The following is a 48,798-nucleotide window of genomic DNA, read 5'->3' as shown; positions in this document are numbered from 1 at the left end:
CGGCAGGGACGAGTACAAGACGTCCGAGCCGTGCGAGAAGCCGCCGACCACACCGCCGCCCACCACGCCCGAGACGCCGCCGCCCACCGCGCCGCGGCGGTTCACGGACACCCCGCGAACCGGGTACGTGCCGAAGGCGGCCGGTCGCTCACGCCTGCGCGGAGCCCGGCGCCCGGTACATGTACGACGTCTCCTGCCGCCGCGAGGCGATCCGCCAACCGCCGCCGTCCCGCGCGAAACCGTCCACGTACCAGAAGCCGCACAGCAGCACACCGCGCTCCGCGGCCTTGCCGCCCTCGGGCAGCACGAGCGGGTTGAGGCACATGGTGCGGCCCGTCGCGCGGTCCCCGTCGAGCCGGATCGCGCAATTCCCGAGCAAATGCTGATATCCGGGAAAACGCGGCATGACGGCCGCGAGAAATTCCTTGATCTCCGGCAGAGTTCCGCGCGGTCCGCCCGTCGCCGTGTAGTCGAGGACCGCGTCCTTGGTGAAGACCGCGTCCAGCAGCGGCCATTGGCCGGTGTCCACCGCGTGGCTGTATTCGATCAACAGATCCTGGATTTCCAGCCGGTCGGAGATATCGCCGAGCGAGAGCATGCGGCCCCTCCTGCCCGCGCCCGGACGGACGCGTGGGCACCGCATGGATGGCACGCGCCTCCGGAGAAGTCAAGACACCTGACAGGCGCGGAGTATGGGAATACCCGGAGAACCCTCCGCCCACGCCCGGTCCGCGGCCCGAGCCGCCTAGGATCGAGGGATGGATCTTCGATGGCCGCGACGCAAGAGGTGGTTCGCCGCCGCGGGGGCGCTCGTGGTGCTGGTGGCGGGCGGCGTCGCGGTCGGTACGGCGACCGCGTCCGGTGACGGGGGCTCGGTGCACCGCAGCGATGCGATGCTCGACGGCGCCGGGGGTGTACGCCTGGACACCTCGTACTTCACCTCGGGCGGTCCCGGCAGGCGGCCCGCCGTACTGCTCGGGCACGGCTTCGGCGGCAGCAAGGACGACGTGCGCGGCCAGGCCGAAGCGCTCGCCCGGCACGGCTACGCCGTACTGACCTGGTCCGCGCGCGGCTTCGGGCACTCCACCGGACGCATCGGGCTCAACGCGCCGGACGGCGAGGTCGCCGACGTCGGCAAGCTCGTCGACTGGCTCGCGGACCGCCCCGAGGTGCGGCTCGACGCGCCGGGCGACCCGCGGGTCGGCATCTCCGGCGTCTCGTACGGCGGCGCGATCTCCCTGCTCGCCGCCGGTTACGACCAGCGCATCGACGCCATCGCGCCGCGCATGACGTACTGGAATCTGAGCGACGCGCTCTTCCCGAACGACGTCTACAAGAAGCTGTGGGCCGGCATCTTCTTCTCCAGCGGCTCCACCCCGCTGGACGCGGCAGCGGGCGGCGACCGGACCCCGGACACAGGCGCGGGCGCGGGCACAGGCGCGGGCACAGGCACGGGCACGCCCGCCGGAGCGCCGACGACCGCCGACCCCCTCTGCGGCCGGTTCGAACCGTCCGTCTGCGCGCTCTACCAACGCGTGGCCCAGGCGGGAAAGCCCGACGCCGCCGCCCGCGCGCGACTCGACGCGCTCAGCCCGTCCGCGGTCGGCTCCCGTATCAAGGTCCCCGCGCTGATCGTGCAGGGCCAGACCGACTCGCTGTTCACGCTCGCCCAGTCCGACGCGATGGCCAAGGCGATCAAGGCCAACGGCGCACCCGTGACCGTCGACTGGATCGCGGGCGGACACGACGGCGGCAACACCGAGAACGGCAGGATCGACCAGCGGGTCACCGCCTGGTTCGACCACTACCTCAAGGGCGAGACGTCCACGAGCACGGGACCCGCCTTCCGGGTCACCCGCACCGGCGGCCTCAACTCCACCGACGGCAGCGTCACCCTGCGCGGCGCGAGCGGCGACAGCTACCCCGGCCTCGACGGATCGGGCAGCCGGAAGATCGCGCTCGCCGGCTCCGCCCAGCGGATCACCAACCCGGCGGGCGGCGCCCCGCCCGCGATCTCCGCCGTCCCCGGCCTCGGCGCGCTCACCCAGCTCTCCTCGGTCGGCGCCGGCATCTCCCTGGACTTCCCCGGCCAGATCGCGGTGTTCGAGTCCGCGCCGCTGCGCGACGGCGCCCAGCTCACCGGAGCGCCGTCGGTGCGGGTGAAGGTCGCCACCGACGCGCCGGACGCCGTGCTCTTCGCGAAGCTCTACGACGTCACGCCCGGCGGCAAGGAGACCCTGCCCGCCTCGCTCGCCGCCCCCGTACGCGTCGTCGGGTCCGGGCAGGGCACCACCGTCACGGTCCGACTGCCCGCCGTCGACCACGACTTCGCGGCCGGGCACCGACTGCGCGTGGTGCTGTCCACCACCGACCTCGGCTACGCCTCCCCGGCCGCGCCCGCGGCCCTGACCGTCTCGCTCGCGTCGCCGACACTCACCCTGCCCACCGACACCGGGCTCCGCGCCGACGCCACCTCGGTCGCGTGGTGGGCCTGGGCGCTGCCGCTGATCGCGCTGGCCGTGGCCGCCGTCCTGCTGCTCACCGGCCGCCGCCGGGTCCGCCCGCGCCCGGCCGACCCGGCGCTCGCCGCGGTCCCGTTGCAGATCACCGGCCTCAGCAAGCGGTACGCGAAGTCCGTCGACCAGTACGCCGTACGCGACCTGTCCTTCCGCGTCGAACCCGGCCAGGTGCTCGGCCTGCTCGGGCCGAACGGCGCGGGCAAGACCACCACCTTGCGGATGCTGATGGGCCTGATCCGTCCCGACGAGGGCGAGATCCGGGTGTTCGGCGAGGCGGTACGGCCCGGCGCGCCCGTGCTGTCCCGGCTCGGCGCCTTCGTGGAGGGCGCCGGATTCCTGCCGCATCTGTCCGGCCGCGCCAACCTCGACCTGTACTGGCAGGCCACCGGCCGCCCGGCGCAGGACGCCCACCTGGCGGAGGCCCTGGAGATCGCGGGCCTCGGCGACGCGCTGGAACGGGCCGTGCGCACCTACTCGCAGGGCATGCGGCAGCGACTGGCCATCGCGCAGGCCATGCTCGGCCTGCCGGACCTGCTGATCCTCGACGAGCCGACCAACGGACTCGACCCGCCGCAGATCCGCGAGATGCGCGAGGTGCTGATCCGCTACGCGCAGGTGGGCCGGACCGTGATCGTCTCCAGCCACCTGCTGGCCGAGGTCGAGCAGACCTGTACGCATCTGGTGGTCATGGACCGCGGGCGGCTGGTCACGGCCGGTCCCGTCGCCGACATCATCGGCTCGGCGGACACCGTGCTGGTCGGGATCGACGGCGAACTGCCGCAGAGCGCGGTCGAGAAGGTCGCCGCACTGCCCGGGGTCGCCACCGCGGTCCGCGAGGAGGACGGTCTGCTCGCGGTGCTCGACGGCCTGACCCCGGCGCAATTCGTGGCCGAACTCGTCCGTCTCGACGTGCCCGTGGCCCAGGTCGGGCCGCACCGCCGCCTGGAGGACGCCTTCCTGACCCTGATCGGAGGCTCCTCGTGAGCGCCGCACCCGCCATGCCCGCCCCCGCGCCCGCACCGGACGGGTCACCGGCCCGCGCCACCGCGCCCGGCTACCGCCCCGGCCGTACGCTGCGGCTGCGCGTCGAGGCCAGGCGGCAGTTGCGCAGGCGCCGCACGATGATCGTGGCCGCGCTGCTCGCCGCGCTGCCGTTCATCCTGATCGCCGCCTTCGCGATCGGCGGCACCCCGAGCGGCGAGGGCAGGAACGGCCCGACGCTGATCGACACCGCCACCGCCTCGGGCGCCAACTTCTGCGCGACCTGCCTGTTCGTCTCCGCGGGCTTCGTGCTCGTCGTGCCGGTCGCGCTCTTCTGCGGCGACACCGTGGCCTCGGAGGCGGGCTGGTCCTCGCTGCGCTATCTGCTGGCCGCGCCCGTGCCGCGGACCAGGCTGTTGGCCGTGAAGCTCACCGTGGCGCTGGGCTTCAGCGCGGTCGCGCTCGTCCTGCTGCCCGCGGTCGCGCTGGTGGCGGGGACCGTCGCGTACGGCTGGGGGGACCTGGAACTGCCGACCGGCGGGGCGCTGGCGTCCGGTGAGGCGCTGCCGCGACTGGCGGTCGCCGTGATCTACATCTTCGTGAGCCAACTCGTCACGGCCGCGCTCGCCTTCTGGCTCTCCACGGTCACCGACGCGCCGCTGGGCGCGGTCGGCGGCGCGGTCGGCCTCACCATCGTCGGCAATGTGCTGGACGCCGTGACCGCGCTGGGGCGGTGGCGCGACGTGCTGCCCGCGCACTGGCAGTTCTCCTGGGCGGACGCGCTCCAGCCGACGATGGAGTGGTCCGGCATGCTCCAGGGCACCTCGGTGTCGGTCTCGTACGCGATCGTGCTGACGGCGCTGGCCTTCCGCGGCTTCCGCACCAAGGACATCGTGTCCTGACCCGCCGTCGGCCGTGTCGCGTCGTGGCGTATGCCGTGCCGTGCCGTGACGCCGCCGCATGACGGGACCCGCGACGCCGCCGCACGCCGCCGCACCATGACGCCTCGTCATGGCATGCCCATGAAACAACCAAGGGGCGGCCATCCGGAGTAAAGCGGTCGGCAGCAAACGGCGAAGTCTCTTGTCCTGGGCATGATCTGTGGGTGTGATCGCGGCATCCGTCTCGTGCGGTCGCACTCCACACAAGGAGAGTCCATGCGCAGATTCCGTCCGCGGCCCCGCGCCGCGGTCGCGGCGGCAGGGGTCACCGCCCTCGCCGCCGCCGCTTTGACAGCCGCTCCCGTCGCCGGGTCCGCCACCGCCGCCCCGGCGCGTACCGCACCGGTGGTGAAGGCCGTGCCCGCGGTCACGGGACACCGGCTGGTGAGCGGGGTGAGCAGCCCGCTCAGCAGCGCGCAGTGCCAGGCGAAGTGGGGCATCAACTGCTACACCCCGCAGCAGTACCGCCAGGCGTACGACCTCAAGCCGCTCTACCGCGCCGGTATCACCGGCAAGGGGCGGACGATCGTGATCGTGGACTCGTTCGGGTCGCCGACGATCCAGCACGACCTCGACGTGTACAGCCGGCAGTTCGGCATCGCCAGCTCGCACGTACAGGTCGTCAAGTGGGGTGACGTGCCGCCGTTCGACCCGACGAATCCGGACCACACCGGCTGGGCGAGCGAGAGCACGCTGGACGTGGAGATGGCGCACGCCGTCGCGCCCGACGCGCACATCGTGCTGGTGGAGACCGGCGTCGCGGAGACCGAGGGCGTCGAGGGGCTGCCCGAGATGATGGACGCCGAGAAGTCGATGATCGAGCACGGCGTCGGCGACGTGATCACGCAGAGCTTCGGCGCCACCGAGAACACCTTCCCCGGCTTCGACCGGGGCGACTTCTCCAGCATCCAGAAGCTGCGGTACGCCTTCAAGGCAGCCGCCGCGCACGGCGTGACGGTGCTGTCGTCCTCCGGCGACGGCGGCGCCACCGACTCGATGGCGGACGGCGCCACCGACTACCCGTACCCGGTGAACTCCTGGCCCTCGTCCGACCCGCTGGTCACCTCGATCGGCGGCACGCAGCTCCACCTGGACGACGCGGGCGACCGCACCGCGCCCGACAGCGTCTACAACGACTACGGCGCGGGCGGCGGCGGCCAGTCGCACGTCTTCACCAGGCCCTCGTACCAGGACGTGGTCAAGAACGTCGTCGGCGCCCGGCGCGGCACCCCGGACATCTCGATGACCGCGGCCGTGGACGGCGGCGCGTGGGTGTACTCCTCCTTCGACCCGACGGCCGTCGGATGGGACGTGTACGGCGGCACCAGCGAGTCCAGCCCGCTGTTCTCCGGCATCGTCGCGCTGGCCGACCAGCTCGCCGGGCACCGGGTGGGCGACATCCACCAGGCGCTGTACGCGCTCTACCGGGGCGACAGCAGGCTCACCGGGATCGTGGACGTCAAGGACGGGACGAACAACTCCTACGACGGCGTCACCGGTTACACCGCGGTGAAGGGGTACGACATGGCGACCGGTGTCGGCACGCTGGACGCCGCGCGGTTCGTTCCCGCGCTGGCGATCGCCAGTTGGCGGCGCTGACCGTCCGAGCGGGGTACTGACAGGTCACCGCCGCGTCCGCGCGGGCGCGGCGGTGACACGTGCTGTCCGGGTGCCGGAAATGTCCGGTCCCGTGGGGTGAGTGGTCCAACTCCGTTATCTGTTAGGACTCTTGACAGTCGGGTGGTCCAGACCAACAGTATTGGTCCAGACCAGCAGCGCCCCCTGTGCTGTCGGCCCCCACACATCCCCCCTCGAAGGGAGCGCGGTCCATGACCGGACCCGTTCGCAGACCCCTCCGCGCGTTGCTCACCGGACTCGTCACCGCCACCGCGGCGGCCGGGCTCGCCCTGACCGGCAGCGGCACCGCCCACGCCGCCACCCCGCTGCCCGCCCACGTGTTCGCCCCGTACTTCGAGGCGTACAACGGCGACAGCCTCTCCGGCCTGGCGTCGGCCTCCGGCAACAAATTCCTCACCATGGCGTTCATCCAGACGCCGTCCGTCGGCTCTTGCACCCCGTACTGGAACGGCGACAGCTCGCTGCCGATCGCCCAGGCGAACTTCGGCGCCGACATCGACACCCTCCAGGCGGGCGGCGGCGACGTCATCCCGTCCTTCGGCGGTTACGCGGCCGACAACAGCGGCACCGAGATCGCCGACAGTTGCACCAACGTCAGCTCGATCGCCGCGGCCTACGAGAAGGTCATCACGACCTACGACATCAGCCGGATCGACCTCGACATCGAGGACAACTCGCTGACCAACGCCGGCGGCATCGACCGCCGCAACAAGGCCGTGAAGATGGTCCAGGACTGGGCGGCGAGCAACGGCCGCTCGGTGCAGTTCTCCTACACCCTGCCGACCACCACCCACGGGCTGACCACGGGCACCGCGGGCGACGGCTCGGGCCTGTCGGTGATCCAGAACGCCATCTCCAACGGCGTCAAGGTCGACGTCGTGAACCTGATGACGTTCGACTACTACGACAACGCCACGCACAACATGGCGACCGACACCCAGACCGCCGCCACCGGCCTGCACGACCAGCTCGCCGGGCTCTACCCGTCGAAGACCGACGCGCAGATCTGGGGCATGGTCGGCGTCACGGAGATGCCCGGCATCGACGACTTCGGCGCGGCCGAGACCTTCACCACCGCCAACGCCACCACCGTCTACAACTGGGCGGTCAGCAAGGGCATCAACACGCTGTCCTTCTGGGCGCTCCAGCGCGACAACGGCGGCTGCCCCGGCCAGGGCGGCTCCGACACCTGCTCCGGCGTCGCACAGAGCACCTGGCAGTTCAGCCACACCTTCCAGCCCTTCACCGGCGGCGGCACCACCACCCCGCCCCCGGCGAACGACTTCTCGGTGTCGCTGACCCCGGCCTCCGGCTCCGTCGCGCCGGGCGGTTCCACCACCTCCAGCGTGCACACCGCCGTCGCCTCCGGCACCGCGCAGTCCGTCGCGCTGACGGTCTCCGGCGCCCCGGCCGGTGTCACCGCCACGCTCAGCCCGACCTCGGTGACCGCGGGCGGCAACGCCACCTTGTCGGTCGCCACCACGGCCTCGGCGGCCCCCGGCACGTACACCCTGACCGTCACCGGCAAGGCGGGCACCACGACCCACACCGCCGCGTACACGCTCACGGTCACCGGGACCACCACCGGCTGCACCGCCACCGCGTGGAACAGCAGCGCGGTCTACGTGGGCGGCAACACCGTCTCGTACGCCGGTCACACCTGGAAGGCCAAGTGGTGGACGACGGGCGAGACGCCCGGCACCACCGGTGAGTGGGGTGTCTGGCAGGACCTCGGCGCCTGCTGATCCGCCTCCCGCGGCGGCCGGGCCCCGGATTCGGGGTCCGGCCGCCGATCCTCTAAAGTCTGACCGTTGTCTACGAACATGTAGTCGTAACGGGCCGGGGTGATCACCGGCGGACAAGGGGCGGGACCACCCAATGAGCGTCATCGGCGTCGGCCAAGCCGTCATTCTCGGCGTCGTGGAAGGAGTGACCGAGTTCCTTCCGGTCTCCTCCACCGGGCACCTGAAAATGACCGAGGGCCTGATGAACATCCCGGTGGACGACAAGGCTGTCGTCGGCTTCACCGCGGTGATCCAGACCGGCGCCATCGCCGCCGTCTTCGTCTACTTCTTCTCCGACATCAAGCGGTTCGTCGGCGCCTGGTTCAAGGGGCTCGCGAACAAGAGGGAGCGCGACAACCACGACTACAAGTTCACCTGGTGGGTGATCTACGCGACCATCCCGATCGTCGTCGTCGGACTGGCCGCCAAGCCGCTGATCGACGGCGCCCTCGCGTCCTTGTGGGTCGTCGCCTTCTCGCTGATCGGCGGCAGCGTCGTCATGTGGTGCGCCGAGCAGATGGCGCGATTCAAGCGCGGCGAGGACCAGGTCACCTTCAAGGACGCGATGATCGTCGGCTGTTCGCAGATCCTCGCGCTGCTCTTCCCCGGCTTCTCCCGGTCGGGCGCCACCATCTCCACCGCGCTCATCCGCGACCTGGACCGGGTGGCCGCCACCCGCCTGTCGTTCTTCCTCGGCCTGCCCGCCCTCACCGGCGCGGGGCTGTACGAGTTGAAGGACGCCACCAGCGGGGGCGTCGGCGTGCCCGCGCTCGCCGTCGGCACCGTGGTGTCGTTCGTGATCGCCTACGTCTCCATCGCCTGGCTGCTGAAGTTCGTCGCCAAGCACTCGTTCAACTCCTTCGTGATCTACCGGATCGTGGTCGGCATCCTGCTGATCGGCCTGCTGACGACGGACACGATCAGTTCCTGACTCACCGTCAGACGCACTCCGAGGGCCCGGCCGGGACGGCCGGGCCCTCTTTTCCGGCCGGATAGTTCACGACTTATTTTTTGATGTGTATTGACTCGCCGACGGGCGGCCCCTAGCGTCCACACCGCATCGCGACCCCACAACGCGACCGAGGAGACACGTGTGACTCAGGTCCCCACCGTGCCCGGCACGCCCACCCGCACATCCCGCACCCGCAGACGAACAGCCGCCATAGCGGCGGCGCTCGTCCTGCCGGTCTCGGCCTGTATCGCCCTGGTCACCGCACGGGACGCGGGCGCCGCCACCATCCCGGCCGCCCCGGCCAGCGTCACCAGCGTCAGCAGCGGCAAGTGCGTGGACGCGCGCGCCGCGGCCACCGCCAACGGCACAGCGGTGCAGCAGTACGCCTGCAACGGAAGCGCCGCCCAGCAGTGGCAGTTCACCGCCACCGACAGCGGCTACTACCGGATCGGCGTGTCCACCGCGCCCGCCCAGGTGTGGGACGTCACCGGCGTCTCCACCGCCGACAGCGCCACCACACAGCTCTGGCTGTACGGCGGCGGCAGCAACCAGCAGTGGCAGCCCGTCGCCGAGAGCAGCGGCGCCTTCCACTTCGTCAACCGCAACAGCGGCAAGTGCCTCGACGTGCCCGGCGCGTCGACCGCCGACAGTGTGCAGCTCCAGCAGTACACGTGCAACGGCACCACCGCGCAGTCGTTCAACGTCAGCGGCAGCGGCGGCGGCACCACGCCGCCGACCACCCCGCCCAGCGGCGGCGACCCCGACCTCGGCCCGAACACGGTCGTCTTCGACCCGTCGATGTCCGCCTCGACCATCCAGTCCAAGCTGAACTCGATCTTCAGCCAGCAGGAGACCAACCAGTTCGGCAGCCAGCGCTACGCGGTGCTCTTCAAGCCCGGCACCTACAGCGCGGACGTCAACGTCGGCTTCTACACCCAGGTCGCAGGACTCGGCCTGAGCCCCGACTCGGTCACCATCAACGGCAAGGTGCACGCCGAGGCCGACTGGTTCCAGGGCAACGCCACCCAGAACTTCTGGCGTGACGCCGAGAACATGTCCGTCAACCCGACCGGCGGCAGCGACCGGTGGGCCGTCTCGCAGGCCGCCCCGTACCGGCGGATGCACGTCCGCGGCAACCTCGCGCTGGACGACGGCGGCTGGTCGAGCGGCGGCTTCATCTCCGACTCCAAGATCGACGGGCAGATCCAGTCCGGCTCCCAGCAGCAGTTCCTCACCAAGGACACCGAGATGGGGTCCTGGAGCGGCTCCAACTGGAACATGGTCTTCGTCGGCGACAAGGGCGCGCCCGCGCAGAGCTTCCCGACGTACACCACCGTCGCCAGCGCGCCCGTGGTGCGCGAGAAGCCCTTCCTGTACATCGACAGCGCGGGCAAGTACCAGGTCTTCGTGCCCGCCCTCCAGTCCAACGCGTCCGGCACCACCTGGAGCGGGAAGACGCCGGCGGGACAGTCGCTGCCGATCGACCAGTTCTTCATCGTCAAGCCGGGCAACACCGCCTCCGACATCAACGCGGCGCTCGCGGCGGGCAAGAACCTGCTGTTCACGCCGGGTGTCTACCACCTCAACCAGACGATCAACGTGACCCGGCCCGACACCGTCGTCCTCGGTCTCGGTCTGGCCACGCTCGTCCCGGACGGCGGCGTCACCGCGCTGACCACGGCCGACGTGGACGGTGTGAAGCTGGCCGGGCTGCTCATCGACGCGGGCACCACCAACTCGCAGACGCTGATGCAGATCGGTCCGGCCGGCTCGTCCGCCAACCACGCGGCCGACCCGACCAGCCTGTCCGACGTCTTCTTCCGGATCGGCGGCGCGGCGGTCGGCAAGGCCACCCAGTCGCTGGTCGTCAACAGCAACAACGTCATCGGCGACCACATGTGGCTGTGGCGCGCCGACCACGGCAACGGCGGCACCGTCGGCTGGAACACCAACACCGCCGCCACGGGCCTCGTCGTCAACGGCCAGAACGTCACCATGTACGGCCTGTTCGTCGAGCACTACCAGCAGACCCAGGTGCAGTGGAACGGCAACGGCGGCAGAACGTACTTCTTCCAGAACGAGATGCCCTACGACCCGCCCAACCAGGCTTCCTGGATGAACGGTTCCTCGCAGGGCTACCCCGCCTACAAGGTGGCCGACTCGGTCACCAGCCATGAGGCGTGGGGGCTCGGCAGCTACTGCTACTTCTCCGCCAACTCCTCGGTGGTGTCGGCCAACTCCTTCCAGGTGCCCAACACCTCCGGGGTGAAGTTCCACGACATGGTGACCGTCTCGCTCGGTGGTGTCGGCACCATCAGCCATGTCATCAACACCACGGGAGCGGCCGTGAACAGCGGCCATCAGGTCACGTACCTGACCAGCTACCCCTAGTCACACAGGGGTACACGGGGGACACAGTGGGGCCGGCCGGCACAGGGGGCGCATCCCGTCGGCCGGCCCCTCTCCCGTGCGGTGACCCCCGCTCTCCCGCGCCGTAACCCGCCTCCTCCCGTGCCGTGGCCGGGCACGGTGACGACCGACACACCCGTGGTCGAACACCGGAACCCCCGGGAGTCCAGTCGCTATCGTCGGCAGACGCGCGGTGGTGCGCCGCGCGAGTTCCGCCCCCCGACGAGAGCGGAGTTCCGAATGACCCTCATCCTCAAGCCCGGAACGGCCTGGAGCGACGCGTGGCGGCGCGCCCTGCGGACCGCGCCCGAGGCATTCCGCGACGACCGTGTGCTGAATCTGTGGGACGGCCGCTGGCAGGCCGACGGCCGCCCGCTGCCCGCCACTTCACCGGTCGACGGCAGCCCGATAGCCGGGCCGCCCCGGCTCGACGCGGCCACCGCGCGACAGGCGGTACGCGCCGCGCTCGACGAACACCGGAGCTGGCGGCACGTACCGCTGCCCGACCGCAAGGCGCGCGTCTCGGCGACTCTGGACGCCCTCACCGAACACCGCGACCTGCTGGCCCTGTTGCTGGTCTGGGAGATCGGCAAGCCCTGGCGGCTGGCCCGCGCCGACGTGGACCGGGCCATCGACGGCGTCCGCTGGTACGTGGACGGCATCGAGCCGATGGTGGCGGGCCGCACCGCACTTGCCGGTCCCGTCTCCAACATCGCGAGCTGGAACTACCCGATGAGCGTGCTGGTGCACGCCATGCTCGTCCAGGCGCTCGCGGGCAACGCGGTCATCGCCAAGACGCCCACCGACGGCGGCCTGGCCTGCCTCACCCTCGCCGCCGCGCTCGCCAGGCGCGAGGGCATTCCCGTCACGCTGGTCAGCGGCAGCGGCGGCGAACTCTCCGAGGCCCTGGTGCAGTCCTCGGAGATCGGCTGCGTCTCCTTCGTCGGCGGCCGGGACACCGGCGCCCGGATCGCGACGGCCGTCGCCGACGTCGGCAAGCGGCACATCCTCGAACAGGAAGGGCTCAACTGCTGGGGCCTGTGGGAGTACAGCGACTGGGACGCCTTCGGCGCGCAGATCCCCAAGCTCTTCGACTACGCCAAGCAGCGCTGCACCGCCTACCCGCGGTTCGTCGTCCAGCGCTCCCGCTTCGCGGACTTCCTCGCCGCGTACCTCCCGGCGGTCAAGTCGGTCAGGACCGGCCACCCGTTGGCCGTCGCCGCGCCCGACGACCCGCTGCCCGCACTCGACTTCGGGCCGCTGATCAACGCGGCCAAGGCGAAGGAGCTGGCCGATCTGGTCGCCGAGGCCGTCGACCGCGGCGCGGTGCCGCTGCACCACGGCGCCCTCGACCCCGGCCTCTTCCTCCCCGGCCAGGACACCTCCGCCTACCTCGCCCCGGTCACGCTGCTGGGCCCTCCGCCGTCCTCGCCGCTCCACCACACCGAGCCCTTCGGACCCGTCGACACGATCGTCCTGGTCGACACCGAGGCCGAGTTGCTCTCCGCCATGAACGCCAGCAACGGCGCCCTGGTGGCCGCCCTGTCCTGCGACGACCCGCGCACCACCGAACGCCTCGCCTCCCAGGTCCGCGCCTTCAAGGTCGGCCGCGGTGCGCCCCGCTCCCGCGGTGACCGCGACGAACTCTTCGGCGGCCTCGGCGCCTCCTGGCGCGGCGCCTTCGTCGGCGGCGAACTCCTCGTCCACGCCGTCACCGAGGGCCCCACCCTCGACCGCCTCCCGGGCAACTTCCCCGACTACCAATTGCCCGCGGCCTAGGGGGAAGCCGCCTTCGGCTCGCTGGCTACCGGCGCACCCCACCGCGCAGCGGTGAACTGGCGGTGAACCGTGCTCAGAAAAACCCCGGTCGACCCATCCCCCCACGGGTGGGCCGACCGGGGCCGACGGGGGTCGACCGCTGCGTCAGGACAGCGTCGAGGCCGCCGGGTCCCACGCGTCCGGCAGCGGTGACACGGCCGGGGCGCTGGTTTCGAGGGTGCGGACGGTGTGCTCTTGCGCGGCGTCCGTCACCGTGGCCATCAAGTCGAGTACGTGCTGGGCGAGTTCGCCGGAGGCGCGGTGCTCGGTGCCGCCCCGGATGGCGCGGGCCATGTCCAGGACGCCCAGGCCGCGACCGGCGACCGTACCGGTGACGGGCAGGTCACGCCAGTCGTCGTCACCGAACGCCCGGACCTGCAAAGGCCCTTCGAAGGTGTTCGGGTCGGGCAGCGACAGCGTGCCCTCGGTGCCGGTGACCTCGATGAGGCGGCGCGGCACCGAGGAGTCGAAGCTGAAGGTCGCCGAACCGCTGGGGCCACCGGCGAAGTCCAGCAACGCGTGCACGTGCGTGGGCACTTCCACCGCGAAGGACGTGCCCTCCTTCGGCCCGGAACCGATCACCCGCTGGGCACGCGCCTGCCGCGCCGAGGCCGAGACCCGTGCCACCGGCCCGAACAGTGCGACCAGCGCCGTCAGATAGTACGGACCGATGTCGAACAGCGGCCCGGCACCGTACTGGAAGAGGAACTCCGGGTTCGGGTGCCACGACTCGGGGCCGGGCCCCTGCGTGACGGCGGTCGCGCTCACCGGCTCGCCGATGACCCCGGCGGCCAGCGCCCGCTGCGCGGACTGGAGCCCGGCCCCGAGGAAGGTGTCGGGAGCGCTCCCGACCCGCAGCCCGCGCGACCGTGCCTCGGCCAGGATCTTCGCCCCGTCGGCCGGTGCCAGCGCGAGCGGCTTCTCGCCGTAGACGTGCTTGCCCGCCTGGAGGGCGGCCGTGGCGACCTCCGCGTGCACGGCCGGGATCGTCAGGTTGACGACGATCTCCACCTCGGGGATCGCCAGCACCGACGCGAGGTCGCCCGCGGCCGGAATCCCGTACGTCCCGGCCGCCGTACGGGCCCGCTCGACGTCGATGTCGGCGACGGCGAGCACCCGCAGGTCGGGGAAGGCGGTGAGATGGTCCAGATACTGCGCGCTGATGACACCGGCGCCGACGACGGCGACGCCGACCGGGCCTGTGGTCATGAACGCTCCAGCGCGGTGAGGTAGGAGAGGCTTTCCGCGACGGCCTCGAAGATGTCGCCCGCGCAGGAGTCGAGTTCGACGATCCGCTGCGCGTCGGGCGCGGCGGCCAGGATCGACGGCACGTCGATGCTGCCCTTGCCGACCGCGGTGTGCGGCTCGTCCTTCACACCGGGACCGTCCTTGACGTGCAGCGCCAGCACCCGGTCGCCCAGCGCGCGCAGCAGCGCCGGCACATCGGCCCCGCCGACCGCCGCCCAGTACGTGTCGACCTCCAGGAAGACCTCGGGGGCCAACCGGTCCGCCAGCTCCTCCAGCGCGGTCCTGCCGTCGAAGCGCGGCTCGATCTCCCACCAGTGGTTGTGGTAGCCGATCCGCATACCGCGCTCTGCGGCCTTCTCGGCGAAGCCGTTGAGGAGGTCCGCGGTGCGCGAGAGACCGTCGGGGGTGGTGAACTCCTCGTGCGCGATCCCGCCGGGGATGATCACCAGGTCGGTGCCGACCGTGGCGATCGCGTCGAAGACCTCCGACGCCTCCTTGTCGAACAGGGCGTAGGCGTGCGTGCTGTTGACGCTCAGCCCCAGGTCGTCGGCGACCTTGCGGAAACCGGTCGGGTCGGCCGTGGGGTCGTACGCCTCGACGGCGGTGTAACCGATCCCGGCGAGGCGGGACAGCGTGCCGTCGCGGTCGGCGGCGATCTGGTCCCGGAGGGTGTAGAGCTGGATGCTCAAGGGCGTGGCCATCGTGACGATGCCTCCTGGAAGTACGGCGGGTGCGGGTACGGCGGGTACTGCGCGTGCGGGTGGTGCGGGGGAGCGGCGGCCGGCGGTGACGCGCGGTCGGATCAGCCGACGATCAACGGCCGCAGCGTGCGGTGGGCGATCTCCAGACCCTGGGTGATCCGCTGGACGTCGCCGCTCCAGACGGGGTCCTCGTGCTCGACGGAGAGCGTGCCCGTGAAGCCGCCCTCGTAGAGGGTGTCGACGATCCGGCGCCAGTCGACGTCGCCGAGCCCCGGCACCCGGTAGCGCCACCAACCGCTGTCCCAGCCGTCGGTCCGTGCCACCGACCGGCCGAAGAAGCCGTAACGGTCCCTGGCCCGCGGGTCGAGCTGCGCGTCCTTGGCCTGCGCGTGCGGAATGCGGTCGATGTACGGCTTCAGCGCCTCGACCGGGTCGATGCCCAGCCACAGCAGGTGCGAGGGGTCGTAGTTGAGATAGAGGCCGAGGCCGAACATCCACTCCCACAGCTCGGGGGAGTAGGCGAGGTTGCCCGGATAGCCGTCCGGGTGCCAGCCCTCCATCACACAGTTCTCGATGATGATCTTCACACCGCGCTCGCCCGCGTACTCCACCAGCGGCGGCAGCTCCCGCTCGGCCAGCGCGATGTTCTCCTTCACCGTCAGACCGGGGTGGCGGCCGACGAACGTGCCGACGTAGTCCACGCCCAGCAGTTGGGCGGCGTCCACATTGGCGCGTACGTGGGCGGCGATCTCCGCCCTGCGGGTCTCGTCCGGGTGCAGGTTGTTCTCGTAGTACGCCAGCGCGGACAGCGTCAGGCCGTGCCGGTCGAACAGGCCGCGCACCTCGTCGGCCCGCTGCTTGCCGAAGCCGGTCACGTCGATGTGGCTGGCCTCGAACTCCCGTGAGCCGGTGGACGGCCAGGTGGCCACCTCCAGCGACTGGTAGTCGTGCGAGGCCGCCCACGCGGCGATCTCGTCCAGCGGGAGCTGCGGAAGGCAGGCGGTCAGGAAGCCCAGCTTCATCTCAGGAGACCTCTTTCCAGGTCCGGTCCGCCGCCGATTTCAGTACGGCCTCGGTCAGGCGCACCATGCGGGCGGCGTCGTCGAAGGTGGGGAACGTGCCCCCGGTGCCGTCGGCCGAGGACCCGCCCGCCGCGCCCGGGGCGCGGATCGCTGCGTGCACATCGCGGACGAAGGCGGCGAAACAGTCGAGATATCCCATCGGGTGGCCGCCGGGGACCACCGAGAGCCGGGCCGCGGCGGGCGAGAGCGTGGCCGGGTCGCGCAGCACCGCAGCGTTCTCACCGCGGCTGCCGACGAACAGCGACTCGGGGTTCTCCTGGTCGAAGGCGAGCGAGGTCCGCGTCCCGTCCACCTCGAACCACAGCCGGTTCTTCCGGCCGGGTGAGATCTGCGAGACGGTCACGGAACCGGTGGCGCCGCGGTCGGTGCGGAACAGGAGCTGCACCACGTCCTCGGTGTCCGGCCTGACCCGCGCGCCGCCGTCGCCGGCGGGACCCGTACGGTCCACGGTCTGGCTGACCGCGGTCAGCTCCGCGATCCGGTGCCCGGTCACCCACTCCACCAGGTCGCACCAGTGCGAGCCGATGTCGGCGAAGGCGCGGGAGGGCCCGCCCGCGGCCGCGTCGACCCGCCAGTTGGTGTCGCCAGGCTCCGAGAGCCAGTCCTGGAGGTAGTGGCCGTGCACCAGCCTGACCTCGCCCGCCCGGCCGTCCAGCACGCGGGACCGCGCCTCGGCCGCCATCGGGTGGTAGCGGTACACGAACGGCACCGCCGCCACCAGACCGCTGTCCGCGGCGAGCGCCGCGAGCGCGTCCGCGGTGGCCGACGACGTGGTCAGCGGCTTCTCGCACACCACGTGCTTGCCCGCCCGCAGCGCCAGTTCGGCGAGCCCGGCGTGCGCGTCGTTGGGCGTACAGATGTGCACCACGTCGATGTCGTCACTGGTGACCAGCGCCTCCGAGGAGTCGAAGGCCCGCTCGACCCCGAGCGCCGCCGCGGCCTCCTTGGCCCGCGCGGGCGTCGACGCGCTGACCCCGACCACCGGGGCACCGCTCCTGCGCACCGCGTCCAGGTGCACCTGGCCGATCATCCCCACACCGGCGATGGCCGTACGCAGTGCCGGACGCGATGACGTGCGCAGCGAAGAACCCGCTGTAACCGAGCTAGTCCCGCCCACAAGTGCCCTCCCTTTCCGCTTGCTTGAAACGCTAGCCACCGCTGTTTCGGTTGACAATGGCAATATTTCCGCTATCTTCTGTCATAAATCGAGGGCCGGGCCGCACAGGACGCGGACCGGGACGACGGACGTACGGCGCAGGGGAGGGCAGGAACCGGTGACAGCCGCAAGCGACCGGCAGTTGACCGCGCTCAGCGAACTGGCGGGACTGGTGGCGGGCGGCGCCACCCGGCGCAGCCAACTCGCCACCGCCACCGGGCTGTCCAGGGCCGCGGTCGCCCAGCGGGTGGACCTGCTGATCGCCAAGGGACTGCTGGTCGAGACCGGCACCATGGCCACCGAGCGCGGGCGCCCGCCGCTCACCCTCCAACTCGCCTCGCGGAACGCCGTGGTCTGCGCCGTCGACCTCGGCGCCACCCACCGCACGGTCGCCGTCGCCGAACTCGGCGGCCGGGTCCTCGCCGAAGCGACCGAAGCCCTCGACATCAACGCGGGACCCGAGGCCGTACTGACCGGGGTGCACGAGCAGATCGGCCGCCTGCTGGCCGACGCGGGACACCCCGCCGACCACGTACGCGCGATCAGCATCGGCGTGCCGGGCCCGGTCGAGGCCCGCACCGGTACGGTGATCCGGCCGCCGATCATGCGCGGCTGGGACGGCTACCGGGTCCCGGGCTTCTTCGCCGGGCGCTACCACGCGCCCGTCCTCGTCGACAACGACGTCAACATGATGGCCCTGGGCGAGTACGGCCACCGTCCGGCCACCGCCCATCTGCTGTACGTCAAGGTCGGTACGGGCATCGGCTGCGGCATCGTCTCCGGCGGCGTCGTGCACCGCGGGGCCAGCGGCGCCGCGGGCGACATCGGCCACATCCGCGTGCCGGGCCACGACGACGTGCTGTGCCACTGCGGCAACACCGGCTGCGTCGAGGCCGTCGCCTCGGGAGCGGCCATCGCGGCGAAGCTGCGGGAGGCAGGGTTGCCCGCCGAGCACGCCGCCGACGTGGTCCGCCTCGTGGCCGCGGGCGACCCGGTGGCCCGCCGCCAGGTACGGCTGGCCGCCCAACGGCTCGGCGACGTCCTGGCCTCGCTGGTCAGCTTCTACAACCCCGACACCATCGTGCTCGGCGGCAGCATCGCCAGCCTCCACGACGACCTGCTCGCCGACATCCGCGGCGCCGTCTACCGCAGGGCCCTCCCACTGGCCACCAGAACCGTCGCCATCGAGACCACGATGCTCGGCCGCAGGGCGGGCATCGAGGGCGCGCGGCGGCTGGCGGTGCAGCATCTGCTCTCGCCCGAGGGCATCGGACACGTGCTCGCGGAGCCCGCGGTCTGAACCACTGTTGCCCCCATACCTGCCGGTGGACGCGCGTCACGTCAACTCACGGACCCATGACGGCTTTGGCGTATGGGTCGCGTACGCCCCCGCGGTGTGGGCATGCTGGTCCCATGGATGCGCACGGCGACGATGTTCCTGCCTACCAGTCGATCCGGGTCACCACGCCCGAGTCCCCGGTCGCGGCGCTCGCCGACATCGAGGCGTGGAAGGCGAGAAAGACCTACCCCTCGATGCTGTTCGCGGGCGGCCCGGTCTTCGGCATCGCGTGCGAACTGGAGTCCGGCGGCTGGGAGTTGCACCCGTACTTCAGCGGACTCGCCCCGCAGGACGCGCGCGACAGCCTCGGCTCCCACTTCCGCCGCCTCGCCCACGCGGCCGACGAGGCCGGTGACGCCGAGGCCCGGGCCGAACTCCTCGCCGCGGGCGAGCGCATGGACTGGGAAGCCCTCGACGAGGTGACGGTACGCGGCAGCCGCTACCGCGTGGTGCGCGCCGAACGCTTCATCCGCATGGGGCCCGACGGTCCCGAACCCCCGCGCGACACCGACCCCGACCCGAGCGGCCCCGGCGAGTCCGGCGGCTTCGACCCCGCCGCGGGCCTGGTCATCGACCCGGTCAACGCGACCGGCATGTCCGAGGGCATCCTCAAGGTGGAACTCCTCGCCGCCCTCCGCAAAAGCGGCACCGTCCCCGCCGACGTCCGCGACGACTCACGGCACGCCGCCGACACCCACCCCGGCGGTGTCCTGCTCCCCGCCACCTTCATGACCGCGGAACGCGACGGCGGCAGTTGGCGCCCCGACTCCAGCGGCACCGCCACCACCCCGCAGGCGGCCCGCGACGGCCTCGCCATGCAACTGCGCGTCATGCTCCCCTGGCAGAAGGACCTCAGCCCCGAGCAACGCGAGATCTACTCCCGCGCCGCCGACCACCTCGACGAACACCGCTGCGACGAACTCGACGTCGCAGGACGCCACTTCCGCGTGATCCGCGTCGAACGCCTCATCCGCATCGGCCCCGACGGCCCCGAGGGCCCCCGCCCCTCCGACCCCGACCCCACCCCGCCCGTCATGGTCCAGGACCAGCAACTGCGCGAACAGGGCCTCCTCACCGACGAGGACGAGGAGGCCGACCCCGAACCGGACGAGCACATGCGGAAGTTCATGCGCCTCTTCGAGGAAGAACGGCTCCGCCGGGACAACCTCAAGAACAAGCCCCACCCCTGACCCAGCCAGCCGGGCACCGCTGCGCCCAAGAGCCTGCGCCCCTGCGGTACGGCGGCGTGGGGAGGCGGAGGGGCGGCAAAAGAGGGGAGGGACGGTGCGCCCGCGCAAGGCGCCCCCTCACCCCTGACCTCCCCCTCCCACCCCCCACCAGTAATGAGCCGCATACGACCGCCACGGGCGCCACCTCTCCGTCCCGGGCGGCACCGGCTCCGTCGAGGGGAAGACGTCCGGGTCGCCGAGGGCGCGCATGCGGATGTGGGCCGCGGTCAGGGGGGTGATGCCGGGGACGGTCAGGAGGGACCGTTCGGCGGCGTCGCGGTCGGCGCCCGGGTCGAGGGCGACCGTACCGTCGGCGAGGGCGCGGCAGAGGTCTCTGACGGGGGAGCGGCCGGCCGGACTGCCCAGGTCGGCCTCGGTCAGATCCTCGGCCCGCGGGAAGAGGTGCGTGAGGGCGCCGTCGGGGGCGCTCAGCGGGGTGCCGTATCGGGCGACCAAGGCGGCCAGGGGCGCCGGGGAGAACGGCGCGGTGCCTTCGCCGAGGGCGGCGCGGACGGCGTGTTCCGCCGGGTCGGGGGAGCCGGGGGAGCGGAGGCCGGGAAGGGCGGCGACCAGCGGGGCCAAGTGCGGGTCGGAGCCGAGACGTTCGGCGACCGCGTACGGATCGGCGTCGAGGTCGAAGAGCCGGCGGACGCGCTGGGTGGCCGTGGTGAGGTCGCGGAGATCGCCCAGGTGGAGTCGGCAGTCCAGCCAATTGCCTGTGCCGGGCGGCTCGGCGACCTCGGCGATGCCCGTGCCGTGGGGGAGCCGCAGGGTACGGCGGTACGTACGGCTGCCGGGGGCGCCGACGATCTCCTCGACGCCGGGCACGGCGCGTGCGGCGAGGAAGTCGAAGACCCGCGCGGAGGCGTAGGGGCCCCGGAAGGCCAGCCGGAGGGGCACCCCGGCAGCCCCGCCCACCGGCCCGGAGCGCGCGTCCGTGCGCAGCTCGGTCGGGGTGGCGGCGTAGATCTCCCGGATCGTCTCGTTGAACTGCCGCACGCTCGCGAAGCCCGACGCGAAGGCGATCTCGGCGGCCTGGAGCGAGGTGGTCTGGAGGAGCACCCGCGCGGTGTGGCCGCGCTGCGCCCTGGCCAGGGCGATCGGCCCGGCGCCCAGCTCGGCGTTGAGCTGCCGCTGCACCTGCCGGGCGCTGTAGCCGAGCCGGGTGGCGAGGCCCGCGACGCCCTCGCGGTCGACGACGCCGTCCCCGATGAGCCGCATCGCGCGGCCCACCATGTCGGCCCGCGCGTTCCAGTCGGCGGAACCCGGCACCGCGTCCGGCCTGCACCGGCGGCAGGCCCGGAAGCCCGCGCCCTGGGCCGCGGCGGCGGTCGCGTGGAAGGACACGTTCTCGCGCTTCGGGGTGATCGCGGGGCAGCTCGGACGGCAGTAGATCCCGGTCGTGGCCACGGCGAAGAAGAAGACTCCGTCGAAGCGCGCGTCCCGGCTGCTCACCGCCTCGTATCTGCTGTCCTCGACTGTCACGCGTCCCAGTATGCGAGGGCTCCGGCGCCCCGAGCTGGCGGAAATCGGACACGGCCTTCCGGCGAGCGCGGCGTCACCGGAGCCCCGCCCCCGGGGGCACCGGCGTCAGCGTGGCCGGACCGCCCGCGGCCCCACGACGGCCGCGCCGACCTCCGTGACGCGCGCTCGCAGGCCACGGTCGGCGGTGACGACGAGGCACGGGCGGTCGGGGTCCGCGGTGCGGGAGCGGGCGGCGACCTCGGTGATGAGGTCGTCGCCGCTGCCGGGGGCGGACTCCACGCGTACGCCGGGTACCGGCTCGACGCCGCGCGCCGCGCCCTCGACGATCAGGACGATGTCCAGCCGGCCGCGGGCCCACGGCGGGGCGCCGCTGTCCTCGGCGAGGCCCGACGCGGCGAGCGGCACGAGGGCGTCGCGCAGCCGCTCGGCGGCGCCGCGCCGGTCGCGCCACCAGCCGTCGGGCACCGAGCCGACGACGTTGGCGCCGTCCACGACGAGCAGGGGTGCGGTCGGCGCGCTCGTCACCGGCCGCCCGCCAGGTGCGGGAAGCGGAATTCGGTGCGGCTGCGGAAGACCTCGTCGGGACGCAGCTCGGTCGAGGGGTACTCGGGGTGGTTCGGCGAGTCCGGCAGGTGCTGGGTCTCCAGGCACACCGCGTCGTGCGCGTGGTACGTCCGCCCGTCGGGGCCGGTCAGCGAACCGTCGAGCTTGTTGGCCGTGTAGACCTGGATGGCCGGTTGCGTGGTGCGCACCTCCATCACCCGGCCGCTGTCGGGGTCGGAGAGGACGGCGGCGACCCGCGGCTCGCCCACGGCCTCGCCCGTACCGCCGGAGTTGCCGCGCAGCACGAAGCAGTGGTCGTACCCTCCGGCCGTCTTGATCTGCGGGTCGGCGTCCCGCACGCCGTCGCCGAGGGGGCGCGGCTCGTTGAGGTCGAACGGCGTCCCCTCCACGGCCTGTTCCGGCCCCCAGGGGATGGACTCGGGCGTGGCGGGCAGGAAGCGGTCGGCGTCGACGTACAGGGTGTGGCGCAGCACGTCGCCTCCCGCGATCCGCGACGCGGCTTCGGCGCCGTCCCTCGCCTCCGACCCGCCCAGGTTGAAGTACGCGTGGTTGGTCAGGTTGACCACCGTCGGCCGGTCGCTGCGCGCCTCGAAGTCCAGCGACAGCGTCCCGTCGTCGTCGAGCACGTACGTCACCGTGACGTCCATCGCGCCGGGGAAGCCCATGTCGCCGTCCGGGCTGTGCAGCGTCAGCCGCAGCGCGCCGGGCAGCGGCTCCGCCCGCCAGACGCGGCTGTCGAAGCCCTCGGGGCCGCCGTGCAGATTGTGGCCGCCGTCGTTGTCCGGGAGCCGGTAGTGGCGGCCGTTGAGCGTGAAGCGGGCCTCGCTGATCCGGTTGGCGTAACGGCCGACGAGCGCGCCGAAGTACGGGGTGTCGGAGGCGTACGCCGCCAGGTCGGGCAGGGACAGCACCACGTTGGCGGGGCGGCCCGTCGGGTCGGGCACGTGCAGCGCGTGCAGGACGCCGCCGTAGGTGAGGATCTCGGCGCTCACCCCGGCGGCCGAGCTGAGCCGCCAGCGTTCCACTCGCCACCCGTCGGGAGTGGTGCCGAAGGGTTCGCTGAGCGGGGTGGGACGGGGCATCGGCAGTCCTCGTAAAGGGGGTCGGGGCGACGGATGCCGGACGCGGCGGGCGTCCGACGACGGGAAGGCGGCGGCAAGGCGGCGAGAAGACGACGGGGAGACCGGGCGGGGAAACCGGCCGGGGGCGCGACCACGGGCGACCACGGTCGGGCACCGGTGGCCGACCCCCCGGGGACAACGCTACGCGGCGCGCTCACCCCGCTCTGGGCGCGGTCGACTCCCTGGTGACCAGCGTGTATCCGGGCGTGATCCGCTCCGGCCTGATCTGCGGCGTACCGGTCAGCCGCGCCACGACCCGCTCCACGGCGAGCCGTGCGATGGCCTGTTTGTCCGGGGACACAGTGGTGAGCGCGATCGTCGAGAAGCGGCCCTCCTCGACGTCGTCGAAGCCGACCACCGACACGTCCTGCGGCACCCGCAGCCCGCGCTCGACCAGGGCCCGCATCGCGCCGAGCGCCATCAGGTCGTTGTACGCGAACACGGCGTCGGGGCGGGTGCCGCGGTCGAGCAGCGCGTTCATCGCGGCGGCGCCGTCCCAGCGGCCGTAGCCGTCGGTGGCGGCCACCAGCGAGTCGTCGTCCGGCAGCCCGGCCGCCGCCAACTCCTCGCGCCAGCCGCGCAGTCGCAGGTGCGCCGGTTGCCTGGCGCTCTCCCTGCGGGCGCCGAGGAACGCGATCCGCCGGTGCCCGAGGCCGGTCAGGTGCCGTACGGCGGTACGGGCCGCCGCCACGTTGTCGATGGCGATCTGGTCGTACGGGGCGTCGTACTCCCGCTCGCCGAGCAGCACCAGCGGCGCGTCGTCCATGCGGCCCAGCAGGTCCGCGGCCTCCAGCTCGATCGGGCTGAGGATCAGGCCGTCGATGACATGGGCCCGGAAGCCCTGCGAGACCAGCACCTCCTTCTCGCGCTGGCCCGCGGTGTGGTCGAGCAGCACCGTGTAGTCGTGCCGGGCGGCGGCGTCGATGACGGCCCCGGCCAGCTCCGCGAAGTACGGGTTGCCGAGTTCGGGGACGGCCAGCGCGATGATGCCGGTGCGGCCCTTCCGGAGATGGCGGGCCGTCAGATTCGGCCGGTAGCCCAGCTCGTCGATGGCCCGCTGCACGCGCTCCCGCATCCCCGGCGTGACATGCGGATAGTTGTTCACCACATTCGACACGGTCTTGACGGACACGCCCGCCAGTCGCGCGACATCCTTCAGGCTGGCGCCCACGGAGTTCCTTCCCTCGGCCGACCTCGTGCGAGGCGCGGCGGTTCCGGCCTCAGTGTGCTGGAGCCGGTCCCGCGGATCGCGGACGGCCCCTCCCGGCCCGGTCAGGTGCCCCGGCGGGCGGCCGACAGATAGCGCTGGGCGACGACGACCACGATCAGGAAGCCGCCGCTGACCACCGACTGGTAGGAGGAGTTGAGCGAACCGATCTGATTGATCAGATTCTGGATCACACCGAGCAGCAGCACGCCCCACAGCGTGCCCGACACCGAACCCGCGCCACCGACCAGCAGCGTTCCGCCGATCACCACCGCGGAGATCGCGTCCAGCTCCATGCCGACACCGATGATGGTCACACCCGAGGACAGCCGGGCCGCGTTCAACGCGCCCGCCAGCCCCGCGAGCAGCCCGCTGAGCGTATAGACCAGCACCTTCGTACGGGCCACCGGCAGCCCCATCAGCAGCGCCGCGTCACCGCTGCCGCCGACGGCGAACAGCGCCTGGCCGAACGAGGTGCGCTGGAGCACGAGACCGCCGACCCCGAACAGGGCCAGCGCGATCAGCACCGGGTAGCCGAAGCCCCACACCGCGCCGCCGCCCAGCTCCTGGAAGGCCGAGCCGCGCGGCACGAGATAGGTGGTGGCGCCCTCGTGGGTGAGCGCGAGCAGCAGCCCGCGCGCGCCGAGCAGCGAGGCCAGCGTCACGATGAACGGGGCCATCCCGGCCCGCGCGACCAGCAGTCCGTTGAAGGTGCCGATCGCGCCGCACACCACGAGCGGCACCAGCAGCGCGGGCAGGAATCCGTACTGCGAGGCCCACGCGGCCAGTACACCGCCGAGCGCGAAGACCGAGCCGACCGACAGGTCGATGCCGCCGGTGACGATCACCATCGTCATGCCGAGCGCGACGATCGACAGGAACGACGCCTGGATGGTGATGCCGCGCGTGTTGTCGAGGGTGGCGAAGGAGTCGAAGACGAAGGACGAGATCAGGCAGAGCAGGACGAGGACGGCCAGGACGCCCTGGCGCTGGAGGAGTTCGGCGGCGCGCTGCCGCCCGGAGGGGCGGGACTCCGCGCTCACCGGCAGCGGCGCGTCACCGGCCACGGCGAGCGCGGGAGCGGGGGCGGCTGTTTTCACGAGGGCTTTCATCGGGATCGACGCTCCCGGGCGACGTAGACGGCGACGAGGATGATGCCCGCCTGGACCATCTGGGCGGTGGAGTCGTGCAGATTGTGGGTGACGAGCGTGGCGTGCAGGAGCTGCATCAGCAGCGCGCCGAACACCGTGCCGAGGACGCGTACCGAGCCGCCGGTCAGCGGGGTGCCGCCGACCACGACCGCGGTGATGGCCGACAGCTCCATCAGATTGCCCAGCGAGGACGGGTCGCTGGCGGTCAGCCGCGCGGTGGCGAGCACACCCGCGAGCGAGGCCAGCACCCCGCACAGCACGTACACGCCGATCAGCACCCGCTTGACGGGGAGTCCGGCGAGCCCGGCCGCGGCGCGGTTGCCGCCGATGGCCACCAACTGGCGTCCGAAGGTGGTGCGTTGCACCAGGAAGGCGACCAACAGCGCGAGCACGCCCGCGATCAGGACGACGATCGGGACGCCGAGCACGCTGTTCGTGCCGAGGTCCAGCAGATTCTGGTTCTCGATCTGCTTGAGCTTCCCGTCGGCGATGACCAGGGCCAGGCCCCGGCCGCCGACGAAGAGCGCCAGGGTGGCCACGATGGGTTGCAGCCCGACCAGCGACACCAGCGAGCCGTTGATCAGGCCGACGAGCACACCGGCGAGCAGCGCCACCGACAGCGCGGGCAGCAGGCCGTATCCGAGGTAGAGCGGCAGCACGGAACTGGCCAGCGCCATCGTGGAGCCCACCGACAGGTCGACGCCCTCGGTGCCGATTACCAGCGCCATGCCCAGCGCCACGATGACGACGGGGGAGACCTGGACGAGCTGCGTGCGCAGATTGTCCGTCGTCATGAAGTGGTCGGTGAAGACGCCGTTGAAGACCAGCAGCGCGGCGACCGCGGCGTACACGCCGTACCGCTGGAGCCAGTCCGCGATCCGCGACCGGTCCAGGCCGCGCGGGAGTGAGTACGGGGCCGAGGTCATCGCGGGTCCTCCTTCGCGGTGGCGGAGCCGGAGTCCGCCGCGGGAGCGGGTGCGGGCTCTGCGTCGGCGGGTACGGGCTCCGGGTCCGCGTCCGCGGGTTCCGGGTCGGTGTCCGGCGCGGCGGCGCTGTCGTCGTCCCCGGTCTCCGCCAGTACGGCGAGCAACGCGCTCTCCTCGACGTCGTCGCCGGTCAGCTCACCGGCCACCGCTCCGGCGCGCAGCACCACGATGCGGTCGGCGCCCTCGACCAGCTCCTCGATGTCGGAGGAGATCAGCAGGACGGCCAGGCCCTCTCCCGCGAGGTCGTCGATCAGCGACTGCACCTCGGCCTTGGCGCCGACGTCGATGCCGCGGGTGGGCTCGTCCAGCAGCAGGACCTTCGGCTCCAGGCAGAGCCAGCGGGCCAGCAGCACCTTCTGCTGGTTGCCGCCGGACAGCTCGCCGACCTTCTGCTCGGGGCCCGCGGCCTTGATCCGCAGCCGTTTCATGAAGATGTCGACGATCCGGTCCTGCCGCTGCCGGGACACGATCCCGGCGCGGGACAGCCGGGGCATCGCGGCCAGCACGATGTTCTCCCGGACCGAGAGGCCGGGCACGATGCCCTCGGCCTTGCGGTCCTCGGGCAGCAGGCTGATCCCGGCCCTGATCGCGGCGGACGGGGTGAGGCGGCGCACGGTGTGCCCGCCGACGGTGACCTCGCCGCTGTCCAGTGACAGCGCCCCGGACAGCGCCTTGGCGGTCTCGCTGCGCCCCGAGCCCAACAGGCCGCCGAGGCCCAGCACTTCGCCGGGCCGCAGGTCGAGGCCGATGTCGTGCAGCAGGTGACGGCGGGTCAGTCCCCGCGCCGTGAGCACCGGTTGGCGCTCGGCGGTGTGTCCCTCGCCGAAGCTGGTGGCACCGTGCCTGCGGACCTCGGCGATCTCCCGGCCGAGCATCAGCGAGACCAGCCGCACCCGGTCGGTGTCGGCCAGGTCGCCGCTGTGCACGAGGCGGCCGTCGCGCAGGACGGTGACGCGGTCGCAGATCCGGTACAGCTCGTCCATCCGGTGGCTGACGTACAGGATCGAGATGCCGCGCTCGTGCAGCTCACGGATCACCCGGAACAGCGTCTCGACCTCGCGCGGTTCGAGCGACGAGGTGGGCTCGTCCATGACGACCACCCGGGCCCGCACGGAGACGGCGCGGGCGAGCGCGACCATCTGCTGGGTGCCGATGCCCAGGGTGTGCAGCGGGCGGCGCGGGTCGGCGGTGATGCCGAAGCCGCCGAGGAGTTCCGCGGTCTCGCGGTGCATCCGGGGGAAGTCGATCAGGCCGAAGCGGTTCTTCGGCTCCCGGCCCAGGAAGATGTTGCGGGCCACGCTCATCAGCGGGACCAGGTTCACCTCCTGGTAGATGGTCGAGATCCCGGCCCGCTGCGCCTCGTGCGGGTGGTGGAAGGCGATCGGCTCGCCCGCCAGCCGCAGTTCGCCGTCGTCGGGCCGGTAGACCCCGGTGAGCAGCTTGATCAGCGTCGACTTGCCCGCGCCGTTCTCCCCGACCAGCGCGTGGATCTCGCCCTCGCGCAGGGTGAAGGAGACGTCGTCGAGCGCCACCACGCCGGGGAAGCGTTTGCTGACGCGGACGGCCTCCAGTACGGCCCCGGCCGCCGGTGGCGGGCTCGGCGGACCGGGCGGCGCGGACTGGGCCGCGGCGGCTTCGGGTGGTGCCATGGTCGTGGCCTTCCGGGGTCGCGGGGAAGCGGGAACTCTTCTAGGGGCTGACGGGCTGTACGGGCTCTACTGGTGGGGCGGGCTCTTACTGGGCGGGCTCTACGGGTTCGGCAGGCTCTACGAATGGGGCGGCCCGGCAGGCGGCGGCCCTGTGGTCGTACGGGCTACAGGCGCCCCCACCGGCTCGACGGCCCGGCGGGCCGACCCGCCGATGGTGCGGCGTACGGCGGGGAGGCACCCCGCCGTACGCCTGTCCGAGTGGTGGCGCGGGGGGAGCCGCGCCACCGGTTCCTCCTGACCGAAGGTCAGAACGCCCCGCCGACCGACGCCTTGGCGTTGGACTCGTCGTAGGCGCGGTCCGAGATGATGACGTTCTCCGGGATCGCCTCGCCGCTGTAGAACTTCTGCGCGGTGGCGAAGGCCAGCGGGCCGAAGCGCGGGTTGGACTCGATCACCGCGTTGTACGTGCCGTTGACGATCGCCTGCACGGCGTTGCGGGTGCCGTCGACCGAGACGACCTTGACGTCCTTGCCCGGGTTCTTGCCCGCGCTCTTGAGCGCGGTGACCGCGCCGAGGCCCATCTCGTCGTTCTCCGCGTAGACCGCGGTGATGCCCGGCTTGGACTGGATGAGCTGCTCCATGACCTGCTGGCCCTTGTCACGGGTGAAGTCACCGGTCTGCTGGGCGACGACCTTCAGGCCGGGCGCCTTGGCGGCGATCTCGTCCACGAAGCCCTTGGTGCGGTCGGTGGTCACGTTGTTGCCCGAGGAGCCGAGCAGGATCGCGACCTGGCCCTTGCCGCCGGTGGCCTTGATCATGGCGTCCGCCGCGCGCTTGCCCTGCTCGACGAAGTCCGAGCCGAGGAAGGTGACGTAGTCCTTGCAGGACGTGGCGTTGATCTTCCGGTCGATGGTGATCACCGGCACGTGCTTGGCGGCGGCGGCCTTCAGCGCCGGGTCCAGGCCGTCGGAGTTGAGCGGCGCGACGATCAGGAGCTGCGCGCCCTGCGCGAGCATGTCCTGGATGTCGCTGATCTGCTTGGGGAGTTGGGACTGCGCGTCGGTGGTCAGCAGCTTCTTCACGCCGAGCTTGGCGGCCTCGTCCTTGATGGACTGGGTCTCGGCGATACGGAACGGGTTGTCCTCCTTCTCCGACTGGGAGAAGCCCACCACCGCGTTCTTCAGGTCGAGCTTGGGGGCGCCGTACGCCGTCAGGGTGCAGCCCGCGCCGGACGCCGTCGGGTCCGTGGTGACCTGCTGCTGCGCCGCCTGGTCCGAGCCGGAGGGGGAGGCGCCCTTGTCACTGGACTCCGACTTGGAGCAGCCGGTGGCGGCCAGCCCTGCGGTGGCCAGCAGCAGACAGGTGGCGGCCAGTGCGCGGGTTCTGTGGTTCGTCATGCTCACGACACTCCTTGGTCGCGACGGCAGCGGCCGTCGAGTCGTACGTGGGTCCGGCTCCGTGCCGGGGCGGGTGCGCTTCCGGGGCCCGGTCCGGGCTCCCCGAGGAGGCGGTATGACGTGCGGAGATGGCGGCGCTCCGGGGGTGGGAACGCCCGTTCCCTCCCTCGGCTTTACAACGTTATATACGCGCGGCGGCACCTCGACAACCCGTCGTTCCCGATGTTTCCAAAATGCTTCCCACCGCTGTGATCCGTGCTCAGGCAACAACCCCGACAGGCCCGTACGACTTCTGTCGCTGCTCTGGACATGCCCATCCCTGCGTGCTGTCATTCCGGGTGGCACCGCCGTTTCCAACGTTGGAAGGACCGTCGCCGCCAGGGTTCGCGCCCCCGCAGCGCCCCACCCGAAGCCACCAGGAGCCACCCCCCATGCCCCTGAACCGTCGTCAGTTCGCACTCACCGCACTCGCCGCCGGCACCGCAGGGCTCCAACTGCGGTTCGCGGGCGGCGCCCAGGCCGCCCCCACGCCTGCCGCGGCCCGCGTCGCCCCCGCCCGCGGCGGCCTCTACGCGCCGAACGCCGCACCGCTGGCCCCCACCGCCTTCCTGCGGCTGCCGCCCGGCGCCGTCACCGCGCGCGGCTGGCTCGACGGCCAACTGCGCCTCCAACTCGCCGGTCTGTGCGGCCGGTATGCCGACATCTCGCACTTCCTCGCCATGGACAACAGCGGCTGGGCGCACCCCGACCGCGCCGGCTGGGAGGAAGTGCCGTACTGGCTGCGCGGCTATGTCGACCTCGCCGTGCTCACCCAGGACGCCACCGCGCTGGCCGCCGTACGCCGCTGGATCGACGCCATCGTGGCCACCCGGCAGTCCGACGGCTTCTTCGGCCCGACGGCCCTGCGCACCTCGCTCGGCGGCGGCCCCGACTTCTGGCCGTTCCTCCCGCTGACCTGGGCACTGCGCAACTGGCAGGAGTACAGCGGGGACACCAGGATCATCCCGCTGCTGTCCGCCTTCTTCCGCTACATGAACGCCCAGGGCCCCGGCGCCTTCAACCAGAGCTGGGTGTCGGTGCGTTGGGGCGACGGCCTGGACAGCGTCTTCTGGCTCTACAACCGCACCGGCGAGAGCTATCTGCTCGACCTCGCCGACAAGATCCACGCGGGCGGCGCCAACTGGGTCAACAACCTCCCGTCGCTGCACAACGTCAACATCGCCCAGGGCTTCAGGGAACCGGCGCAGTACGCGCTCCGCTCGCCGTCCAACGCCCTCACCCAGGCCGCCTACCAGAACTACACCGCGGTGATGTCCGCCTACGGCCAGTTCCCCGGCGGCGGCTTCGCGGGCGACGAGAACGCCAGACCCGGCTTCGGCGACCCCCGGCAGGGCTTCGAGACCTGCGGCATCGTGGAGTTCATGGCCAGCCACCAGTTGCTGGCCCGGATCACCGGTGACCCGCTGTGGGCCGACCGCTGCGAGGACCTGGCCTTCAACTCACTGCCCGCGGCCCTCGACCCGGCGGGCAAGGGCGTGCACTACATCACCAGCGCCAACAGCGTCGATCTGAACAACACCCCTAAGACGCAGGGGCAGTTCCAGAACGGCTTCGCCATGCAGTCCTTCCAGCCGGGCGTCGACCAGTACCGCTGCTGCCCGCACAACTACGGCATGGGCTGGCCGTACTTCACCGAGGAGCTGTGGCTCGCCACCCCCGACAACGGCCTGGCCGCCGCGATGTACGCACCGAGCAGCGTCACGGCCAAGGTCGCCGACGGCACCTCGGTCACCATCACCGAGACCACCGACTACCCCTTCGCGGACACGGTCACGCTCAAGATCACCGCACCGCGCGCCCTGGCCTTCCCGCTGTACCTGCGGGTCCCCGGCTGGTGCTCCGCCCCGCGCGTCACCGTCAACGGCCAAGCGGTCAGCGCCCCTTCGGGACCCGCCTTCACCAAGATCAGCCGCACCTGGAACAGCGGGGACACCGTCACCGTCCAGCTCCCGCAGCAGACCACCGTCCGCACCTGGTCCGCCAACCACGGCGCCGTCTCCGTCGACCACGGACCGCTCACGTACGCGCTGAACATCGGTGAGAACTACGTGCGGTACGCGGGCGACGCCGAGTTCCCCGAGTACGAGGTGCACGCCACCACACCGTGGAACTACGGGCTCGCGCTCGACTCCGGGTCCCCGTCCTTCACCAAGTCGGGCGGCTCGCTGGCCGCCAACCCCTTCACGCACGACGGCACGCCGGTACGGATCACCGTGCCCGCCCGCCGTATCGCGGAGTGGAAGGCGGACGGACAGCAGGTCGTCAACCCGCTCCAGACCAGCCCGGCCCGCAGCACCGCGGCCGTCGAGACCGTCACGCTGATCCCGATGGGCGCCGCCCGGCTGCGGATCTCCGCCTTCCCCACCGCCACCCCCAACGGCACCCCGTGGGCACCGGCAGGCGACTACCTGAGGATCTGGAACAAGAACTCCAACAAGGTCATGGGCGTCGACCTGATGTCGACCGCGAACAGCGCCCACGTCGTGCAGTTCGACGACAACGGCACCGCCGACCACCTGTGGCAACTCGTCGACAACGGCGACGGCTGGTACCGCATCCGCAACCTCAACTCGCAGAAGATGCTGGGCGTGGACCTGATGTCGACCGCGAACAGCGCCCAGGTGGTGCAGTTCGACGACAACGGGACCGCCGACCACCTGTGGCAGCTCGTGGCCAACGGCGACGGCTGGTACCGCATCCGCAACAAGAACTCGGGAAAGGTGCTCGGCGTCGACCTGATGTCAACGGCCAACAGCGCGCCGGTCGTGCAGTACGACGACAACGGCACCGCCGACCACCTGTGGCAACTGCGCTGAGCCCCCGGCTCCCCCCACCCCCGCTCCGCTCTCCTTCCCCCCACCTCTGAGGACGGACCCCCGTGACCCCCGACGACTCCGCGACCCCGCACGCCCGCCCCGGACGCCGCGAACTCCTGCGCTGGAGCGGCGCGTTGACCGCCGCCGCGGCCACCGGCGGCTGGCTCGCCGCCGTGCCCGCACAGGCCGCCACAGCGAACGCCGTCACCGCGACGGCCGTTCCGGGCGCGGCCCCGCACGCCGCCCAGGCGGCGGCCTCCACCTTCAGCCCGCTGCGCCCGCCCGCCGTACCGCTGGCCGTCCGCTCGCCGTACCTGTCGACCTGGCTGCCCGCTGACAACCTCGCGGGGACCTGGCCCGCCTTCTGGACCGGCCACGTCACCGCGCTGTGCGGTCTCGCCCGGATCGACGGCGCGGCGTACGTCTTCCTCGGCAACCCCGCGCTGCCCGGCGGCCCCGCGCTCACCACCATGCAGCAGGTGTCGCTGCAACTCACCGCCACCCGCTCGGTCTACCAGCTCAGCGGCGGCGGGGTGACGCTCACCGTCACCTTCTTCTCACCCGTCGACGTCGGCGATCTCCAGCGCCAGTGCGTACCGCTCAGCTACGTCACCGTGCGGGCCGCGAGCAACGACGGCCGCTCCCACACCGTGGACGTCCACCTCGACGCCTCCGGTGAGTGGGTGCACAACAACGTCGCCACGCCCATCACGTGGGACCGCACGACCACCGGCCGGATGACCGTGCTCAGCGCGGAGCCCGCCACCCCGGGCGTCCTTCAGGAGAGCGGCGACCAGGCGTCCTGGGGACGGCTCGTGCTGGCCACCGCCACCGGCGGCGCGGTGACCCATCAGATCGGCCAGGACACCGTGGTGCGCGCGGCCTCGGCGGGCACCGGGCGGCTCGACGGCTCGGTGGACACCGCCAAGCCGCGCGCGATCAACGACCGATGGCCGGTGCTCGGCCTCAACCGGGACTTCGGCACCGTCGACTCCGGTACACCGTCGGCGGAGTTCACCGTCGTCCTCGGCCATGTCCGCACCCCCGCCGTCACCCACCTCGGCGCACAACTCCAGCCGTGGTGGACGCACTACTGGAGCTCCTGGACCGCCATGGTGGACTGGTTCGACGCCGACCGCGGCGCCGCGCTGACCGCCGCGACCGCCCTCGACCAGAAGATCCACGACGACGCGGTCACCGCGGCCGGCGGCGGAAGCACCGGCGACCACTACGCCGCCGTCTGCGCCCTCGCGCTGCGCCAGGCCGTCGCGGGCACCGAACTGGTCGACCGCGACGGCGGCCCCTGGGCGTTCTTGAAGGAGATCTCCTCCAACGGCGACATGTCCACCGTCGACGTGATCTACCCCGCCTTCCCCGCCTACCTCTACCTCTCCCCGGCCTACCTGCGACTGGTGCTCGAACCGCTCTTCCACTACGTCGAACACGGCGGCTGGTCACAGGACTTCGCACCGCACGACCTCGGCACCTACCCCAACGCCTTCGGCCGCGCCGACGGCAACGAGGAGAGCATGCCGGTCGAGGAGTCCGCGAACATGCTCATCATGGTCGCGGCGATCGTCCAGCGGCTGCCCACCGCTGACGGCGCGTCATACGCCGCCGCCCACTACGCGGTGCTGCGCCGCTGGGCCGAGTACCTGGTCGCCAACACCCTCGACCCCGGCTACCAGAACCAGACCGACGACTTCACCGGCTTCATCGCGCACAGCGCCAACCTCGCGCTCAAGGGCATGGTCGGCATCGGCGCGATGGGCGTCATCGCCGCCGCCACCGGCAACACCGCGGACGCCGCCCGCTACCGCTCGGTCTCCCGCGGCTACCTCAGCCAGTGGACCACCCTCGCCCAGGACTCCTCCGGCACCCACCTCAAACTGGCCTACGACCAGGACGGCACCTGGAGCCTGAAGTACAACGGCTTCCCCGACCGGCTGCTCGGCCTCGACCTGGTCCCGGTCGGCTTCGCCGAACAGGAGGCCAACTGGTACGCCTCCCACGCCGGCACTTACGGCATCGAACTCGACCCGCGCAACGACTACACCAAGGCCGACTGGGAACTGTGGACGGCGGCCTGGCTCGCCGACCGGCCCGGCGTCCGCGACCTGCTCGTCAACGGCGTCTACGCCTACGCCTACACCACCGGACAGCGCGTCCCGTTCAGCGACTGGTACACCGTGGCCAGCGCCGCCCAACGCGGCTTCCAGGCCCGCCCGGTGGTGGGCGGCGCGCTGGCCCTGCTCCTGAAACCCGCCGCGTCCACCGTGGTGTGGTGCCGGATCCAGAACCGCAACTCCGGCAAGGTGCTCGCCGTTTCCGGCATGTCCCGCGCCGACACCGCCGAGGTCACCCAGTACGCCGACAACGGCACCGCCGACCACGTCTGGACCGTGCTCGACAACGGCGACGGCACCGTACGCATCATCAACCGCAACAGCGGCAAAGCGCTCGCCGTCCACGACCAGAGCCTCGACGACGGCGCCCACGTCCAGCAGTACCAGGACAACGGAACGCCCGACCACCTGTGGCGGATCGTCGACAACGGCGACGGCTGGAAGAAGATCGTCAACGTCCGCTCGGGCAAGGTCCTCGCGGTCGACGGCATGTCGCAGGCCGACGCCGCCCAGGTCACCCAGTGGACCGACAACGGCAGCGCCGACCACCTGTGGCGGATGATCTGAGCGCCGTCGCCCGACCGCTCAGCAGGGATCGCGCCATGCGTCCAGCGAAAGGTGCTTCACCATCGAACTGAGCCCCAACTTCCTCGCCTGAGAGCAGAACTGACCGGTCTTCAGCTTGTACTCGACGTGGAAGACCGGCTTGTCCGCCGCGATGAACGGCGCCATTTGCGCACACTCGTCGTACTGCGCGCACTCCTCGTTGACCGCGAAGTCGAAGTACCGCACGAGCGTGGCCACCTGGCCGACGTCGTTCTTCAGACCGACGGCCAGCCCACGCTCGTGCGCCAGGTCGGCGATCATCCGGTTGTACGTGATCTGCTGAGCGGCCGTCAGCGGAAAGCCGGTGGTGTTCGCGTAGCCGTCCATCAGGTCGGGCTCCACCGCGTCGAAGCCCTTCTCGCGGCACATGTCGAAGCGGGCGGCCATCAGCGGGCGCAGGACGTCCACCCGGCGGATGTCCAGCCAGCGTTCGCCGTCCCAGCCGTCGCCCTCGCCGCGCACCGACGCGGGGAATTTCCCGCTGTCGGGGCGGAAGGACTCCCAGGCCCCGACGTTGATGTAGCAGATCACCTTGCGCCCGGCCGCGTGCAGCGTCCTGACCACCTCGGCGCCGTTCTCGAAGCCGTCGATGTCGTAGACCGGTACGTCCACCGAGGTGTCGACCGTGCCGCTGAGCTGCCACTGCCAGGGTGTGCGGGCGCGCGGATGCCAGTACGCGGGCGCGCCCCGCCCGGTCGCCGCGTGCGTGGGCGTACCTTCCGGGGCGCTCGCCGGGCCGGTCGTGGCGGGGCTCGACGCGGCGCCCTTCGCGGGGCCGGACGCGGTCACCGAGGGACTGCCGCCCGCCGTGCCCCCGCCGTCCGTACCTCCACCTCCACCTCCGCCACCGTCCCCGTCCCCGTCGCCCGACGACGAGCAGGCCGCCAGCACGAGCAGCAGGGCGGCGGTCACCGTGCGCACGGTGAGATTCAGCGCCTTACGGCGGGCGGTCATACGTTTCCTCCGATCGGGACGGGCGCGGTCCGCCACGGATTGGGCGGCAGACCGGGGACCGCGCAGCGCACGGCCGCACCGCGCAGCGCCGCCAGCCGGGCCGCCCGCCCCGCGAGACCGTCGGGCACCCCGTACACCAGATGGCAGAACCGTTCGGCCGGATGCCCGGCCGTCCAGCGCGGCACGCCCGCGCCCTGGTAGTCGTCCCAGGTCCCCTCGAAGGTCACGAGCAGGTCGCAGAGACGGGCGTAGCCGGGATCGGGGTGCACCCCTGGATTGAACACCACCGTCCGCGCCCCGCAGAGCCGGGCCGTCCTGGCCAGCCACCGGTAGTACGGGATCCGCCGCGCGTCGGACGCCACCCGGTCGAAGAACACGCCGTCGGTGGCGTACCAGGCCCGGTGCCTGCGCAGATCGCGGTAGACCGTGTGCGCCGGGCGGGCCGCGTAGTCGGTGTCGACATAGCCGAGCACCGGCGCCCCGGCCTCCCGCAGCCGCCGCGCGGCGAGCGTGTACACCGGGTCCGGCCGGTCGCCGGGACCGTCCGCGGCGTTGAGCACCACCCCGTACAGGGCCGGTGCCGCGTCCTCCAGGGCCTGCCACGCGGCCGGGTCCACTGCCGGGTGGACGTACAGCGGCACGAGCAGCGAGCCCGCGGAGGGCGCGGGGGAGCCATGGCTCACGGTGAGATCCTGACCGGCTCGCCCGGCACCGCCGCCCACAGGGCGGTGAGCGCGTCCCGCAGCGTCCGCGTGGGCTGCCAGCCCAGCGCGTACGCCGCGAGCGTGATGTCCGCCTGGTGCCAGGACACCCCGGCCGAGCGCTCCGAGCCCCGCCCCGACTCCTCCAGCCGGCCGGTGAAGCCGCTGACGGAGGCCAACTCCGCCGCCAGCGTGCGCACTTGGGTCGCCTCGCCCGAGCCGATGTTGACCACGGGCGGCACCGAGCCGGGCGCGGCCACCGCGAGGGCCACCGCGTCCGCCACGTCGTCCGCGGCGACGAAGTCGCGGTACGCGGCCAGGCTGCCGGTGCGCACCACCCCTTCGCGCGGCGCCTCGCGGAAGGCGGCGGCCAGCCTGCCGGGCAGCCCGGAGGTCGGCGAGCCCGCGCCGACCGGGTTGAAGACCCGCAGCACCACCGCGTCGAGGCCCGAGCCGGTCACGGCGAGGGTGCCCGCGAGCTTGGCCGCCCCGTAGACGCCCTCCGGCCGGGCGGGCGCCGACTCCGCCAGCGCGGCGCCGGGCTCCGCCGGTCCGTACTCGGCCGCCGAGCCCAGGTGCACCAGCCGCGCCGACGGCGTGGCGAGCGCCATCGCCTCGCACAGCGCGGCCGGCCCCCGCGCGTTGGTCGCGCACAGCGCGCTGGCGCGGCCCGCCACCACGCCCGCGCAGTCGACCACCGCGTCGGGGGCCAGCGCGGCGAGCCGCCGGGCCAGGACGTCGACCGGCACGGTCGCCAGGTCGGCCGCCAGATCGAGTCCGGCGCCGCCCTTCGGACCGCCCCGCGCGCCGCCCTTGGCGCCGTCCCCCGCGCCCCGCCCGCCGCGCAGGATCCGCGCACCGGGCGTCCGCTGGAGCCGCGCGGTCACCCGGGAGCCCAGGAAACCGCCACAGCCCAGTACGAGAATCCGCGTCCGCGTCATGGCCCCTCACGCCCCCTTGAGCAACAGGCCGCGACGGCTGCTGAATTCGGCGTTCGCCCGGTCGTAGTCGTCGGGGCGGCCGATGTCGAGCCAGTAGCCGTCGAAGTCGAAGGCCCGCGGCTGCGCACCCGCGGCCAGCAGATCGAGCACCACCTCGTCGAAGCCCAGCGGCAGGCCGGGGGTGTAGCGCAGGAGCGTGCTCCGGGAGACCCCGTACACCCCCATCGACACCCGGTAGTCCATGCTCGGCTTCTCGGTGAAGGCGACCACCCGCCCGTCGTCGGTGCTGAGCACCCCGAAGTCGATGTTCACGGTACGGGCGTAGGTGGCGATGGTGAGCGGCGCGCCCGTGCCCCGGTGCTGGTCGAGGACGGCGGAGAAGTCGAGGTCGGTGAGCACGTCGCCGTTCATCACCAGGAAGTGTTCGGGGAGTTGGTCGATCATCGTGAGCAGCGGCCCCATCGTGCCCAGCGGACTGTCCTCGGTCACGTAGTCGACCTCGATGCCCCACTGGGAGCCGTCCCCGACGTACGCGCGGATGATGTTGCCGAGGTGGCCGATGGCGATGGTGCAGCGGCGGAAGCCGAAGCCCGCGAGCTGGCGCATCACGATCTCCAGGATCGCGTGGCTGTCGCCGATCGGCACCAGTGGCTTGGGCAGCGCGGTGGTGTACGGCCGGAGCCTCACGCCTTTGCCCCCGGCGAGAATGACTGCGTGCATGGTGGTCCCCCCTGCGGTTGGATGTCAGCGGTTCTCTGCTGCGATGAAAGTGGTCAACAGGTGCCCGGCGCGGCGCTGATGAGGCGGCGTCAGACGTTGTACGCGGTGGTCTTGTAACGGGCCAGGTGGGCCGGGTCGCGGAAGAAGTCGATGGTGTGCGCCAGCCCGTCCTCCAGGCTGTGGGCCGGTCGCCAGCCCGTGGCCTCGCGCAGCCGGGTCGCGTCGCAGACCAGCCGCATGACCTCGGAACCGGCGGGCCGCAGCCGCTGCGCGTCCTCGCGCACCAGCAGCTCGGTGTCCATCAGCTTGCCGATCAGCCGCACCAGGTCGCCGACCGAGATCTCGCCGCCCGTACCGGCGTTGAAGGTCCGGCCGACCACCTTCTCGGCGGGCGCGGTGCCGACCGCGACGAAGGCCGCGGCGGTGTCCTTGACGTAGCTGAAGTCCCTGGTCGGCCGCAGGTCCCCCAGCGTCACCTCCCGCTCGCCCGCCGCGACCTGGCCGATCACCGTCGGGATCACCGCGCGCATCGACTGCCGCGGCCCGAAGGTGTTGAACGGCCGCAGTGTCACCACCGGCGTCTCGAAGCTGGCGTGGTAGCTGTCCGCCAGCCGGTCCCCGCCCGCCTTCGACGCGGCGTACGGCGACTGCGTGACGATCGGGTGGTCCTCGGTGATCGGCACGGTCCGCGCGGTGCCGTACGTCTCGCTGGTGGAGGTGTGCACCAGCCGCGGGACGCCGAACTCCCTTACGGCTTCGAGGACGTTGAGGGTGCCGGACACATTGGTGTCCACATAGCTGCGCGGCGCGCGGTACGAGTACGGGATCGCGATCAGCGCGGCCAGGTGGTAGACGGTGTCGCTGTCGGCGACCAGATCCCGTACGGAACCGGAGTCGCGGACGTCGCCGAGGACCACCTCGACCCGGTCCAGTACGTCGGGCGCGAGCACTTCGAGCCAGCCGTAGGACGAGAACGAGTTGTACTGCACCATCGCGCGGACGCGGCGCCCGGAGGCGACCAGCGCCTCCACCAGGTGCGAGCCGATGAAGCCTTCCGCGCCGGTGACGGCGACGGGTGTCTCGGTGGACACGGATGAATCTCCTTCTGCGGAGGGTCGGTTGGAGTGGTGAGGTCGGAGGTCGGTGGTGTGGGGCGCGGGTGTGCGCGCCGCGGACGCGGGGTCAGCGGTGGGTGGTCACGCGGCCGGTCATCGTGAAGGCCGCCGTGAGCAGGACGGCGGCGGCTCCCGCGCAGACCAGGCGGAGTACGGTCCCGGCCGTCGCGGTGTGCGCCGCCAGCAGCGCGACGGCCGTCAGGACGGCGGCGGCGAGCACGTAACTCCCCGTCCACGCCCGGCCGCAGGACTGGAGGAGCAGCGACAGCCACAGCGTGCCGCCGAGGGCCAGCAGCACCGACAGGTGCGCCGGGTTCCAGGCGGCGGCGCCGGGCACGACCGCCGCCTCGACGGCCGCGAGCGCGGCCAGCGCGACGGCGTAGAGCGCGAGACAGCCCGCCAGCACGCGCCACGACCTGGCGAGCAGCCGCTCGTGCACGGTCGTCCCGCGCAGGGCGGTCAGACACCGGCTGCGGAAGCGGAAGAGCAGCCATTCGGCGACGCCCATGCTCACCGTGAGCGCGGCCACGAACTCCCCGGTGAGCGCCGCCGCGACCACCAGCGCGCCGCCCGCGAGCCCCGCCATCCCGTGCGGCAGCGACAGATACGGCGACAGGCCCTTGGCGTCGGTGACGCCGTCGTCGGCCCGCCACAGCAGCCGGGCCGCCTCCGGCAGGGTCCGGAGCGAGGAGACGAGCCCGGTGCGGGTGCCCGTACCGGGTCCGGCCGCCCTGCGGCCGAATCGGCCGGGTGTGGTGGGGGTGTCCGTGCCGGGTCCGGCTGCCCTGCGGCCGAATCGGCCGGGTGTGGTGGGGGTGTCCGTGCCGGGTCCGGCTGCCCTGCGGCCGAATCGGCCGGGTGTGGTGCGGGTGCCCGTGCCGGGTCCGGCTGCCCCGCGGCCGAACCGGCTTGCGCGAGCGCGCAGTTGGGCGCCGCGGTCGGCGCGCACACGCTCGCGCCAGGGCGCGCGCGGCGGCTTGGCGGGCCCGCGCTCGGGCGGCTCGCCGGTCAGGGCGGTGCGCAGCGCGGTGGCGAGGGCCGCCCCGCCGGCCGCCGCCGCGGTGGCGACCAGGACGGCGGCGACCGCGGGCGACGGCAGGCCGCCGGCCCCGCAGGCCACCGCGACGGCGAGCGGCGTCAGGACGTAGAGGAGGGAGCGCTCGCGGCCGAGCACGAGCAGGACGGTCGCGGACGCGACGTACACCGACTGGCCGGCCGCGAAGGCGAGGGCGGAGAGATGGCCGGGGCCCGCGACGGCCGCGGCGGCGGCGCCGGCCAGGCAGGCCCCGACCGCCGCGCCGGTGACCAGGCAGCGCGCGGCGGCCCGCGGTCGCTGGGCGAGCAGGTGCAGGTGCGCGCGGTGCGCGAGCGCCTGGTTCCAGCCCCACCCGCACAGCGCCGCCGCGCCCCACGCGGCGACCGCGCGGGACACCCCGAACGGCCCGTCGTCGCCGCCCGCCCAGCGCCCGCCGAGCACATAGGCGACGCCGGGCAGCGCGAAGGTCAGGCCGCGCAGTACGCAGCGCCACACGTCGACCTGCCACGGGTCGTCGGCGGGCTCGGGCTCGGGGAAGCGCCGCGGCACCGTCTCGAACAGCTCCCGCGCGAGCGAGAACAGGTCCGGGTGCCCGTAGCGGCCGGTGATCTGCTCGTCGGTCAGCCCCTCGGACTCCAGCACCGCCGCGATCTCGTCGGGGTGCACGGCCGCCGAGCACGCCGCCGACAGCCGCTCCGCCAGCTCCGCGACCGGGTCGCCGACCGCCCAGGACGGCACCCGGCGCGGGCGCGGCAGCTCGGGCAGCGCGGCCATACCGCCGCCCGCGACCCTGCTGAGCAGGGACATCGGCCCGCTCACCGGCCGTCCCCGACAGCCCGCACACCGACGACTGTCGCGTCATCGGCGTTCTCAGCGGCGGCTGTTGACAGTCCATCAGCTTCGGCGTCCGCTGAACCCCCGCGCCAGACACGGGACATCCAGGTGACGCCGCCGTAGATCTGCGCGCCGCGGTCCTCGACCCGGCTCAGTCCCGTGTAGATCCCCCGGAAGGCGTCGATCGTCTGACGGAGCGTGAACTGGTCGATGACCCGCAGCCGCGCCTCCCAGCCCATCGAGGCGCGCCGCGCCGGATCGCGCAGCAGCTCGACCGCGGCCCGCGCCATCGCCTTCGGATCGCGCGGCGGCACGACGAGACCGGTGTCGCCCACGGCCTCCCGTACCCCGCCGACATCGGTCGACACGGTGCACCGCCCGCAGGACATCGCCTCGATGAGGGTGAAGGGGAAGCCCTCGCTGATGCTGGAGAGCATCACGACCTGCCCGGCCGCGTACGCGGTGCGGATGTCGTCCACCCGGCCCTCGAAGGTGACCGCGTCGGCCGCGCCGACCGTCGCCGCCAGTGCCTCGCACCGCTCGCGGTACGCCTCGCCGCCGCGCGGAGTGCCGCCGAAGATCCGCAGCCGCGCGGCGGGTATCTCGGCCCTGACCAGCGCGAAGGCGCGGATCAGCGTCTCCAGGTCCTTGATCGGGTCGATCCGCCCCGCCCAGGTGAGCGTCGGCACCTCCGGCTCGGGACCGGCCATCGGGAACGCCCCGGGATCGACTCCGTTGTAGACGGTACGGATCCGGTCAGGCGCCGCGCCGCCGTGCTCCTCCCACCGCCGGTTGTAGCGGTTGCCCGGCGTGATCAGCGCGCTGTTGCGGTACGTCTCGCGCGACAGCAGCCGGAAGAAGGTGAGCAGCAGCGCCTTGACCGGCCAGCGGTACGGGCCCGTGCGGTAGCCGAGATAGCGTTCGCGCTGGTAGACGCCGTGCTCGGTGAGCAGCAGCGGAGTGTCGTACCGCTCGTGCGCCACCAGTCCCGGCAGCGTGGCCAGCCCGCCGCTGACGGCGTGCGCGACCTGACCCGGCGGCGGTACCACGGCCAGCGGGCGCAGCGCGTGCTCCAGCAGATCGACGGCGCTGAGCGCGTCGGCCTGGGTCGGCACCGCGGCCGACACGGTCGTGCCGGGGCGGCGCCACAGCCGGACCAGCGTCCGCACCGCCTCCTCCGAGCGCAGCCCGGCCGACAGCGCGCCCATGCCCGCCCACCCGGCGAGCGCGTACAGCGCGGGCCCGAAGTCCTCGTCGGGCGCCGCGGACCGGCCGCCGCCGGCCGGCGGCTCGTCCGCGCCGTCCTCGTGCAGCAGCGCCCGCAGAAAGCGTTCCCACACCGCGAGGAACGCGCGGCGGTCCCGGCCGCGCGGCGCCCTGCCCTCCGGCGCCTGCCCCCACAGCGGGACCACGTCGAGCCCGGTGACCTGCGCCGGGAGCGGCCAGACCGGGGTCTCGCGGCCGGTGCCCGTCACCGCGATCACCGAGAATTCGACGTCCGGCATCCCCTGGACCAACTGGTCGCACCACACGCTGACCCCGCCGGGGCTGTGCGGATACGTGCCCTCGGTCAGCAACGTCACCCGCGCGGTGCGCGAGGGCGGTGCGCCGAAGATTCTGTGCGTGGAAATGGTGTCCCCCCTGGACGTTCTCGTGTCACGGGGCGCCGGTGACCGTGCGGTGCCCCGGTACCGCGGGCGGGGCCGAGTACGCCCCGCCCGCGGGTGGCTCACTTTCCGGTGCTACTTCCTGGTGTGGTCGCCCGGTCCCACGGGCACGGCCTTGGCGACGCCCTTGGGCACCGGCAGATGGCCGACGGAAGCCTTGATCGTGATCGGCCCGAGCGAGACGTTCAGGTTGACCAGCGCGGGCACCGCGCCGGACGGCAGCGTCAGCGACACATTGCTCTGGAGCACGCCGGGCGTGGTCCAGCCGGACACCTTGCCCGCGTAGGAGCTGCCGAAGGCGGTCGTGCCGAGCAGTTGGGACTGTCGCGTACCGGCGGGCATCGTCGCGGTGATCTGCGTACCGCTCGGCGCGTTGACCGTCACCGCGTCACCGATCCGGTAGGCGGTCACCTGGCCGCCCTTCCACGCCGTGTCCCACGCCGCCCTGCGCTGCAACTCGGTGGCGATGTCCGAGGTCCGCAGGTTGACGGTCGGGGTGCTGGCGGCGAACAGCGACGCGTAGTCGCTGAGGATGCGCTCCAGCACCGGGTAGGCGATGCGGCCCTCCGCGAGGTTGGACTGGTGCATGAAGTGCGGGCGCGGGTTGTTGCCCAGCACGTGCCCGAGGTCGATCTTGGCCTCGAGCGGCACGATGTACGACGCGTAGCCGGTGTCGGTGTCCAACGGCGCGGTCAGACAGGTGGAGTTGCCCGAGGTCGCGCAGGCGCCGCTGCCGCCCTGGGCGGAGCTGGTGTAGATCCAGTTGTACTCGTCGGTCTCCTCCTGCGCCGTACCGGCGTTGTAGAAGACGTTCATCGGGAAGCGCGGCACGGTGGCCGCGGGACCGACCTGTCGCTGGCCCGGGTCACGGGAGTTGTCGCTGGCCAGGTACTTCACGCCGAGCTGGGTCAGCGCGGGCGCGAGGTTCGGATTGTCGACCGGCTGCTGCGGCAGCACCTTGAGCCCGGAGTGCTCACCGGTCACCAGCTCCTGGTTGTTCAGCGACAGCCCGTGCGAGGCGGCCCAGTTGCGGTTGTCCTGCACCGAGGCCGTGATGTCGGCCTTGCTGACCCACTGGACATTCCCCGAGGCGTCCGTCCCGCAGACCCACGGCACCACGCTGACGTCCTGGACACAGCCGAGGAAGGGGTGCAGATACGTGTGGTTGACCCAGCGGTAGGCGCTCTTGTCGGCCAGGAGCTGGGTGGCCAGCGGGTCGACGGTGGTGTCGTGGTCGGCCTTCCAGTCCTCGCTGCCGCCGCCGTTGAAGACGAAGTCGAGGGTGAGGCCGTGCGCCTGCGACCACTGCTTGGCGTACTGCGCGTCCGCCGCGGTCATCCGGATCGGATCGGTGTCCTCACCGGTGCCGATCGGGCAGTCCACGTCGCCGGGCGTGCAGTTGAGGGTGGTGTTCCACCGGTCGTCGGCCAGGAAGATGTCGTCGACCTGCACCTCGAAGTAGTTGCGGTCGGCGCCGAGGTGGATGCCCTGGGTCATCCACTCCACGATCCCGCGCGCCAGCAGCCGGAACTGCTGCTGGTACTGGTTGTAGACGAATGGCAGCACCAACTCGCTGCGCCCGTCGTGGTTGTACTGCCCGACCAGCACACCGCGCGCCGAACTGTCCGGAATCGGCGCGTCGACCAGCGTGGTGAAGGTCGCCCCGGCGGTCTGGGTCGCCAGCGGCGTCGCGAGGAAGCCGTAACTCTCCGCCACGTTCGGGTCGTTGTCCTCGAAGGGCACCGCGCCCTTGAGGTAACCGAAGTCGCCCGCGGTGCCTTGCGCCGTCACCTGGCCCTGAATGCCGTCGAGTTGGCCGATGTACCCCGGATCCTGCGCGTAGTTCAGCCCGACGCCGGGCTGGGCGTAGGTGTACGCGTCCACCTGGCGGATGCCGAAGTCCGTCTCGTACGCCGCCAGTGCGGCCATCTCGGCGGAACCCGCCCCGAACGGGTTGTCGTTGGGCAGCACCACCGACTGGAACTTGGCGCGTGCCCGGCCGCTCACGGTGTCGCTGAGGTAGGCGGCGTTGATGGTCGGCCGGCCCGCCTGGTTGAGATCGATCCTCGTGTACGGGGTCCCCGCCCCGTCGAGTTCCGCGGTGATGGCCTGTGTCGCCGGTCCGCCGTCGTCGACGACCAGCACCCTCAGATCGATACGGGGCGGTGTCGCGGCCTGCGCCCCGCTCGGTGCCACCCCCAGGGCCACGAGAACCGCCGCTGAACTCAGAGCGGCAGCACGCAATGCTCTGCCCATAGTTTTCCTCCCCCGGAAGACGGCATGAATCGGCTCAGCGTCTTCCTACTGGCAGCGGCCGAATCCCGGCCGCAATTACGGGGACCATCGTGGGGCACGGTGCGGAGGACTTGTGACCATTCTGCGGAGGTGGCCGGAAGGCAGGGGACACCGAACGGCGTGACGCGCCTGCCCGACCCTTCCCACCTGCGAGTTTACTGAATGACATGAGCACGGCGCGAAAGGATTATCGACCTGAATGATGAATCATCGCTCGGATTTACGATTTTCTCGACCGTGGTGAGGATCGATCGTCCGCGTGGTGGAAAATGACCGGAAAATGATCGAATCGAATTCCCGGAGAACGAGGGGAATACGCGGGGCGTATAAGGCGCACAGCGGGGGCGTACCGGGGCGATACCGTGCGGAAAGCGGTTACGGGGCCAATGCGGCGCGAGTGCAGGGGCCATAGACACCCGTGGGGTCACAGGTGATTCCGCGGTCCCGCTGAATCTGCGTCACACCGCGCACGGTGGCGTCGTCGTACACCCCGGTGGGCGACACATAGGTGAATCCCTGCGCGAACAGCAGCCGCTGAAGATCGGTCACATCCGATCCGGTGGCACCCGCCTGGAGCGTGCGGGGAGTTGGGTCCGTGGCGCTCGGCGCGGGGGAGTCGTTGGGGGCGGTGGTGGGCGGCGCGCCGGTCACGCTCGACCCCGGCGCGGGGGAGCCGTTCCCGTGCCCGGTCCCGGTTTCCGCTCCGCTTCCGGGCATCGCTGACGGCCGGGCCGGTGGCGTGGCCCGACGGGTCGGATCGCCGTCGGCAGCCGGGGCCCGGCCGGTGTGGCCGCCGGCCGAGGGCAGCGGTCCGGCCGCGTGGCCGGATATCCCGCCGCTGGTCAGCGGCCGGGTGCTGGAGGGCGGGGGAGCCGGCCGGTCGGGCGCCGTCGCGCCGGGCGACTGCGGCCACACCTGCCAGGCGATCACCGCCGCCACCGCGACCGCGGCGATGGACACGGCGCCGAGCAACAGCGGGCGCTCGCGCAGCCGTTCACGTCGGCCGGGCCCGCCACCGGGTCCTGCGGCCGCCGCGCGGCCGGTGTCCTCGGGCCCCGGCACGGGGAACACCACGTCGATCACATCCGGCGGCTCCTGTCCGCCGCCTCGGGACTCGGGTGCTGCCACCGCCGTCACCGCGCGGTCCGGCCGGTACCGACGCTCCCCGTCCGCTGCCCGCTGCCCCGCCCTGTCGTCTTCCATGTCCATCACCGGTTTCACTCACGCCACTGCCGGATCATCCCCACCCGCGAAAACTCCCGCACCCCAGGGTGCGGTAACAAGGTGGCCCCGCCAAGGGGGCCTTGACATCCGCGGACAAGGGTGAGCCATCGGGGAGCCGACGGGCCGAACCGGTTCCTCGGCGTCCCCTCTTTCGTATCAACAGGCGCAGCGGCACCGTGCGTGATCCACGGTTGTCGCCCGCGGCCGGGCCCGACGCGGCAGAATTATCGTTTCTGCTGCGCGTCCGGCCCGGCGACCGGCGGTGCGGCGGCGCTGCTCAGTACATCGACGGCGGCGGCGGGGGCGGCGCGGGACTCGGCTCAGGCGTCGGCGGCATCGGGTCGGGCGCCGGGCCGGGAGGCACCGGCTCGGGTCCCGGAGGTGTCGGCGTCGGATCCGGCACCGGGACCGGACCCGGGCCGGGGGTGGGACCGGGCACCGGCGACGGGAACGGATCGGGCCCCGGCGTCGGGAAGGGCTCGGGCACGGGGTTGGTCATCGCTGCCTCCGAAGGTCCTGGCGAGGGCCTCTTCGTGATCCTCGCCGACTGGACACGACACGTACCCGGTCATCGCGCGCCTATGCCGCACGCCCCGCGCGCGCTCCCGTGGGAGTGAACCGCGCCGGCGCCCGCAACTGCGCGCCCACGGCGCGTTGTCTGTCCGGGGGACCGATCCACGGCGGAAGGAGCCGGTGATGGCAGAGGACTGGGAAGACCTTCGGGAACCTGGTGTGGTGCACGTCCTGATCACCGCGCGCGACGAGGCCAGCGCGTATCGCGTCTTCGACGCCCTGGTCGACCGCTTTCCCGCGGTCGGTCCCCCTGCCCCGGCCCGCTCCCGGCCCGGCCTCGTCGTCCTGTCCGTCCTCACCCCCACCGCCTGACGGCTCCCGTCTCAGGGGCGCGGGCGGTGTGACCTTCGGGGGCGTCGTGCCTGGTCGCGCCTACGCGGCGGCAGCCGCTCCGGGCCGGGACGTGCCCCGTAGGGGCGCGGGGAACTGCGCGGCCGGCCCCCACCGGCGGGTGGAACGGGGACCGTCCGGATTGTCCCTCCGGGGCGGGTGGTGACGTGCGGGAGCGTCGTGGCTGGTCGCGCCCACGCGGCGGCAGGCGCTCCGGGCCGGGACGTGCCCCGTAGGGGCGCGGGGAACTGCGCGGCCGGCCCCCACCGGCTGGTGGTCCGGCGACAACCGAACCGTCCCTTCGGGGCGGGTGGTGACGTGCGGGAGCGTGGTGGCTGGTCGCGCCCCCGTGGCGGCAGCCGTACATCGAACGCGGCCCCGCGCACCTCACGGCATGGCCTTGCGCAGGGCCAGGGCACCTCGCGGCGGCCTTGGGGAACCGCGTTCCGCGCGGTGCGGGGACGGCGGCCGAATGGCCCATCGGGTGTTTGGGGGTGCGCGCCCGGCCGACGGGATGAGGTGTCACCCGGATGGGTCGGAGGCCGGGGACGGGGCGGGCGGGGACAAGGGGGCGCGGCGATAAGGGGGTTGGGAGGAGCCGGACGGCCGGAGGCGACGGCAGGGAAGGCGGACAGCGACGGCGCCGGGTTGGGTGGGGGGCGTGCCGGTCCCCCCATGAGCGGTCGCCAGACCGCCCCGGTGCGTGGAGAGACCACATGCGCTCTGGACGTGCCCCCGGACGGACAACGGCCGCCCTCGTCGCGGGAACGGCGCTCGCGCTGGCCCTGGCCGCACCCGCCGCGCGGGCCGATTCCGGCCTCACGTCCTTCGGCTTCGGCGTCTCGCCGACCACCGTCGTGCCCGGCGGGAAGGTCACCCTCACGGCCACCGACTGCGTCGGCCAGGCGACCGCCTCGGCCCCGGCGCTCTTCGGCGACGTGACCCTCGGCAAGGGCCACGGGTCCGGGCAGGTCGCCACCGCCACGGTGGACGGCGAGGCCAAGCCCGGCGCGCGGTACGTCGTGACTTTCACCTGCGGAAGCCAGCGGGGCACCGCCGCGCTGACCGTCGCGGCCGGTACGACGTCCACCGGTACGGCGTCCACCGGTACGAAGCCCACCGGCGCGGTGCGAACCGGCGCGGTGCGGACCGACCTCGGCGGCGATGTGTCCGCCCCGAACGCGCGGGAAGTCCTCGCGGGCGGCGTCCTGGTCGCCGCCGCGGGCGTGCTCGTCGTCCGCCGCAGACGCGCCGCCCGCGGCTGACGGCGTACCGCCGCCCGCGGGGCTCCCTCGCGCGGTCGTCCACGCGCACCTGACGCGCATCCCCACGGAGCCCCGACTGAGTCCTGCACGAGCGGCCTGCACGAGCGGCCTGCACGAGCGGCCTGCACGAGCGGCCTGCACGAGCGGCCTGCACGAGCGGCCTGCACGAGCGGCCTGC

35 protein-coding genes are annotated in these 48,798 nt (G+C 72.3%); 13 read left to right on the top strand and 22 right to left on the bottom strand.

The features are described 5' to 3' along the window. Window positions 1-148: 148 nt before the first annotated feature. On the bottom strand, window positions 149-598 hold the full coding sequence (locus tag ACIO6U_RS26065; RefSeq protein ID WP_355347799.1) for a nuclear transport factor 2 family protein: 450 nt from the start codon (window positions 596-598) through the stop codon (window positions 149-151). Between the two features lie 160 nt (window positions 599-758). Between ACIO6U_RS26065 and ACIO6U_RS26060 the strand changes: the two genes are divergently transcribed. From ACIO6U_RS26060 to ACIO6U_RS26030, 7 genes are all read left to right on the top strand, one after another. Beyond that, window positions 759-3,503, top strand: a complete 2,745-nt coding sequence (locus tag ACIO6U_RS26060; RefSeq protein ID WP_401722733.1) for an alpha/beta fold hydrolase — start codon at window positions 759-761, stop codon at window positions 3,501-3,503. A gap of 14 nt (window positions 3,504-3,517) precedes the next feature. Continuing rightward, on the top strand, window positions 3,518-4,402 hold the full coding sequence (locus tag ACIO6U_RS26055; RefSeq protein WP_188282197.1) for an ABC transporter permease: 885 nt from the start codon (window positions 3,518-3,520) through the stop codon (window positions 4,400-4,402). A 255-nt stretch (window positions 4,403-4,657) separates the two neighbouring features. Further along, complete coding sequence (locus ACIO6U_RS26050) at window positions 4,658-6,040, top strand: S8 family serine peptidase (RefSeq protein ID WP_401722730.1); 1,383 nt, start codon at window positions 4,658-4,660, stop codon at window positions 6,038-6,040. A 230-nt stretch (window positions 6,041-6,270) separates the two neighbouring features. Next, window positions 6,271-7,824 (top strand): chitinase, encoded by a 1,554-nt coding sequence (locus ACIO6U_RS26045; RefSeq protein ID WP_355347790.1) that lies wholly within the window; start codon window positions 6,271-6,273, stop codon window positions 7,822-7,824. A 133-nt stretch (window positions 7,825-7,957) separates the two neighbouring features. Continuing rightward, the gene (locus tag ACIO6U_RS26040) at window positions 7,958-8,794 is read left to right on the top strand and encodes an undecaprenyl-diphosphate phosphatase (RefSeq protein ID WP_401722728.1); all 837 of its coding nucleotides are present in this window, start codon (window positions 7,958-7,960) and stop codon (window positions 8,792-8,794) included. Window positions 8,795-8,956: 162 nt separating this feature from the next. Next, on the top strand, window positions 8,957-11,206 hold the full coding sequence (locus ACIO6U_RS26035) for an RICIN domain-containing protein (protein ID WP_391050685.1): 2,250 nt from the start codon (window positions 8,957-8,959) through the stop codon (window positions 11,204-11,206). A gap of 258 nt (window positions 11,207-11,464) precedes the next feature. Further along, complete coding sequence (locus ACIO6U_RS26030; protein ID WP_355347784.1) at window positions 11,465-13,003, top strand: aldehyde dehydrogenase family protein; 1,539 nt, start codon at window positions 11,465-11,467, stop codon at window positions 13,001-13,003. A 144-nt stretch (window positions 13,004-13,147) separates the two neighbouring features. Here ACIO6U_RS26030 and ACIO6U_RS26025 read toward each other — a convergent pair whose 3' ends face one another. The 4 genes from ACIO6U_RS26025 to ACIO6U_RS26010 form a co-directional block, all read right to left on the bottom strand. Further along, the gene (locus ACIO6U_RS26025; RefSeq protein ID WP_401314356.1) at window positions 13,148-14,251 is read right to left on the bottom strand and encodes a Gfo/Idh/MocA family protein; all 1,104 of its coding nucleotides are present in this window, start codon (window positions 14,249-14,251) and stop codon (window positions 13,148-13,150) included. Next, window positions 14,248-14,991 (bottom strand): sugar phosphate isomerase/epimerase, encoded by a 744-nt coding sequence (locus ACIO6U_RS26020; protein WP_355347778.1) that lies wholly within the window; start codon window positions 14,989-14,991, stop codon window positions 14,248-14,250. Before ACIO6U_RS26020 ends, ACIO6U_RS26025 begins: the two co-directional genes overlap by 4 nt. 101 nt (window positions 14,992-15,092) lie before the next feature. Then, window positions 15,093-16,013, bottom strand: coding sequence for a sugar phosphate isomerase/epimerase (locus ACIO6U_RS26015; protein ID WP_355347775.1), 921 nt, complete (start codon window positions 16,011-16,013; stop codon window positions 15,093-15,095). 1 nt (window position 16,014) lies between these two features. Further along, window positions 16,015-17,190: a Gfo/Idh/MocA family protein gene (locus tag ACIO6U_RS26010; RefSeq protein ID WP_401722723.1), complete on the bottom strand. Its 1,176-nt coding sequence runs from the start codon at window positions 17,188-17,190 to the stop codon at window positions 16,015-16,017. 157 nt (window positions 17,191-17,347) lie between these two features. On the opposite strand from ACIO6U_RS26010, the gene ACIO6U_RS26005 reads away from it, so the two are divergent. Next, window positions 17,348-18,529 carry an ROK family protein gene (locus ACIO6U_RS26005; protein ID WP_317452715.1) on the top strand — a complete coding sequence of 394 codons (1,182 nt, stop codon included), beginning with the start codon at window positions 17,348-17,350 and terminating at the stop codon, window positions 18,527-18,529. A gap of 113 nt (window positions 18,530-18,642) precedes the next feature. Beyond that, window positions 18,643-19,758, top strand: a complete 1,116-nt coding sequence (locus ACIO6U_RS26000) for a DUF5954 family protein (RefSeq protein ID WP_355347768.1) — start codon at window positions 18,643-18,645, stop codon at window positions 19,756-19,758. 117 nt (window positions 19,759-19,875) lie between these two features. On the opposite strand, the gene ACIO6U_RS25995 is transcribed toward ACIO6U_RS26000, so the two are convergent. From ACIO6U_RS25995 to ACIO6U_RS25960, 8 genes are all read right to left on the bottom strand, one after another. Beyond that, window positions 19,876-21,282 (bottom strand): DNA-3-methyladenine glycosylase 2 family protein, encoded by a 1,407-nt coding sequence (locus ACIO6U_RS25995; RefSeq protein ID WP_401722719.1) that lies wholly within the window; start codon window positions 21,280-21,282, stop codon window positions 19,876-19,878. A gap of 105 nt (window positions 21,283-21,387) precedes the next feature. Further along, the gene (locus ACIO6U_RS25990) at window positions 21,388-21,807 is read right to left on the bottom strand and encodes an NTP pyrophosphohydrolase (RefSeq protein ID WP_401722716.1); all 420 of its coding nucleotides are present in this window, start codon (window positions 21,805-21,807) and stop codon (window positions 21,388-21,390) included. Continuing rightward, window positions 21,804-22,928, bottom strand: a complete 1,125-nt coding sequence (locus ACIO6U_RS25985; protein ID WP_401722713.1) for an aldose epimerase family protein — start codon at window positions 22,926-22,928, stop codon at window positions 21,804-21,806. Before ACIO6U_RS25985 ends, ACIO6U_RS25990 begins: the two co-directional genes overlap by 4 nt. Window positions 22,929-23,121: 193 nt before the next feature. Further along, on the bottom strand, window positions 23,122-24,138 hold the full coding sequence (locus ACIO6U_RS25980; protein WP_355347756.1) for a LacI family DNA-binding transcriptional regulator: 1,017 nt from the start codon (window positions 24,136-24,138) through the stop codon (window positions 23,122-23,124). A gap of 101 nt (window positions 24,139-24,239) precedes the next feature. After that, window positions 24,240-25,286 carry an ABC transporter permease gene (locus ACIO6U_RS25975; RefSeq protein WP_188285164.1) on the bottom strand — a complete coding sequence of 349 codons (1,047 nt, stop codon included), beginning with the start codon at window positions 25,284-25,286 and terminating at the stop codon, window positions 24,240-24,242. Continuing rightward, window positions 25,283-26,251, bottom strand: a complete 969-nt coding sequence (locus ACIO6U_RS25970) for an ABC transporter permease (protein WP_401722710.1) — start codon at window positions 26,249-26,251, stop codon at window positions 25,283-25,285. Before ACIO6U_RS25970 ends, ACIO6U_RS25975 begins: the two co-directional genes overlap by 4 nt. Further along, on the bottom strand, window positions 26,248-27,960 hold the full coding sequence (locus ACIO6U_RS25965; protein ID WP_401722707.1) for a sugar ABC transporter ATP-binding protein: 1,713 nt from the start codon (window positions 27,958-27,960) through the stop codon (window positions 26,248-26,250). Before ACIO6U_RS25965 ends, ACIO6U_RS25970 begins: the two co-directional genes overlap by 4 nt. Window positions 27,961-28,265: 305 nt before the next feature. Then, window positions 28,266-29,357, bottom strand: a complete 1,092-nt coding sequence (locus tag ACIO6U_RS25960) for an ABC transporter substrate-binding protein (protein WP_355347747.1) — start codon at window positions 29,355-29,357, stop codon at window positions 28,266-28,268. Window positions 29,358-29,788: 431 nt separating this feature from the next. On the opposite strand from ACIO6U_RS25960, the gene ACIO6U_RS25955 reads away from it, so the two are divergent. After that, complete coding sequence (locus ACIO6U_RS25955; protein ID WP_401314345.1) at window positions 29,789-32,233, top strand: RICIN domain-containing protein; 2,445 nt, start codon at window positions 29,789-29,791, stop codon at window positions 32,231-32,233. Between the two features lie 62 nt (window positions 32,234-32,295). Beyond that, window positions 32,296-34,926, top strand: coding sequence for a glutaminase domain-containing protein (locus ACIO6U_RS25950; RefSeq protein WP_401722704.1), 2,631 nt, complete (start codon window positions 32,296-32,298; stop codon window positions 34,924-34,926). Between the two features lie 18 nt (window positions 34,927-34,944). Here ACIO6U_RS25950 and ACIO6U_RS25945 read toward each other — a convergent pair whose 3' ends face one another. The 9 genes from ACIO6U_RS25945 to ACIO6U_RS25905 form a co-directional block, all read right to left on the bottom strand. After that, window positions 34,945-35,919, bottom strand: a complete 975-nt coding sequence (locus tag ACIO6U_RS25945; RefSeq protein WP_401722701.1) for an endo alpha-1,4 polygalactosaminidase — start codon at window positions 35,917-35,919, stop codon at window positions 34,945-34,947. After that, window positions 35,916-36,602, bottom strand: a complete 687-nt coding sequence (locus tag ACIO6U_RS25940) for a spherulation-specific family 4 protein (RefSeq protein ID WP_401722698.1) — start codon at window positions 36,600-36,602, stop codon at window positions 35,916-35,918. Before ACIO6U_RS25940 ends, ACIO6U_RS25945 begins: the two co-directional genes overlap by 4 nt. Then, the gene (locus ACIO6U_RS25935) at window positions 36,599-37,561 is read right to left on the bottom strand and encodes an NAD-dependent epimerase/dehydratase family protein (protein ID WP_401722696.1); all 963 of its coding nucleotides are present in this window, start codon (window positions 37,559-37,561) and stop codon (window positions 36,599-36,601) included. Before ACIO6U_RS25935 ends, ACIO6U_RS25940 begins: the two co-directional genes overlap by 4 nt. A gap of 6 nt (window positions 37,562-37,567) precedes the next feature. Continuing rightward, the gene (locus tag ACIO6U_RS25930; RefSeq protein WP_355347729.1) at window positions 37,568-38,281 is read right to left on the bottom strand and encodes a sugar phosphate nucleotidyltransferase; all 714 of its coding nucleotides are present in this window, start codon (window positions 38,279-38,281) and stop codon (window positions 37,568-37,570) included. A gap of 89 nt (window positions 38,282-38,370) precedes the next feature. After that, window positions 38,371-39,372 (bottom strand): GDP-mannose 4,6-dehydratase, encoded by a 1,002-nt coding sequence (locus tag ACIO6U_RS25925; RefSeq protein ID WP_401722693.1) that lies wholly within the window; start codon window positions 39,370-39,372, stop codon window positions 38,371-38,373. A gap of 91 nt (window positions 39,373-39,463) precedes the next feature. After that, window positions 39,464-41,251, bottom strand: coding sequence for a hypothetical protein (locus ACIO6U_RS25920; RefSeq protein ID WP_401722690.1), 1,788 nt, complete (start codon window positions 41,249-41,251; stop codon window positions 39,464-39,466). Further along, the gene (pelF, locus tag ACIO6U_RS25915; RefSeq protein ID WP_401722688.1) at window positions 41,248-42,849 is read right to left on the bottom strand and encodes a GT4 family glycosyltransferase PelF; all 1,602 of its coding nucleotides are present in this window, start codon (window positions 42,847-42,849) and stop codon (window positions 41,248-41,250) included. Before pelF ends, ACIO6U_RS25920 begins: the two co-directional genes overlap by 4 nt. 159 nt (window positions 42,850-43,008) lie before the next feature. Continuing rightward, window positions 43,009-45,189 carry a hypothetical protein gene (locus tag ACIO6U_RS25910; protein ID WP_401722685.1) on the bottom strand — a complete coding sequence of 727 codons (2,181 nt, stop codon included), beginning with the start codon at window positions 45,187-45,189 and terminating at the stop codon, window positions 43,009-43,011. Window positions 45,190-45,603: 414 nt separating this feature from the next. Then, window positions 45,604-46,356 (bottom strand): peptidoglycan-binding protein, encoded by a 753-nt coding sequence (locus ACIO6U_RS25905; protein ID WP_401722682.1) that lies wholly within the window; start codon window positions 46,354-46,356, stop codon window positions 45,604-45,606. Window positions 46,357-47,148: 792 nt separating this feature from the next. Between ACIO6U_RS25905 and ACIO6U_RS25900 the strand changes: the two genes are divergently transcribed. Both ACIO6U_RS25900 and ACIO6U_RS25895 read left to right on the top strand, forming a co-directional pair. Then, window positions 47,149-47,337: a hypothetical protein gene (locus ACIO6U_RS25900; RefSeq protein ID WP_391050723.1), complete on the top strand. Its 189-nt coding sequence runs from the start codon at window positions 47,149-47,151 to the stop codon at window positions 47,335-47,337. Between the two features lie 734 nt (window positions 47,338-48,071). Further along, on the top strand, window positions 48,072-48,620 hold the full coding sequence (locus ACIO6U_RS25895; RefSeq protein WP_401722679.1) for a hypothetical protein: 549 nt from the start codon (window positions 48,072-48,074) through the stop codon (window positions 48,618-48,620). Window positions 48,621-48,798 lie beyond the last annotated feature (178 nt).

This window comes from Streptomyces sp. NPDC087422 (genome assembly GCF_044744145.1).
Classification (GTDB): domain Bacteria; phylum Actinomycetota; class Actinomycetes; order Streptomycetales; family Streptomycetaceae; genus Actinacidiphila.
Note: the sequence above shows the minus strand (reverse complement) of the source record. Positions and strands in the feature narration are given on the sequence as shown.

What these genes read in the sequence shown, in the direction of transcription:
- ACIO6U_RS26065 (WP_355347799.1), bottom strand. Translation starts at nt 598, where the DNA reads ATGCTCTCGCTCGGCGATATCTCCGACCGGCTGGAAATCCAGGATCTG.
- ACIO6U_RS26060 (WP_401722733.1), top strand. Translation starts at nt 759, where the DNA reads ATGGATCTTCGATGGCCGCGACGCAAGAGGTGGTTCGCCGCCGCGGGG.
- ACIO6U_RS26055 (WP_188282197.1), top strand. Translation starts at nt 3,518, where the DNA reads ATGCCCGCCCCCGCGCCCGCACCGGACGGGTCACCGGCCCGCGCCACC.
- ACIO6U_RS26050 (WP_401722730.1), top strand. Translation starts at nt 4,658, where the DNA reads ATGCGCAGATTCCGTCCGCGGCCCCGCGCCGCGGTCGCGGCGGCAGGG.
- ACIO6U_RS26045 (WP_355347790.1), top strand. Translation starts at nt 6,271, where the DNA reads ATGACCGGACCCGTTCGCAGACCCCTCCGCGCGTTGCTCACCGGACTC.
- ACIO6U_RS26040 (WP_401722728.1), top strand. Translation starts at nt 7,958, where the DNA reads ATGAGCGTCATCGGCGTCGGCCAAGCCGTCATTCTCGGCGTCGTGGAA.
- ACIO6U_RS26030 (WP_355347784.1), top strand. Translation starts at nt 11,465, where the DNA reads ATGACCCTCATCCTCAAGCCCGGAACGGCCTGGAGCGACGCGTGGCGG.
- ACIO6U_RS26025 (WP_401314356.1), bottom strand. Translation starts at nt 14,251, where the DNA reads ATGACCACAGGCCCGGTCGGCGTCGCCGTCGTCGGCGCCGGTGTCATC.
- ACIO6U_RS26020 (WP_355347778.1), bottom strand. Translation starts at nt 14,991, where the DNA reads ATGGCCACGCCCTTGAGCATCCAGCTCTACACCCTCCGGGACCAGATC.
- ACIO6U_RS26015 (WP_355347775.1), bottom strand. Translation starts at nt 16,013, where the DNA reads ATGAAGCTGGGCTTCCTGACCGCCTGCCTTCCGCAGCTCCCGCTGGAC.
- ACIO6U_RS26000 (WP_355347768.1), top strand. Translation starts at nt 18,643, where the DNA reads ATGGATGCGCACGGCGACGATGTTCCTGCCTACCAGTCGATCCGGGTC.
- ACIO6U_RS25985 (WP_401722713.1), bottom strand. Translation starts at nt 22,928, where the DNA reads ATGCCCCGTCCCACCCCGCTCAGCGAACCCTTCGGCACCACTCCCGAC.
- ACIO6U_RS25975 (WP_188285164.1), bottom strand. Translation starts at nt 25,286, where the DNA reads ATGAAAGCCCTCGTGAAAACAGCCGCCCCCGCTCCCGCGCTCGCCGTG.
- ACIO6U_RS25970 (WP_401722710.1), bottom strand. Translation starts at nt 26,251, where the DNA reads ATGACCTCGGCCCCGTACTCACTCCCGCGCGGCCTGGACCGGTCGCGG.
- ACIO6U_RS25965 (WP_401722707.1), bottom strand. Translation starts at nt 27,960, where the DNA reads ATGGCACCACCCGAAGCCGCCGCGGCCCAGTCCGCGCCGCCCGGTCCG.
- ACIO6U_RS25960 (WP_355347747.1), bottom strand. Translation starts at nt 29,357, where the DNA reads ATGACGAACCACAGAACCCGCGCACTGGCCGCCACCTGTCTGCTGCTG.
- ACIO6U_RS25955 (WP_401314345.1), top strand. Translation starts at nt 29,789, where the DNA reads ATGCCCCTGAACCGTCGTCAGTTCGCACTCACCGCACTCGCCGCCGGC.
- ACIO6U_RS25945 (WP_401722701.1), bottom strand. Translation starts at nt 35,919, where the DNA reads ATGACCGCCCGCCGTAAGGCGCTGAATCTCACCGTGCGCACGGTGACC.
- ACIO6U_RS25935 (WP_401722696.1), bottom strand. Translation starts at nt 37,561, where the DNA reads ATGACGCGGACGCGGATTCTCGTACTGGGCTGTGGCGGTTTCCTGGGC.
- ACIO6U_RS25930 (WP_355347729.1), bottom strand. Translation starts at nt 38,281, where the DNA reads ATGCACGCAGTCATTCTCGCCGGGGGCAAAGGCGTGAGGCTCCGGCCG.
- ACIO6U_RS25910 (WP_401722685.1), bottom strand. Translation starts at nt 45,189, where the DNA reads ATGGGCAGAGCATTGCGTGCTGCCGCTCTGAGTTCAGCGGCGGTTCTC.
- ACIO6U_RS25900 (WP_391050723.1), top strand. Translation starts at nt 47,149, where the DNA reads ATGGCAGAGGACTGGGAAGACCTTCGGGAACCTGGTGTGGTGCACGTC.
- ACIO6U_RS25895 (WP_401722679.1), top strand. Translation starts at nt 48,072, where the DNA reads ATGCGCTCTGGACGTGCCCCCGGACGGACAACGGCCGCCCTCGTCGCG.